The organism is Dechloromonas hortensis (assembly GCF_009469765.1).
In the GTDB taxonomy this organism is placed as follows: Bacteria; Pseudomonadota; Gammaproteobacteria; order Burkholderiales; family Rhodocyclaceae; genus Azonexus; species Azonexus hortensis.
In genome coordinates this window covers 111570-166842 of sequence record NZ_SSSQ01000001.1, presented here as the reverse complement: position 1 = coordinate 166842, position 55273 = coordinate 111570, and the positions used below count along the sequence as shown (strand labels likewise).

Annotated in this window: 53 protein-coding genes (1 of these 53 running past the window's edge); 23 read left to right on the top strand and 30 right to left on the bottom strand. The window is 63.8% G+C overall.

Annotated elements, in window-relative coordinates:
* The first annotated feature begins 53 nt into the window (after positions 1-53).
* Both GH663_RS00830 and GH663_RS00820 read left to right on the top strand, forming a co-directional pair.
* Positions 54-1229, top strand: a complete 1176-nt coding sequence (locus tag GH663_RS00830) for a metallophosphoesterase (RefSeq protein ID WP_246181467.1) — start codon at positions 54-56, stop codon at positions 1227-1229.
* A 269-nt stretch (positions 1230-1498) separates the two neighbouring features.
* A complete protein-coding gene (locus GH663_RS00820; RefSeq protein ID WP_153129853.1) occupies positions 1499-3703 on the top strand; it encodes an OsmC domain/YcaO domain-containing protein in 2205 nt (734 codons plus the stop codon).
* Positions 3704-3847: 144 nt separating this feature from the next.
* Here GH663_RS00820 and GH663_RS00815 read toward each other — a convergent pair whose 3' ends face one another.
* Both GH663_RS00815 and ovoA read right to left on the bottom strand, forming a co-directional pair.
* The gene (locus GH663_RS00815) at positions 3848-4885 is read right to left on the bottom strand and encodes a methyltransferase (protein ID WP_153129852.1); all 1038 of its coding nucleotides are present in this window, start codon (positions 4883-4885) and stop codon (positions 3848-3850) included.
* 140 nt (positions 4886-5025) lie between these two features.
* Positions 5026-7137 carry a 5-histidylcysteine sulfoxide synthase gene (gene ovoA, locus GH663_RS00810; RefSeq protein ID WP_153129851.1) on the bottom strand — a complete coding sequence of 704 codons (2112 nt, stop codon included), beginning with the start codon at positions 7135-7137 and terminating at the stop codon, positions 5026-5028.
* Between the two features lie 231 nt (positions 7138-7368).
* Here ovoA and GH663_RS00805 point away from each other — a divergent pair, with 231 nt between their 5' ends.
* A complete protein-coding gene (locus GH663_RS00805) occupies positions 7369-7557 on the top strand; it encodes a hypothetical protein (RefSeq protein ID WP_153129850.1) in 189 nt (62 codons plus the stop codon).
* Between the two features lie 93 nt (positions 7558-7650).
* Here GH663_RS00805 and GH663_RS00800 read toward each other — a convergent pair whose 3' ends face one another.
* The gene (locus GH663_RS00800) at positions 7651-8223 is read right to left on the bottom strand and encodes an OmpA family protein (protein WP_170291305.1); all 573 of its coding nucleotides are present in this window, start codon (positions 8221-8223) and stop codon (positions 7651-7653) included.
* A 180-nt stretch (positions 8224-8403) separates the two neighbouring features.
* Here GH663_RS00800 and GH663_RS00795 point away from each other — a divergent pair, with 180 nt between their 5' ends.
* The 5 genes from GH663_RS00795 to hemA all read left to right on the top strand — a co-directional run bounded on the left by GH663_RS00795 (position 8404) and on the right by hemA (position 13525).
* A complete protein-coding gene (locus tag GH663_RS00795; RefSeq protein ID WP_153129848.1) occupies positions 8404-9402 on the top strand; it encodes a sulfate ABC transporter substrate-binding protein in 999 nt (332 codons plus the stop codon).
* Positions 9403-10275: a sulfate ABC transporter permease subunit CysT gene (gene cysT, locus GH663_RS00790; RefSeq protein ID WP_153129847.1), complete on the top strand. Its 873-nt coding sequence runs from the start codon at positions 9403-9405 to the stop codon at positions 10273-10275.
* Positions 10272-11135 (top strand): sulfate ABC transporter permease subunit CysW, encoded by an 864-nt coding sequence (gene cysW, locus GH663_RS00785; protein ID WP_066881573.1) that lies wholly within the window; start codon positions 10272-10274, stop codon positions 11133-11135. The genes cysT and cysW overlap by 4 nt, the downstream gene beginning before the upstream one ends.
* Positions 11135-12202 carry a sulfate/molybdate ABC transporter ATP-binding protein gene (locus tag GH663_RS00780; protein ID WP_153129846.1) on the top strand — a complete coding sequence of 356 codons (1068 nt, stop codon included), beginning with the start codon at positions 11135-11137 and terminating at the stop codon, positions 12200-12202. Before cysW ends, GH663_RS00780 begins: the two co-directional genes overlap by 1 nt.
* Before the next feature lie 72 nt (positions 12203-12274).
* The gene (hemA, locus tag GH663_RS00775; protein WP_153129845.1) at positions 12275-13525 is read left to right on the top strand and encodes a glutamyl-tRNA reductase; all 1251 of its coding nucleotides are present in this window, start codon (positions 12275-12277) and stop codon (positions 13523-13525) included.
* On the opposite strand, the gene GH663_RS00770 is transcribed toward hemA, so the two are convergent.
* Positions 13484-15151, bottom strand: a complete 1668-nt coding sequence (locus GH663_RS00770) for a GGDEF domain-containing response regulator (protein ID WP_153129844.1) — start codon at positions 15149-15151, stop codon at positions 13484-13486. The two genes, hemA and GH663_RS00770, sit on opposite strands and share 42 nt — an antisense overlap.
* 131 nt (positions 15152-15282) lie before the next feature.
* Between GH663_RS00770 and prfA the strand changes: the two genes are divergently transcribed.
* Genes prfA through grxD form a run of 3 tightly spaced genes read left to right on the top strand, consistent with a single transcriptional unit; the run spans position 15283 to position 17537 of the window.
* Complete coding sequence (gene prfA / locus GH663_RS00765; RefSeq protein ID WP_153129843.1) at positions 15283-16365, top strand: peptide chain release factor 1; 1083 nt, start codon at positions 15283-15285, stop codon at positions 16363-16365.
* Between the two features lie 2 nt (positions 16366-16367).
* Complete coding sequence (prmC, locus tag GH663_RS00760; RefSeq protein ID WP_153129842.1) at positions 16368-17189, top strand: peptide chain release factor N(5)-glutamine methyltransferase; 822 nt, start codon at positions 16368-16370, stop codon at positions 17187-17189.
* A gap of 12 nt (positions 17190-17201) precedes the next feature.
* On the top strand, positions 17202-17537 hold the full coding sequence (gene grxD, locus GH663_RS00755) for a Grx4 family monothiol glutaredoxin (RefSeq protein ID WP_153129841.1): 336 nt from the start codon (positions 17202-17204) through the stop codon (positions 17535-17537).
* Positions 17538-17612: 75 nt separating this feature from the next.
* Here grxD and GH663_RS00750 read toward each other — a convergent pair whose 3' ends face one another.
* The 3 genes from GH663_RS00750 to argH all read right to left on the bottom strand — a co-directional run bounded on the left by GH663_RS00750 (position 17613) and on the right by argH (position 20823).
* Positions 17613-17990 (bottom strand): OsmC family protein, encoded by a 378-nt coding sequence (locus GH663_RS00750; RefSeq protein WP_153129840.1) that lies wholly within the window; start codon positions 17988-17990, stop codon positions 17613-17615.
* A 148-nt stretch (positions 17991-18138) separates the two neighbouring features.
* Entirely contained in the window at positions 18139-19419 is a 1281-nt protein-coding gene (locus tag GH663_RS00745) for a serine/threonine-protein kinase (protein WP_170291304.1), read from the bottom strand.
* Between the two features lie 18 nt (positions 19420-19437).
* Positions 19438-20823 carry an argininosuccinate lyase gene (argH, locus tag GH663_RS00740; RefSeq protein WP_153129839.1) on the bottom strand — a complete coding sequence of 462 codons (1386 nt, stop codon included), beginning with the start codon at positions 20821-20823 and terminating at the stop codon, positions 19438-19440.
* Positions 20824-20881: 58 nt separating this feature from the next.
* Here argH and GH663_RS00735 point away from each other — a divergent pair, with 58 nt between their 5' ends.
* The 3 genes from GH663_RS00735 to GH663_RS00725 are packed head-to-tail and all read left to right on the top strand — an operon-like array spanning position 20882 to position 23206.
* Complete coding sequence (locus tag GH663_RS00735) at positions 20882-21898, top strand: sensor histidine kinase (protein WP_153129838.1); 1017 nt, start codon at positions 20882-20884, stop codon at positions 21896-21898.
* Positions 21874-22665 (top strand): LytR/AlgR family response regulator transcription factor, encoded by a 792-nt coding sequence (locus GH663_RS00730; protein ID WP_153129837.1) that lies wholly within the window; start codon positions 21874-21876, stop codon positions 22663-22665. Before GH663_RS00735 ends, GH663_RS00730 begins: the two co-directional genes overlap by 25 nt.
* A gap of 25 nt (positions 22666-22690) precedes the next feature.
* Positions 22691-23206, top strand: coding sequence for a glutaredoxin family protein (locus GH663_RS00725; protein ID WP_153129836.1), 516 nt, complete (start codon positions 22691-22693; stop codon positions 23204-23206).
* A 28-nt stretch (positions 23207-23234) separates the two neighbouring features.
* Here GH663_RS00725 and GH663_RS00720 read toward each other — a convergent pair whose 3' ends face one another.
* From GH663_RS00720 to GH663_RS00705, 4 genes are all read right to left on the bottom strand, one after another.
* Entirely contained in the window at positions 23235-23495 is a 261-nt protein-coding gene (locus GH663_RS00720) for a hypothetical protein (RefSeq protein WP_153129835.1), read from the bottom strand.
* Between the two features lie 189 nt (positions 23496-23684).
* Positions 23685-26270: an aminopeptidase N gene (gene pepN / locus GH663_RS00715; RefSeq protein ID WP_153129834.1), complete on the bottom strand. Its 2586-nt coding sequence runs from the start codon at positions 26268-26270 to the stop codon at positions 23685-23687.
* Between the two features lie 95 nt (positions 26271-26365).
* Positions 26366-26914 carry a glutathione peroxidase gene (locus tag GH663_RS00710; RefSeq protein ID WP_153129833.1) on the bottom strand — a complete coding sequence of 183 codons (549 nt, stop codon included), beginning with the start codon at positions 26912-26914 and terminating at the stop codon, positions 26366-26368.
* A gap of 50 nt (positions 26915-26964) precedes the next feature.
* Positions 26965-27588, bottom strand: coding sequence for a methyltransferase domain-containing protein (locus tag GH663_RS00705; protein WP_153129832.1), 624 nt, complete (start codon positions 27586-27588; stop codon positions 26965-26967).
* Positions 27589-27630: 42 nt separating this feature from the next.
* On the opposite strand from GH663_RS00705, the gene hemC reads away from it, so the two are divergent.
* The 5 genes from hemC to GH663_RS00680 are packed head-to-tail and all read left to right on the top strand — an operon-like array spanning position 27631 to position 31842.
* Entirely contained in the window at positions 27631-28566 is a 936-nt protein-coding gene (gene hemC / locus GH663_RS00700; RefSeq protein WP_153129831.1) for a hydroxymethylbilane synthase, read from the top strand.
* A complete protein-coding gene (locus GH663_RS00695; protein ID WP_153129830.1) occupies positions 28563-29345 on the top strand; it encodes a uroporphyrinogen-III synthase in 783 nt (260 codons plus the stop codon). The genes hemC and GH663_RS00695 overlap by 4 nt, the downstream gene beginning before the upstream one ends.
* 32 nt (positions 29346-29377) lie before the next feature.
* Positions 29378-30394, top strand: a complete 1017-nt coding sequence (locus GH663_RS00690) for a uroporphyrinogen-III C-methyltransferase (protein WP_246181466.1) — start codon at positions 29378-29380, stop codon at positions 30392-30394.
* Positions 30391-31575, top strand: a complete 1185-nt coding sequence (locus GH663_RS00685; RefSeq protein ID WP_153129828.1) for a heme biosynthesis protein HemY — start codon at positions 30391-30393, stop codon at positions 31573-31575. The genes GH663_RS00690 and GH663_RS00685 overlap by 4 nt, the downstream gene beginning before the upstream one ends.
* Positions 31576-31602: 27 nt before the next feature.
* On the top strand, positions 31603-31842 hold the full coding sequence (locus GH663_RS00680; RefSeq protein WP_153129827.1) for a hypothetical protein: 240 nt from the start codon (positions 31603-31605) through the stop codon (positions 31840-31842).
* 25 nt (positions 31843-31867) lie between these two features.
* Here the strand turns inward: GH663_RS00680 and hemF are convergent, their stop codons facing one another.
* From hemF to GH663_RS00615, 13 genes are all read right to left on the bottom strand, one after another.
* The gene (gene hemF / locus GH663_RS00675) at positions 31868-32764 is read right to left on the bottom strand and encodes an oxygen-dependent coproporphyrinogen oxidase (protein ID WP_153129826.1); all 897 of its coding nucleotides are present in this window, start codon (positions 32762-32764) and stop codon (positions 31868-31870) included.
* Positions 32765-32841: 77 nt separating this feature from the next.
* Positions 32842-34119: a phosphoribosylamine--glycine ligase gene (gene purD, locus GH663_RS00670; protein WP_066881618.1), complete on the bottom strand. Its 1278-nt coding sequence runs from the start codon at positions 34117-34119 to the stop codon at positions 32842-32844.
* A gap of 27 nt (positions 34120-34146) precedes the next feature.
* Positions 34147-35739, bottom strand: a complete 1593-nt coding sequence (purH, locus tag GH663_RS00665; protein ID WP_153129825.1) for a bifunctional phosphoribosylaminoimidazolecarboxamide formyltransferase/IMP cyclohydrolase — start codon at positions 35737-35739, stop codon at positions 34147-34149.
* Positions 35740-35744: 5 nt separating this feature from the next.
* Positions 35745-35978 carry a Fis family transcriptional regulator gene (locus GH663_RS00660; RefSeq protein WP_066881622.1) on the bottom strand — a complete coding sequence of 78 codons (234 nt, stop codon included), beginning with the start codon at positions 35976-35978 and terminating at the stop codon, positions 35745-35747.
* Positions 35975-36991, bottom strand: coding sequence for a tRNA dihydrouridine synthase DusB (gene dusB, locus GH663_RS00655; RefSeq protein WP_066881624.1), 1017 nt, complete (start codon positions 36989-36991; stop codon positions 35975-35977). Before dusB ends, GH663_RS00660 begins: the two co-directional genes overlap by 4 nt.
* 121 nt (positions 36992-37112) lie before the next feature.
* Entirely contained in the window at positions 37113-37673 is a 561-nt protein-coding gene (locus GH663_RS00650) for a hypoxanthine-guanine phosphoribosyltransferase (protein ID WP_153129824.1), read from the bottom strand.
* 3 nt (positions 37674-37676) lie between these two features.
* On the bottom strand, positions 37677-38231 hold the full coding sequence (locus GH663_RS00645) for an adenine phosphoribosyltransferase (RefSeq protein ID WP_153129823.1): 555 nt from the start codon (positions 38229-38231) through the stop codon (positions 37677-37679).
* Between the two features lie 10 nt (positions 38232-38241).
* Positions 38242-39531 carry an NCS2 family permease gene (locus GH663_RS00640; protein ID WP_205629836.1) on the bottom strand — a complete coding sequence of 430 codons (1290 nt, stop codon included), beginning with the start codon at positions 39529-39531 and terminating at the stop codon, positions 38242-38244.
* A 70-nt stretch (positions 39532-39601) separates the two neighbouring features.
* A complete protein-coding gene (locus GH663_RS00635; protein WP_240481750.1) occupies positions 39602-40489 on the bottom strand; it encodes a 1,4-dihydroxy-2-naphthoate polyprenyltransferase in 888 nt (295 codons plus the stop codon).
* Positions 40480-41625 (bottom strand): FAD-dependent monooxygenase, encoded by a 1146-nt coding sequence (locus tag GH663_RS00630; RefSeq protein ID WP_153129822.1) that lies wholly within the window; start codon positions 41623-41625, stop codon positions 40480-40482. Before GH663_RS00630 ends, GH663_RS00635 begins: the two co-directional genes overlap by 10 nt.
* Positions 41618-42928, bottom strand: coding sequence for an aminopeptidase P N-terminal domain-containing protein (locus tag GH663_RS00625; RefSeq protein WP_153129821.1), 1311 nt, complete (start codon positions 42926-42928; stop codon positions 41618-41620). Before GH663_RS00625 ends, GH663_RS00630 begins: the two co-directional genes overlap by 8 nt.
* The gene (murU, locus tag GH663_RS00620) at positions 42925-43596 is read right to left on the bottom strand and encodes an N-acetylmuramate alpha-1-phosphate uridylyltransferase MurU (RefSeq protein ID WP_153129820.1); all 672 of its coding nucleotides are present in this window, start codon (positions 43594-43596) and stop codon (positions 42925-42927) included. The genes GH663_RS00625 and murU overlap by 4 nt, the downstream gene beginning before the upstream one ends.
* A 7-nt stretch (positions 43597-43603) precedes the next feature.
* Complete coding sequence (locus GH663_RS00615; protein WP_066881633.1) at positions 43604-44626, bottom strand: aminoglycoside phosphotransferase family protein; 1023 nt, start codon at positions 44624-44626, stop codon at positions 43604-43606.
* Positions 44627-44717: 91 nt separating this feature from the next.
* On the opposite strand from GH663_RS00615, the gene GH663_RS00610 reads away from it, so the two are divergent.
* Genes GH663_RS00610 through rsmA form a run of 4 tightly spaced genes read left to right on the top strand, consistent with a single transcriptional unit; the run spans position 44718 to position 50345 of the window.
* The gene (locus tag GH663_RS00610) at positions 44718-47258 is read left to right on the top strand and encodes an LPS-assembly protein LptD (protein ID WP_153129819.1); all 2541 of its coding nucleotides are present in this window, start codon (positions 44718-44720) and stop codon (positions 47256-47258) included.
* Positions 47259-47263: 5 nt separating this feature from the next.
* Positions 47264-48571, top strand: coding sequence for a peptidylprolyl isomerase (locus GH663_RS00605; RefSeq protein WP_153129818.1), 1308 nt, complete (start codon positions 47264-47266; stop codon positions 48569-48571).
* Complete coding sequence (gene pdxA, locus GH663_RS00600; protein ID WP_153129817.1) at positions 48571-49581, top strand: 4-hydroxythreonine-4-phosphate dehydrogenase PdxA; 1011 nt, start codon at positions 48571-48573, stop codon at positions 49579-49581. The genes GH663_RS00605 and pdxA overlap by 1 nt, the downstream gene beginning before the upstream one ends.
* On the top strand, positions 49578-50345 hold the full coding sequence (gene rsmA / locus GH663_RS00595) for a 16S rRNA (adenine(1518)-N(6)/adenine(1519)-N(6))-dimethyltransferase RsmA (protein WP_153129816.1): 768 nt from the start codon (positions 49578-49580) through the stop codon (positions 50343-50345). Before pdxA ends, rsmA begins: the two co-directional genes overlap by 4 nt.
* Before the next feature lie 63 nt (positions 50346-50408).
* On the opposite strand, the gene GH663_RS00590 is transcribed toward rsmA, so the two are convergent.
* The 6 genes from GH663_RS00590 to GH663_RS00565 all read right to left on the bottom strand — a co-directional run.
* Positions 50409-50600, bottom strand: coding sequence for a YgaP family membrane protein (locus GH663_RS00590; RefSeq protein ID WP_153129815.1), 192 nt, complete (start codon positions 50598-50600; stop codon positions 50409-50411).
* 74 nt (positions 50601-50674) lie between these two features.
* A complete protein-coding gene (locus tag GH663_RS00585) occupies positions 50675-51370 on the bottom strand; it encodes a Crp/Fnr family transcriptional regulator (RefSeq protein WP_246181488.1) in 696 nt (231 codons plus the stop codon).
* A 6-nt stretch (positions 51371-51376) separates the two neighbouring features.
* A complete protein-coding gene (xth, locus tag GH663_RS00580; RefSeq protein WP_153129813.1) occupies positions 51377-52141 on the bottom strand; it encodes an exodeoxyribonuclease III in 765 nt (254 codons plus the stop codon).
* Complete coding sequence (locus GH663_RS00575) at positions 52138-52626, bottom strand: glutaredoxin family protein (RefSeq protein WP_066881645.1); 489 nt, start codon at positions 52624-52626, stop codon at positions 52138-52140. The genes xth and GH663_RS00575 overlap by 4 nt, the downstream gene beginning before the upstream one ends.
* A gap of 19 nt (positions 52627-52645) precedes the next feature.
* Complete coding sequence (locus GH663_RS00570; protein WP_211371032.1) at positions 52646-54700, bottom strand: M3 family metallopeptidase; 2055 nt, start codon at positions 54698-54700, stop codon at positions 52646-52648.
* Between the two features lie 64 nt (positions 54701-54764).
* A protein-coding gene (locus GH663_RS00565; protein WP_153129812.1) for a DUF2189 domain-containing protein crosses the window boundary here: on the bottom strand, positions 54765-55273 show its 3' portion. Its footprint extends 265 nt past the window's final position; only the last 509 of its 774 coding nucleotides appear in the window; its start codon lies off the right edge, out of view; it ends in the stop codon at positions 54765-54767.

Genomic DNA, 55273 nt, shown 5'->3' with positions numbered 1-55273 from the left:
CGGTGCATTCGCACCGGCCCGGCCGGCACAATACAAAAGCGAAACCTACCCAAATGTCGATGACCCAAGCCGTACAACAACCTTCGCCCAGCCATCAGGCTTTTCCGGGCCGCTTGCGCCGAGCTCTCTGGCGCATTCTGCCGATCATCGGCGGCCTGCATGCCTATATTGGCTGGCGCCTGCTGCCAGCTCTAAATCTCGACATTGCCGGTCTGTCGTTGGCGATCGCTGGGTTGGTGATTTCGTGCTGCCTGGTGCCGCTCGGCTTGCTGGCTCGCTTCGTGGTGGTCCGTCAGGCGCTGGCCGACCAGTTGAGCTGGCTGGGAGGAATGGCGATGGGGCTGTTTTCCTCAGTGCTGGTGTTGACCGTGCTACGCGACCTTGTTCTTCTGCTTGCCGACGGGCCGTTGCTGACCCAGTCAACAGCTATTGCCGTTCCTGTGCTGGCTAGCCTGTTTACGCTGGTTGGCTACGTCAATGCACGGCGAGTGGCTCGCGTTGTCAAAGTGGATATCCCGCTGGCCAGGCTGCCGAGGGATCTTGAGGGATTCACCATCGTTCAGCTCAGTGACATCCATGTCGGGCCGACAATCAAGCGTGAATACGTTCAGGCCATTGTTGACCGAGTCAACCAGCTTGATGCTGATCTGGTCGCCATTACCGGCGACGTGGTCGACGGCAGCGTTGAGCAGTTGCATCCCCACACCGCGCCGCTTGGCAGCCTGCGCAGCCGGTATGGTAGTTATGTGGTGACCGGTAACCACGAGTTTTACTCTGGTGCTACATCCTGGATGCGCGAGTTCGAGCGTATTGGACTGCGCGGCTTGGACAACCGTCACGTCGTCATCGCCCACCGTGGCGACCGCTTCGTATTGGCTGGGGTAAGCGATTATTCGGCCGCTGCCTTCGATACGGCGCAGGCCAGCGATCCGGATGCCGCACTGGCCGGCAGCCCACCCGATCTGCTACGCATTCTCCTCGCTCACCAGCCGCGTTCGGCGAGCGCTGCCGAGGCAGCAGGCTTCGACCTTCAGCTTTCGGGCCATACCCATGGCGGCCAATTCTGGCCGTGGAACCACTTCGTGCCGTTGCAGCAGCCCTTTACCGCGGGCTTGCGCCGGCTCGGTCGGCTGACGGTCTACACCAGTCGAGGCACCGGCTACTGGGGGCCGCCCAAACGCTTCGGTGCGCCGTCCGAAATCACCTTGCTGCGCTTGATCCCGGCCTAATGGAACGATCTGGAGACGGAGGCGCATCCCTCCTTCATTATTGCTTCGCGCCCATGGCTGACTTTGGAGCGAACGACAAGCGCCCCTTCTGAGTTGGCTTTACAAGAGCTTGCCGGGCGGACAGGTGAAGGTCTGCGCGACAGTGTTGCAAGCGAAGTTGGCGAGCCTGCCGCCCGGCGCCTTGAACTGCCGAGAAGCCCGGTTTTCCCCCAGGAAACCCGGATAATGGCGGCCAATTCGTTTTTTCACGCCTTTTCTGGAATTCCCGCATGGAAATCAAGGTCAATTTTCTCGACAAGCTTCGTCTCGAGGCCAAGTTCGACGACTTCACGGTCATCGCCGATCAGCCCATCCGCTACAAGGGCGACGGCTCGGCGCCGGGGCCGTTCGATTACTTCCTGGCTTCGTCGGCCTTGTGTGCGGCCTACTTCGTGAAGTTGTACTGCGACACGCGCAACATTCCGACCGAGCACATCCGCCTGTCGCAGAACAACATCGTCGATCCGGAAAACCGCTACCAGCAGATTTTCAAGATCCAGGTCGAGTTGCCGGCGGACATCTCCGCCAAGGACCGGCAGGGCATTTTGCGTTCCATCGAGCGGTGTACCGTCAAGAAGGTGGTGCAGACCGGGCCGGAGTTCGTGATTGAGGAGGTCGAGAATCTCGATGCCGACGCGCAGGCCTTGCTGACGCTCAATCCGGATTCGGAGGCGAGCACCTATATCGCCGGCAAGGATCTGCCGCTCGAGCAGACCATCGCCAACATGTCCGGCATTCTCGCCGGCTTGGGCATGAAGATCGAGATCGCCTCCTGGCGCAACCTGGTGCCCAACGTCTGGTCGCTGCATATCCGCGATGCGCATTCGCCGATGTGCTTCACCAACGGCAAGGGGGCGACCAAGGAAAGTGCGCTGGCCTCGGCGCTGGGCGAGTTCATCGAGCGGGCCAATTGCAATCACTTCTACAACGACAATTACTGGGGCCCGGAGATTGCCAACGCGGCCTTCGTACATTACCCGGAAGAGCGCTGGTTCAAGCCCGGCAAGAAGGATGCGCTGCCCAAGGGCCTGCTCGACGACTACACGCTGGAAATCTACAACCCGGATGGCGAACTGCGCGGCTCGCATCTCTACGACACCAATTCCGGCAATACCGAGCGCGGCGTCTGCGCGCTGCCCTACGTGCGCCAGTCGGACGGCGAGACGGTGTATTTCCCGACCAACCTGATCGACAACCTCTTCCTCAGCAATGGCATGAGCGCCGGCAATACGCTGGCCGAGGCGCAGGTGCAGTGCCTGTCGGAAATCTTCGAGCGTGCCGTGAAACGCGAAATCCTCGAAGGCGAAATCGCGCTGCCCGATGTGCCGGCCGAGGTGCTGGCGAAATACCCCGGTATCGTCGCCGGCATCGCCGAACTGGAAAACCAGGGCTTCCCGGTGCTGGTCAAGGATGCGTCGCTGGGTGGCGAATTCCCGGTGATGTGCGTGACCCTGATGAACCCGCGTACCGGCGGCGTGTTCGCCTCCTTCGGCGCGCACCCCAGCCTGGAAGTGGCGCTCGAACGCAGTCTGACCGAGTTGTTGCAGGGGCGCAGTTTCGAAGGCCTCAACGACCTGCCGCGGCCGACCTTCGAGAGCAACGCCGTCACCGAGCCGAACAATTTTGTCGAGCACTTCATCGATTCGAGCGGCGTCGTGTCGTGGCGCTTTTTCAGCGCCAAGGCGGATTACGAATTCGTTGAGTGGGATTTCTCGGGCGAGGGCGAAAACTCCAATGCCGACGAAGCCGCAACGCTGTTCGGCATCCTCGAAGAGATGGGCAAGGAAGTGTACATGGCGGTTTACGACCAGCTTGGCGCCACCGCCTGCCGCATCCTGGTGCCGGGTTATTCGGAAATCTACCCGATCGACGACCTGATCTGGGACAACACCAACAAGGCGCTGGCCTTCCGCGCCGACATCCTGAACTTGCACCGCCTCGACGACGCCGGTCTGGAAGCCTTGCTGGAGCGCCTGGAAGACAGCGAACTCGACGACTACACCGACATCATCACGCTAATCGGCGTCGAGTTCGACGAGAACACGGATTGGGGCCAGCTGACGATTCTGGAGTTGAAGCTGCTGATCAACCTTGCGCTGCAGGACTTCGCGGCCGCCAAGGAACAGGTCGAGGCCTACCTGCAGTACAACGAAAACACCGTCGAGCGCGGCCTGTTCTACCAGGCGCTCAACGTGGTGCTGGAAGTGCTGCTCGACGACGAGCTGGATCTCGCCGACTACGAGGCCAACTTCCGCCGCATGTATGGCGATCCGCGGATGGATGCGGTGCTCGGCTCAGTGGAGGGCAGCGTACGCTTCTTCGGGCTGACGCCAACGAGTATGAAACTGGAAGGGCTCGACCGCCACCAGCGCCTGATCGACAGCTACCAAAAACTGCACAGGGCGCGGGCCAAGGTGGCGGCTTTATCCAGTTAGATTTGCCAGTCATGGCTGGGTCAACCGCAGGAGTTGGGTGCCAGGCCAACCTCCGCTGCCGGTTGGCCTGACCGTCGGCAACCGGTCGATTTTCGGCCGTTGCCGAGTAGAGAAAGGGTAGCCGTTGGTTACCCTTTTTTGACCTTAGCGCCGGGCCAGTATCAATGAGCCTTTTTCGCGAGGATCGAGGTCAATCCGCTCGATCGACTTGAAACCCGCTGCCGTCAGCCAATTGCCATAGTCTTCGTAACGGTAGGTCTGGGTGCCGGTTTCCACCAGCAAGGTCAGGCGGAATGCGGCATCCAGTGCATCGAGCGGCGATTCGGCCAGGTACTCATGAATGACCAGCAAGCCACCACGGTCGAGGGAGTTGCCGATACGCTCGATGATCTGGCGATTCTCTTCTGCCGTATGGTTGTGGGCGACCGAAAGATAAAACACCAGGTCATGTTCGTTGCCCCAATCCTGCTCCTGCAGATCGCCGGGAATCAGGCGGATACGCTCGGCCAGCCCCTCGTTCGCAATGGTTGTTCCGGTCTCCGTCAAGGCACTGGGCAGGTCGACGATGGCCGCGCTGAGCATGGGGTAGTGCCGGCAAAAGCGGATTGCGTGCAAGCCATGCGAGCCGCCCAGGTCGAGCAGTCGATGCTGTTCCGCGGAAACCGGGACGTGCTTGAGCAGGTCCGGCCCGAGATCCGAGGCAAAAGCGGCCATGTACGACGAAAACAATTCACCCAGATGGGAGTGTTCGACCATGGCATCCCAAAGGGTTTTCTCGGGGTGGCCGCTACGTACCGCTTCGGCCAGACCGCCCATCATCGGCCATGCTTCGTGCGTCCATAACAGGCCCGGCGTGTAATCCACCTGGCCGAGACTGGTAAACCAGCGTTGCGTGCTTGCCGTATTCGCCAAAAGCCCGTCCTGTCTTTCCAGGTAGCCGAGGGCGATTAGGAAGTCGGCCAGCGTCGCCGTGCCTTTGACGCTGGACTCAATCTTTGCCGCCAGTTGGGCGACGGAAAGCGGGCCTTGCGCCAAGGCTTCAAACAGCCCCAAACGCCCGGCCGAGATGATGGCCGATGATTTCATCATCGGCATATAGACATCCAGCATGGCTAATTCTGCCGAGCCGGTCGGCTGGCAAACATCGGGTTTGCGGACCCGGGTCGTTGTAGTTTTCGTCATGTTTGGTTGGGGCTCGGTCAAGCCAAAGCAGGCTTGGGGGGGCCGGCTGTCGTGACCGGGCAGGGATTTTTCGAAGGCCCGGAGGATAGCGCAAACCTGCTGCGGCAAGCTGGCTTTGTCTTGCCTGCCGCTCGACGAAGCTAGTGTCGGAGCCGCCAGAGCGTTACTTCGGAGAGCGTGTGCTGAAACTTGCGCTTGGTCTCACGAATCACGAAGGGAACATCCTGCGGTTGGCCGAGCAGTTCGAAATACGGCTCGAGCAGTGCCAGCAGGCCGTCGAGGGTCGTGAAGTTCTCGCCGTCCTTCTTGAAACCGCCGAGCCAGTGTTCGCGCCGGGTGTGTTCGGCCAGCCAGGTGTAGGGCGAGGCGATCAGCAGCAGGCCGCCCGGGGTCAGGCGTTGGTGAATGCTGGCCAGGAACTGGGCCGGGCTGTGCAGGCGGTCGATCAGGTTGGCCGCGAGGATCAGGTCGTAGCCGGTGAAGTTCGGTTTCAGGTTGCAGGCGTCGCCCTGCCAGAAGCTGACGCGTCTGGCCGTCTCGGCGAGGCCGAGTTCGGCCAGCGTGCGTTCGCGGTAGGTGACGAGTTCGCCTTCCTCCGGCAAGGTGTAGCGGATGCGTCCCTGTTCGGCCATCTGGGCGCCGAGACCGATGAAGCGGGCGGAAAAGTCGATGCCGGTGACTTCGTCGAAATGCCGGGCCAGTTCGAAGCAGGCGCGGCCGGTGGCGCAGCCGAGGTCGAGAGCGCACCGCTTCGGCTGCTCGCCCATTGCGGCAACGGCCAGGGCGGCCAGGGTCGCCGGGAAGTTGGCGACGCCGTAATAGCTGTCGCCGAAATGGAACTCGGCGTACTGCGCCATCAGTTCGTCGGTTTCGTAGTTCGAGGCGGGATTGACCGCAGGCATCGCCGAAACGACGTAGCGGAAGCCAGCGTGCTGGAAGAAATGGCGGCGAAAGGCATAGCGCGCGGCCAGTCGGGCCTCGTCGCCGCAGGAGGCCCAGGCGCCGCCCTTGATCAGGTTGTGACGTCCGTCGAAGGTGGGCGCCGTGAAGTCGTCGTAGATCGGGTGAACGGCGAAACCGTCGAATGGGTAGGTCGGGGTTTCCGTCCATTGCCAGACATTACCGACGACATCGAACAGCGGGCCGTGGGCGAAGCGGTCTACCGGGCAGGGCGATGCCCAGTGGTCGAGATGGATGTTGGCTTGAGCAGGCTGTCCGGGGGCGACTTCGCCGAGGCCGGCAAAGTCGACCAGGCGATACCACTCGTCCTCGCTTGGCAGGCGCACCGGTAGGCCGCTTTGCGCGGTCTTCCATTGGCAGAAGGCCTTTGCCTCGTGGTAATTGGTCTCGACCGGCCAATCCCAGGGCATCGGCACTTCCTCGGTCATCAGGCGTAAATGCCAGCTATCGGCTTGGCGCACCCAGAAGTTCGGCTGTGTCGCCTGCGCGAAATTCCGCCAGCCCAGTCCTTCCTCCTGCCACCAGCGGTCGTCGGCATAGCCGCCGGCTTCGACGAAGGCGAGGAATTCCCGGTTCGAGACCAGTTGGCGGCTGCTGCGAAATGCGGCGATGTCGGCCTGGTGCGTGCCGTATTCGTTGTCCCAGCCATAGTGATCGTCCCTGAAGTCCTTGCCCAGCCGTACGCGGCCGGCCGGGATGTCGACCAGCGTGTTGTCCGGCGGCGTGCCGCGATCCCGACAGGGCGCCCACGCCGGGTGGGGGCGGACATAGTCCAGTCGATGCTGGCGGATCAGTACCGACGAGGTTTCCAGGTGGATGCGCTCGTGATCGATCCCCATCAGGATCGCCCACCACGGGTGCTGCCAGTCGATGGGCAGCGTTAGTTCGGTAGTGCGGATGATCCGGTCGACCCGTTGCCGGACCTGATTTCGGTAGTCGCGCACGGCCGCGGCACTGGGCCAGTCGTAGCGGGTTTCGTCGAGATCGTCCCAGCTCATCTCGTCGACGCCGACCGCGAAGATCGATTCGAAGCGTGGATTGAGGCGTTCGTCGATCAGGCCGGCCAGCAACAGCTTGTTGATGAAAAATGTCGCGGTGTGCCCGAAATAGAAAATCAGCGGATGGCGCAGCCGGATTGCTTTCTCGTACCAGGCCGCATCGCAGGCCAGGGTTTCGAATAGTTGTTCGTAGCGGTCGAACGTGGCGTGGAAAGTCTCGAGAATGTCCCGCCGGACCGCGTCGACCGGGCGGTCAGCCAGTTGCGGGCTGCGTGGAAAGAGTGGCGTGCTCATGGCAGTAGTCAACCGAGGAAGTTCATTCAGTTTGGTGCGTCAAAGCATACTCTTCGGCTGCCGTTTCGATAACCGGGGCCGGTCGCTTTTGCTGTGGTTCCTTGTTCGATGTCGCCGTCGGCGTGAGTTATTTCACCGCCGTTTTTCGGCCGGCCATTTAGACTTCGGCTGTACGCTGGTTCAGGCAGGGCACTTCTGCGAACTGGCGGTGAAGGCACGACAGGAGTAGCGATGAGCAAGTTGCAGAACAAGCGGGAAAACGGTGATGATCGGCGAGGCGTCGATCTGGGCCCGCCGTCCGGCTGGCGGGAGCGCCGCCGCTCGGTTGAGCGGCGCTTGCCGGACGTGAAGGAAATACCCTTCTCGGAGTGGCTGACCCATATCCCCGGCCATCTCGTCAAGGAAGTGGAGAAGGTCTAAGTCTCGCTTGAAAGATCGCCGCCAAAGCAAAAAACCGCCACGAATGGCGGTTTTTTGCTTTTTGGGGCGAGCTTGGAGCCGGGCTGGCGCGCCTTAGTTTTCCTGCTCGTACACCACGTCGGCCCGGCGGTTTTCCGACCAGGACTCTTCATCGTGACCCTTCAGCTTGGGGCGCGACTCGCCCAGCGTCTTGATGCTGATCTGCTTTTCAGGAGCGCCGAGGCCGATCATCGACTGGCGAACGTTTTCGGCCCGCTTCATGCCCAGTTGTCGGTTGTAATCAGGCGCGCCTCGTTCATCGGCGTTGCCGTCGACCCGGATGCGCGATTTCGGGTTGTTCGCCAGGTAGCGGGCGTGGGCTTGCAGCGCCGGGTTGAACTCGGCTTTGACTTCGGCGCTATTAAAGTCGAAATAGACGCTGCGCTGGGTGCGCAGACCAGCCTCGTCCATTTTGATCGCGCTATCGGTGCCGGCAGTTGCTGATACGCTGGTTGCAACGCGGGGTTCCTGTTGCAGTTCCGGCGGTACCGGCTGGCCGAGCAGGCCCGGGTGTACCTTGAGGGTGCCGCTTTGAGAAATGTTCTTGTTGGCCGGCGCATCCTTGGTCGAGGCGCAGGCGGCAAGCAGGGCGGAAAGCAACAGGGTGGCAGGCAGGGAGGCGCGCATCGTGAATTGGGCTGCGAGAAGAATGTCGAATGATAGCCGCTCGGCCGTTGAACGAACAGGCCTGATGCCCGTAGTGCGCTGTTTTAGCTGATCTGGAAATAAACAAATACGTAATTTGTCTTTGTGGTTATAACGGCATCGGCTAAATTTCATTCCCTTCTTCCGTGAACAAGGTCTGCCATGTCTTCATTTCGTAAATCCGTTTCCGGGCTCCTGTTGAGTCTGGTGGCCAGTGCCGCATTGGCCGATGCAACTCTGCTGAATGCTTCCTACGATGTGGCGCGCGACGTTTACAAGGACTTCAACCCGATGTTCCAGAAATACTGGAAGGCGAAGGCGGGGGAAAGTCTGGAGCTGAAACAGTCGCACGGCGGTTCGACCAAGCAGGTGCGTGCCGTCGCCGACGGCCTTGAGGCTGATGTGGTGACGATGAACCAGGCCAACGATATCGAGTTCTTGGCCGACAAGGGGCTGGTCGCCAAGGACTGGGCGAAGAAATTCCCGAACAATGCGTCGCCCTACACCTCGGCGATGGTGTTCATCGTCCGCAAGGGTAATCCAAAGGCGATCAAGGATTGGTCCGACGTTGCTGCGCCGGGCGTGCAGATGATCATCCCGCATCCGAAGAACACCGGCAACGGCCGCAACACCTATCTGTCGGCCTGGGCCTGGGCGCTCAAGCAGCCCGGTGGCAACGACCAGAAGGCGCAGGAGTTCCTCGGCAAGTTGCTGAAGAATGCACCGCTGTTCGCAGCCGGCGGTCGCGATGCGACGACCACCTTCATGCAGCGCAAGATGGGCGACGTGCTGATCACCTTCGAATCCGAGGCCGAAATGATCGCCAAGGAATTCGGCAAGGGCGAGTTCGAGGTTATTTACCCCAGCCTGACCATGCAGACCGAGTTCCCGGTCGCCCTGGTCGAAAAGGTGGTGGACAAGAAGGGCACGCGCAAGCAGGCGCAGGCTTACCTGGAGTATCTGTGGTCGAAGGAAGGCCAGGAAAATGCCGCGCAGAACTACCTGCGGCCGCGTGATCCGGAACTGCTGAAGAAGTACGCAGCCCAGTTCCCGGCCGTCAAGACCTTTACCGTCGACGAAGTGTTCGGCGGAGCGAACAAGGCGTTTGCGGTCCATTTCAAGGATGGCGGCAGCTTCGACCAGATCTACGTGCAGAAATAAATGGCTGCAAAAACGCATCGCGTGTTGCCCGGCTTCGGTCTGGCGCTGGGCTACACGCTGGTTTATCTCTCGCTGCTGATCCTGCTGCCGCTGGGCGGCATGATCCTCAAGGCGTCCGAGCTCGGTTTCGGGCAGATCGTCGATATCGCCCTCAGCGAGCGTTCGCTGGCGGCGTTTCGGGTGACTTTCGGCGCTTCGCTGATTGCGGCGCTGATCAACGGCTTCTTTGGCCTGATCGTGGCCTGGATCCTGGTCCGCTATCCCTTTCCCGGCAAGCGCTTCGTCGATGCCCTGGTCGATCTGCCCTTCGCGTTGCCGACGGCGGTGGCCGGGATCACGCTGGCCACGCTGTATGCCGGCAACGGCTGGCTCGGTCGCTACATCGAGCCGCTCGGCTTTAAGGTGGCCTATACGCCGTGGGGCATCGTCGTCGCCCTGACCTTCATCACGCTGCCTTTCGTGGTGCGCACGTTGCAGCCGGTGATCGAGGACATTGAAACCGAGGTCGAGGAGGCCGCTGCCTCGCTCGGCGCCTCGCGCTGGCAGACTTTCGTCAAGGTGATCTTCCCGGCCATTTTTCCGGCCCTACTGACCGGTTTCGCGCTGGCTTTCGCCCGCGCCGTCGGCGAGTACGGTTCGGTGATCTTCATCGCCGGCAACCTGCCGCTGATTTCCGAAATCACCCCCTTGCTGATCATTTCCAAGCTCGAGCAGTACGACGTACTGGGCGCCACTGCGCTGGCCGTGGTCATGCTCGGGTTGTCCTTCATCCTGCTGCTGGCGGTCAATGTGCTGCAATGGTGGACGGCAAATCGCCACAAGAATAACGAGCCGCTGGAAGTGACGGCGGCCAGAGCCGGAGGTGCGGCATGAAGTCCACGCGCGCTACGCAGGAACCGCGCTGGGTCCGTTACACGCTGCTCAGCGTCGGCCTCGGTTTCCTGTTCTTCTTCCTCGGCTTGCCGCTGGTTGCCGTCTTCGTCGAGGCGCTGGCCCAGGGCCTGCCGGTTTATCTGGAAGCGCTGAAAGAGCCGGAAACCCGCTCCGCCATCGGGTTGACCGTTGGCATTGCACTGGCCGTGCTGCCCTTCAACATTGTCTTCGGTGTGGCCGCAGCCTGGGCCATCGCTAAGTTCGACTTCAAGGGCAAGAGCCTGCTGATCACGCTGATCGACCTGCCGTTCGCGGTGTCGCCGGTCGTCGCCGGCCTGATCTTCATCCTGTTGTTCGGGGCCCAGGGCACGTTTGGCCCGTGGCTGGCCGAGCATGACCTGAAAATCATCTTCGCGGTGCCGGGCATGATCATCGCGACGCTGTTCATCACTTTTCCCTTCATTGCCCGCGAACTGATCCCGCTGATGCAGTCGCAGGGCAAGGATGAGGAAGAGGCGGCGGTGTCGCTCGGCGCCTCCGGCTGGCAGATGTTTTGGCGGGTGACGTTGCCCAACATCAAGTGGGGCTTGCTCTACGGCGTCATCCTGTCGAACGCCCGGGCGATGGGCGAGTTCGGTGCGGTGTCGGTGGTTTCCGGCCACATTCGCGGCGAAACCAACACCCTGCCGCTGCATGTCGAGATTCTCTACAACGAATACAACGCCATCGGCGCCTTCGCCGCTGCTTCCATCCTCGCTCTGCTGGCCCTGGTCACGCTGGTCGCCAAGACCATTGTCGAGTGGCGGATGAAGAAGGAAACCGAAATGCTGAACACGGTGCTGGCACCGGAGAAAACCTGATGAGTATCGAAATCCGCAACATTTCCAAGCGCTTCGGCAATTTCGTCGCGCTCGACAACATCAATCTCGACATCCCGACCGGCGAACTGGTCGCCCTGCTCGGCCCTTCCGGCTGCGGCAAGACGACGCTGCTGCGCATCATCGCCGGCATGGAAAGCGCCGATCAGGGTGAAATCCTCTTTTCCGGCGCCGAGGCGACCCACCTGCACGCGCGCGATCGCAACGTCGGCTTCGTTTTCCAGCATTACGCGCTGTTCCGCCACATGACGGTGTTCGAAAACGTCGCCTTCGGCCTGCGCGTCAAGCCGCGCAAGGAACGCCCGTCCGACGCCGAGATCAAGCGCCGGGTCATGGAACTGCTCGGTCTGGTCCAACTGGACTGGCTGGCTGATCGCTACCCGTCGCAGTTGTCCGGCGGCCAGCGCCAGCGCATCGCGCTGGCCCGCGCGCTCGCCGTCGAGCCGAAAGTACTGCTCCTCGACGAACCGTTCGGCGCCCTCGATACCAAGGTGCGCAAGGAACTGCGCCGCTGGCTGCGCCGCCTGCACGACGAGATGCACATCTCCAGCGTCTTCGTGACCCACGACCAGGAAGAGGCGCTGGAAGTGGCCGACCGCGTCGTCGTCATGAACCATGGCAAGATTGAGCAGATCGGCTCGCCCGACGAAGTCTATTCGGCGCCGGCTTCGCCCTTCGTTTACCAGTTCCTCGGCAACGTCAATGTCTTCCACAGCCGGGTCCAGGGCGGCTATGCGGAAGTCGAGCGCCATGAGGTGTCGGAGAAAACTACCGCTTTCGTCCGCCCGCACGACATCGACATCGCGCTGCAACCGCTTGAGGATGGCCTGCAGGCGACGGTGCAGCATGTCCATCCGATCGGGCCGCTGGTCCGCATCGAGCTGCAGCACAACAGCGAAATCGTCGAAGTCGAGCTGTCGCGCGAGCGGCACGAAGCGCTGCAACTGGTCGTCGGTCAGGCGGTCTGGTTCCGGCCGCGGCAGATGCGGGTGTTCGGCGCCGACCAGTTGCCGCGGTCAACACCGGAAAAGCAGGCCTTTTTGTTCTGATCCAGATCGGGGAAGGGCGCCGGGGGCGGGTGTTATAATCGCCCCCCATTCTGACCGCGCCAGCCCAATCCGGTGATTTTTACCCTCGGCATCAACCATCACTCCGCCCCGCTCGCCATTCGCGAACGGGTGGCTTTTGGCGCCGACAAGCTGCAGCATGCGCTATCCGACCTGACCCGGAGCCAACCGGTCAAGGAGGTGGCGATCCTGTCCACCTGCAACCGCACCGAAATCTATTGCTCGGCCGAAACGCCGGACGTGGTGATCGACTGGCTGGCCAAGTATCACCAGGTCGAGCGTGGCGAACTGTCGCCCTTCCTCTATACCCACGATCAGCCGGAAGCGATTCGCCATGCCTTCCGCGTCGCCAGCGGTCTCGACTCGATGGTCGTCGGCGAGCCGCAGATTCTCGGTCAGATGAAGGACGCCGTGCGTGCGGCGGAAGAGAGCGGCACGCTCGGCACGCAACTGCACAAGCTGTTCCAGCGTTCCTTCTCGGTGGCCAAGGAAGTGCGCAGCACGACGGCAATCGGCGCCAATATCGTCTCGATGGCAGCGGCCGGCGTGCATCTCGCCGAGCGTATTTTCGAGTCGATCGAAGGTCAGCGCATCCTGTTCATCGGCGCAGGTGAAATGATCGAACTGTGCGCCGCCCACTTCTGCGCCCGCCAGCCGAAGCAGGTGACCATTGCCAACCGGACGCTGGAACGCGGTCGGGCGCTGGCTGAACGTTTCAACGGCACGGCCATCCGGCTCGACGAACTGGGCGAGCATCTGGCTGCCCACGACATCGTGGTCTCCTGTACCGCCAGCCCGCTGCCGATCATCGGCCTCGGCATGGTCGAACGGGCGATCAAGATCCGCCGGCATCGGCCGATCTTCATGGTCGACCTGGCTGTGCCGCGCGATATCGAGGAAGAAGTCGGCGCCCTCGACGATATCTTCCTCTACACCGTCGATGATCTGGCTCAGGTCGTCGAAAGCGGCCTGGAGTCGCGCCAGGCGGCGGTGGTCGAAGCCGAGGACATCATTGCCAGCCGCGTCCAGGATTTCCTCGGCTGGCTGCAGGCCCGTGACACGGTGCCGGTCATCCGGTCATTGCGTGACTCGGCCGAGCGCATGCGCCGGCACGAGATGGAGCATGCGATCAAGCTGCTGGCCAAGGGCGAATCGGCCGAGCGGGTGCTCGAGCAGCTGTCGCAACGGCTGACCAACAAGTTTCTGCATGCGCCGACCCAGGCGCTGAACCAGGCCGAAGGCGGCGAGCGCGCCGAACTTCAGTCAGCCGCCAGCCGGCTCTTCCACCTGCATTCGAACGACTGAGTCGGGCTGTGGGCGGGGCGCCCGCACCAGCCGGTTGCGGCCGCTGCGCTTGGCCTCCAGCAAGGCATGGTCAGCCGCTTCGATCAGGCTGGCCGCCGTCGTGTAATCCGGCAGGGCGGCAACGCCGCAACTGAAGCTGGCGCGCAGCGCACCGCGGGCATGGGCATGCGGCAGTTGCGAAAAATCCTCACGAATCCGGTCGAGCAGGCGGCAGGCCCGCTCGAGGTCGGCATCGGGCAGCGCAATGATGAATTCCTCGCCGCCATAGCGGCCGATCAGGTCGCTGTTGCGCAGGCGGCCGCGCAGCAGCCAGGCCAGGCTGCGGATGACCTGGTCGCCGACCGGGTGGCCGTGGTTGTCGTTGATCGACTTGAAGCGGTCGATATCGATCATCGCGACGACCAGATGGCGGGCCGGCGAACTGGTGCGCAGCATGCTTTCCAGCTGGCCCTTCGAGGTCGAGTGATTGAGCAGGCCGGTCAGGCTGTCGTGCCGCCCGGAGTAGAGCATTTCACGGTAGCGCTCGATCTTGGTGCGGACCACCGAGGCGAGGATGATCGGGTTGATCGGCTTGGTCAGGAACTGGTCGCCGCCCAGGCGTAGCGCTTCGACCTGTTGCGCGATATCGGTTTCGCTGGACAGATAAATGACCGGCAGCGACTGGTATTCCGGAATCTGGCGCAGGGCGCTGGTCACTTCGACACCGGTGCAGAAGGGCATGTACATGTCCATCAGGATGGCGTCGGGGCGATAGTCGGCGGCCGCCTGCAGCAGTGTGCGCGGGTCGCCGATGGCGCGGCTGTCGATGCCGTGCTGCGACAGCGAGCGCCGGATGTGGGCGATGGCGGTGGCCGAGTCCTCGACGACGAGGACGCGATGCACTTCGTGTTCGCGCGTTTCGACCAGATCGAGAATGCGCGACAGCACGTCGCTGACCTTGTTGCCGACCGGCACGCAGGCATCGGCCCCGGCCCGTTGCAACTGGACGATGCTTTCCAGGCTGGCGGGGACCGACAGGCAGTAGAAATAGCTGGTCGGAAATGTGGTGCGCAAGGCCTTGATGGCGTCGACGGCGCTCAACGGATAAACGCAGCCTTCGCGGTCGGGGATGAAAACGATGGCCAGCGGCGGTTCGTTGCCGATGTCGAAGGTGCTGCTTTCCCAGCGTTGCTCGGCCGGCTTGAAGCCGAAAAAACTCAGTTGTTCGGAGAGCGATGCGGTCCACGGGTGCTCGGCGCGCGAAACGATCAGCACCCGGCGCGGCCGGTTCCAGGCTTCGTCGATGGTGTCGGCTTCGTCGGTCTGGCGGCGGGGCTGGACGGCCGGTGTCTCGTGGCGGTGCAGTTCGGTCAGGATGATGCCGAGCTGGCGCTCGATGGCGCTGGCCTGGGCGTCGGCGATCGGGTGCATCGAGCGGTCGCCGAACAGTGCGAGGGCGGCGTTTTCCAGTTCCTGGCAGGCGCGGACCAGGCCGGGCAGGTGCTGGCGGCTGAGTTGTTCGGTCAGCCCGTTCAGGGACAGCGTGAATTCGACGAAAACGTCCGAATCGCCGCCCTCGCGATAGCTTTTCCAGCGCAGTTCAAGCGTTTCTGCAAGGGCGATGACCGAATGGGGGATGGCTGGCATGGGATGGCTTCCGCAATCGGCGGATTATGCTATTTGAAAGGCCGTGTGGCAATCGCCATCCATCGCCGACGGAAGGTGTTCTCGGGTACCATTACGCCCCTTCGCACACCCGGGCCGGCTGGCTATCCGAAATGAAATCGAGCATTCGCCAAAAACTTGATCTGCTGGTCGATCGTCTCGACGAAATCGACCGCATGCTCTCGGCGCCGAGCACGGCCAGCGACATGGATCAGTTCCGCAAGCTGTCGCGCGAGCGGGCCGAAATCGAGCCGGTGATCCTCCAGTTCAACGCCTTCCGCCAGGCCGAGAACGACCTGGCCGAGGCCGAGGCGATGCGTGACGACCCGGAAATGCGCGATTTCGCCGAAGAGGAAATCGCCGCAGCCAAGGCGCGCCTGCCCGAACTCGAAACCGAGTTGCAGAAGCTGCTGCTGCCGAAAGACCCCAACGACGAGCGCGGCGTGCTGCTGGAAATCCGCGCCGGGACCGGCGGCGACGAGTCGGCGCTGTTCGCCGGCGACCTTTTCCGGATGTATTCGCGCTACGCCGAGCGCCAGCGCTGGCAGGTCGAAGTAATGTCGGCCAGCGAGTCGGAACTCGGCGGTTACCGCGAAATCATCTGCCGGATCGGCGGCAACGGCGCCTATTCGCGGCTCAAGTTCGAATCGGGTGGCCATCGCGTCCAGCGTGTGCCGGAAACCGAAACCCAGGGCCGCATCCATACCTCCGCGTGTACCGTGGCGATCATGCCGGAAGTCGATGAGGTCGAGGATGTGAACCTCAACCCGGCCGACTTGCGGATCGACACCTTCCGCGCTTCCGGGGCCGGCGGTCAACACATCAACAAGACCGATTCGGCGGTGCGCATCACCCACCTGCCGACCGGTATCGTCGCCGAATGCCAGGATGGCCGCTCGCAGCACGCCAACAAGGCGTCGGCGATGAAGGTGCTGGCGGCGCGCATCAAGGACGTTCAGGTTCGCGCCCAGCAAGCCCACATTTCCAGTACCCGGAAGAGCCTGATCGGCTCCGGCGACCGTTCCGAACGCATCCGGACCTACAACTTCCCGCAGGGGCGGATCACCGACCACCGGATCAACCTGACGCTGTACAAGATCGCCGCGATCATGGACGGCGACATGGACGAACTGCTCGGTGCGCTGGCCGCCGAACACCAGGCCGACTTGCTGGCCGAGCTGGCCGAACAGAACTGAAAATGACGCTTTTCGAGGCGCTGACCGCCGCCCGGCAGAAAATCGATCGGCTCGACGCGCGTCTGCTGCTGCAATACGCCACCGGCTGCTCGCACACCGATCTGCTGGCGCGGCCAGAAACGCCGGTCATCGCCCCGGCCTACGCGCAGTTTGCCGAATGGGTCGAGCGGCGGGCGGCCGGCGAGCCGCTGGCCTACCTGGTCGGCGAGACCGAGTTTCGCGGCCGCGTTTTTCAGGTCTCGCCAGCGGTGTTGATTCCGCGTCCGGAAACCGAAGTGCTGATCGATCTGGCGCTGGAGAAGCTGCGCGGCCTGACGGCGCCGAAAGTGCTCGATCTCGGCACCGGCAGCGGTATCGTCGCCATTTCGCTGGCCCTGGAATGCCCGGCAGCCGAGGTTCTGGCGGTCGACCTGTCAAAAGAGGCCATTTCCGTGGCGCGCAACAATGCCGGCCGGCTCGGGGCGAAGCTTGCCTTCTGCGCGAGCGACTGGTTTGCCGAACTGGCTGGCCAGCGTTTCGACCTGATCGTTTCCAACCCGCCCTACGTTGCCGAGGGCGACCCGCACCTGAGTCGCGACGGCCTGCCTTTCGAGCCGCAAATGGCGCTCAGCGACGGCGAGGCCGGCGGCAACGGCCTGGCTTGCATCCGGCGCATCGTCGCCGACGCGCCGGCCCATCTGACGGCGGGCGGCTGGCTTTTGTTCGAGCATGGCTACGATCAGGGCGCAGCCAGCCGGAACTTATTGCACGATGCCGGGTTCAAAGCCGCATCAACCTTTCCCGACCTGGCCGAGATCGATCGCGTCTCGGGGGGTCATTTGTAATCTGGAGAAAAAATGTCCGACGTTCAGCAACGCATCCACCAAACCGTGACCAGCAACCCCGTCGTCCTCTACATGAAGGGTGACGCCCGTTTCCCGCAGTGCGGTTTCTCGGCCACGGCCGTGCAGATCCTGAAGTTGTGCGGCGTTAACGATTTCGTGACGGTCAATGTGCTGGCCGACGAAGAAATCCGCAATGGTGTCAAGGAATACGCCAACTGGCCGACTATTCCACAGCTCTACATCAAGGGCGAATTCGTCGGCGGCTGCGACATCATGAAAGAGATGTACCAGGCGGGCGAACTGCAGACCATGCTGCAAGACATCGCCCAAGCTCAGGCCCAGGCCTGAGTTTTTCGCCGCGCCAAATGCCAGGCCCGCCAGTTCGGCGGGCCTTTTTCATGGGCGCGACCTAGCGCCTGCGGCCTAGATTTCAGTGACTGAGAACTCGATCGCGGCGCCGTCCTGGACGATGTCCTTGACCGCGCAATGGGTGATGCTCTCGAGAATGGCGGCTTTTTGTTCGGCCGTGAACTGTTCGGGGAAGCGCACTTCGGTCTTGAATTTGCCCAGGGTCAGCGGGCCGCCCGGACCGGCAAACGGCTTGCAGTTGATTTCGATGCCGGCGGCCGGCACGCCCAGTTCCTTGCAGCTCTTCTTGGCAAAGACGGCGGCGCAGGCGGCCAGCGACGCATAGAAGGCTTCCAGCGGGTTCATCAGGGAGCCATTTACGGCATAGTCTGCGGCGTGCTTGCCGGCATTGACGTGAATGAGCGGTGTGTTGTCGACAACGGTTGAATACATGCTGGTCTTCCTTGCTGTTGGTTTTATGGCGTCCGGGCGGGTGTTGCCTGCTTAAATATCAACACCATTGAATATAATAATTGTCTAATATATCGCAAGGCAAGGATTTCTTGATCGACGCCGCCCGCGGGCCGCGGAAGCGGTTGTTCTAGCGGGTGGCCAGGCGCTGGTTGGCCAGCGACAGACGGCTGGCCAGTACTTCGGCGAAGCTCTGGTAGAAGTGCATGCGGCAGGCGGCGGAAGCCTGCTGCAGCGCTGCGCCACTGACGCTGATGAGATCGGCGGCGTTCTGCGCCGTGATGTCGGCGCCGCGTAGCTGGTGCTGCCGGCCGATCACCGCCATCTCACCGAAGCATTCGCCCTTGCTCAGGATGTCGAGCATCTTGCCGCCCTTGCTGACCTTGAGGTTGCCGGCGGCGAGGAAGCAGAAAAAGTCGCCCGGTTCGCCGTCGCGCATGATCACGCTGCCGGGTGGCACGCGCTGCCATTGCGAGAAGCGCAGCACTTCCCATATTTCGACGTCGCTGAATTCGGTAAAGAAGGGCATGGCGCGCAGGATGTCGAATTTCTCGGTGTCGGCGAAGTCGCCGCCCGGCGTCTGCAACTGCCGGTCGCGCACCGCCTGCGTCAGGTCCTGGGCGAAGGCGCCCCAGGTCTGGTAGCGCGCGTTGCGGTCGCGGGCCATCGCCCGGCCGACGATCTGGTCGAGCACCGGCGGCAGCTCGGGGCGCAGGCTGGAAGGCTGCGGCGTGTCACCGTGGATGATCTGGTAGATCATCTTGTAATTGCTGTCGGCCTCGAATGGCAGGCGCCCGGTCAGCAGTTGGAACATGACGACGCCGAGTGAGTAGATGTCGGTGCGGTGGTCGAGCGGGTTTTCCTGGACCTGTTCGGGCGACATGTAGCCCGGCGAACCGATGCCGGTGACCTGGGTGCGCTCGGTCTGGCGGCTGATGATGGCAGTGCCGAAATCGGTGATCTTGATGTCCGATTCGCCGGTGAGCAGGATATTGGCCGGCTTGATGTCGCGGTGCGTGATACCGAGCCGGTGCGCGAAATCGAGGGCGCGCGTGCATTTGAAAATGAGCTCGACGACGCGGTCGACCGCCAGCAGGTGCCCCGGCCGGGCGTGCTCTTCCAGCGTGCCGCCGGCGACATACTCCATGACGATGTAGCAGAGCTTTTCGGTGACCACCGCATCGTAGATCTGCACGATGTGCGGGTGGTTGAGCTGGCCGACCAGCGAGGCTTCGTTGAGGAAAAGATTGGTGTACAGGCGACCCCGCTTCGGGTCGTTGAGGACGGCGGGGCTGGCGACCTTGATCGCCACGTCGCGCTGGGCGAAAGGGTCGCGACCGAGATAAACGGTACTGGTCGCGCCTTCGCCGAGCTTTTGCAAAAGCTCGTACTTGCCGAGCTTCTCGATCATCGCCTGGTGCCAGCCTTGTTACAGGCGGTTGCGGGCCCGGGCGATGGCGGCCTTGACCTGGGCCGGCGCGGTGCCGCCGATGTGGTTGCGCGAGGCGAGCGAGCCTTCGACGGTCAACACTGCGAAAACGTCGTTTTCCACTTGCGGGCAGAAAGCCTTGAGTTCGTCCAGCGTCAGTTGCGGCAGATCGACGCCCTTTGCTTCGGCCGCCTTGACGGCGTGGCCGACCGCTTCGTGCGCGTCGCGGAAGGGCAGGCCCTTCTTGACCAGGTAGTCGGCGAGGTCGGTGGCCGTAGCGAAGCCCTGGGTCAGCGCGGCCTGCATGTTGTCGGCGCGCACCGTGATGCCGCCGGCCATGTCGGCGAAGATGCGCAGCGTGTCGGTGACGGTATCGACGGCGTCGAACAAGGGTTCCTTGTCTTCCTGGTTGTCCTTGTTGTAGGCCAGTGGCTGCGACTTCATCAGGGTCAGCAGCGACATCAGCTGGCCATAGACGCGGCCGGTCTTGCCGCGGGCCAGTTCCGGCACGTCCGGGTTCTTCTTCTGCGGCATGATCGACGAGCCGGTGCAGAAGCGGTCTGCGATCTGGATGAAGCCGATGCGCGGGCTCATCCACATCACCAGTTCTTCCGACAGGCGGCTGATGTGCATCATCAGCAGCGCGCAGGCGGCGGTGAATTCGATGGCGAAGTCACGATCCGACACGGCGTCCAGCGAATTTTCGCAAACGTAATCGAAGCCCAGTTCGGCGGCAACGAAGGCGCGGTCGATCGGGTAGGTCGTGCCGGCCAGGGCGGCGGCACCGAGCGGCAGGCGGTTGGTGCGCTTGCGGGCGTCGGCGAAGCGCTCGGCATCGCGGCCGAACATTTCGAAGTAGGCCAGCACGTGATGGCCGAAAGTCACCGGCTGGGCGACCTGCAGGTGCGTGAAGCCGGGCATCGGCGTCGCTGCTTCCTTCTCGGCCAGATCGACCAGCGCCGAGCGGAAGGCCTTGATCAGTGCCAGGATGTCGTCGATCGAGTCGCGCAGGTAGAGGCGGATGTCGGTGGCGACCTGGTCGTTGCGCGAACGGCCGGTGTGCAGGCGCTTGCCGGCGTCACCGACGAGTGCGGTCAGGCGCTTTTCGATATTGAGGTGCACGTCTTCCAGATCGAGCGACCATTCGAAGGTGCCGGCTTCGATTTCGCCGGTGACGATGGCCATGCCGCGTTCGATGTCGGCCAGGTCGCCGGCGCTGATGATGCCCTGCTTGGCGAGCATCTTGGCGTGGGCCAGTGAGCCGCGAATGTCCTGACGCCACATGCGCTGGTCGAAATCGACGGAAGCGGTATAGCGTTTGACGAGATCGGAAACTGGCTCGGAGAAACGGCCGGCCCAAGTGTATTGCGTGGCGTTGGAAGTCATGACTCTGGTCTAGAATGGGGCAGTTAAGCGACGAATTGAACAACAATCCGCATCAAGAATGACAAGTATACGGCACTTTCCCGCGACTCACCCGCTGCCCGACTGGCGCAATTTCGGGGTGATGCTGCGCGTGCTGCTCGGCATCAATGTGCTGGCGCTGCTCGCCGCGCTCGTCCAAACGCCCGATCTGGCCGGCTGGCTGGGGCATTACGTCGAACTGGCCGCCATCGTCGAACCCTTGTTGCTGATCGCCCTCGGCCTGCTCTCGCTGGCCCGCGACCTGCTCTGGCGCCTGCCGCTGCGCCTCGGCCAGGCCCTGGTGCTGGCTTTGGCCGGCGGGCTGGCTGCCGGTTTTTTCCTGTACACCCGCGCCCTGTCGCTGATCGAAGGGAGCAGCGGCTGGCGCAGTGCCTTGCTGGCGATGGCTGCCGCCGCCTTGCTGCTCGGTTACTTCGAGTTGCGCTCGCGGGCATTTTCGCCGGCCCAGACCGAAGCGCGGCTGGCGGCGCTGAATGCCCGTATCCGGCCGCACTTCCTGTTCAATTCGCTGAACGCGGTGCTGTCGCTGATCCGGGCCCGGCCGCAGCAGGCCGAGGCGGCGCTGGAGGCGCTCTCCGACCTCTTTCGCGCCGCGATGCGCGATCCGGGCGAACTGGTCAGCCTGGCCGACGAAATTTCCCTCGGCAAGCAGTATCTGGAACTCGAGCATTTGCGCCTTGGCGACCGTCTGGCGGTCGACTGGCAAATCGGGGCGGTTTCCCTGGATCTGCCGATTCCGCCGCTGATGCTGCAGCCGCTGCTCGAAAACGCCGTCTATCACGGCATCGAACCGGCCCCGGAGGGCGGCACGGTGCAGGTCGTCATCGAACAGCGCGACGACGAATTGCACATCGCCATCGCCAACCCGACCGCCAGTCAGGCGCAGCATGCCGCCGGCAACCAGATGGCGGTGGCCAATATTCGCGAACGGCTTGCCCTGTATTACGATCTCGAGGCGCGGCTCGAAATTACGGCCGGCACCAACATTTATCAGGTTCGCATCATGCTGCCATGCCGCCGCCGGGTTCATCCGTGAGTCCCTTGAAAATCCTGCTGGTCGACGACGAGCCGCTGGCACGCGACCGCCTGCGCACCCTGCTCGGCGATATCGCCGGCCAGTTGCCGAGCGAAGTAGTTGGCGAAGCCGGCAATGGCCTGGCGGCGCTGGCCTTTTTGCGCGAGCAGCCGGTCGATGTCGTGTTGGCCGATATCCGCATGCCGGGCATGGACGGCATCGAGCTGGCCGGCCATCTCGGCAGCCTGGAGCAGGCGCCGGCCGTCATCTTCACGACCGCCTACGACAATTACGCGGTGCAGGCCTTCGACCTGAACGCAGTCGATTACCTGCTCAAGCCGGTACGTGCCCAGCGCCTGCTGACCGCACTGCAGAAGATCCCGGCCGTTCCCCACCCGGATCCCGCCCTGCTCGCCAGCATCGGCCGCGAAGTGCGGGGCGGCGGGCGCAGTCATCTTTCCTGCCACGAGCGCGGCCGCCTGTTGCTGGTCCCGGTCAATGAAATCCTCTACCTGAAGGCCGACCTGAAATACGTCACGGCGCGCACGGTGGAGCGCGAATACCTGCTCGACGATGCGCTGACCCATCTCGAAAGCGAGTTTGCCGAGCGCTTCATCCGCTTGCACCGCGCCGTGCTGGTCGCCCGTGCGGCGCTGGCCGGCTTCGAGCGGGCGGCCGGCGACGATGCCGAAGCCTATGGTTGGGCGCTGCTGCGCGGCGTGCCGGAGAAGCTGCCGGTCAGTCGCCGGCAATGGGCGCCGGCCAAGGCGCTGGTCAAGAATTCCTGAACGTTTAACGAAAGCGAGTCTGCCGGTGAGCCAGATCTGTCCGCATTGCAATTACGCCCGCAAAAGCAGCGATACGACGCCGGACTGGCAATGCCCGGCCTGCGAGAAAGCCTATGCCAAAGGCGGCAACAGTCTGCCGCCGGCCGGCTTTCGCCAGTACGGGGCGGCGGCCGAGCCGCGCCCGGGCGGGGCCGGCAAGTGGTTGCTGCTGTTGCTGGTGCTCGGCGTCGCCTTCTGGTTCGGCCGGCCGCTGCTCGAACAGCGTTCCGCCCAAGCCGCGGCGGCCGTCGCCGCCAGCCAGCCCGAGGTGCTGCTCTATGCGACCGACTGGTGCGGGTACTGCAAGGCGGGTCGTGAATTTTTCGCGGCCAACGGCATCCGCTACATCGAGCACGATATCGAGAAGAGTTCGGTGGCGCTCGCCGAGCACAAGAAATTGGGCGGTAACGGCGTGCCCTTGATCGTGGTCGGCGGCGAAGTCGTCAATGGCTACAACGAAGTGGCGCTGCGCCAACTACTCGGCCCCTGGATCAAGGGCTGAGCATGGTCGGCCGCGCGCGGTGCCTGGCTCAGGCAGCGAAGGCGCGGGTTGGGGTGATGCTGTGTTCGCGCTGCAGGCGATTGATTTCGGCCCGCAGGGCGGCTTGCTGACCGGCCGTGATCATGCGCTGGCCGGCTTGCCATTCAAACTGGATGTCGGCGGCGTGCACGCCGGCGCAATAGAGGGCATAGGCCATGTCGCGCAGTTCGGCGTGCGCAACTTTCTGGCCAGTGCTTAGTTCGGCAACAAATTCGTTCTTGAAGAACGCCACGGTTGCATTGGTTGTCATGATTTCACCTCGCATTTGCGCAGCTTATGCCTGGTCCGGTGTGCTTGTATGTGGCGTATTGCACACAGGGCGAGATATTTCATTTTTATTCTCCATTATCGTTCCGTCTGTTGGTCGAGACCGCCCCGCCGGCCGTTGAAAAACGGCGTTTTGGGGCGGTCCACCGCAGGCATGACAATGCTGCCGGCCTTAGCCGAGGGCGCGGTTGACGATTTCCAGCACATCGCGCGACAGGCCCTGATGGTCGCGGATGCTTTCCAGCGCCAGGCGGGCGTGCTTCCGGCGCTCGCCGTCGAACTTCTTCCAGCGGTCGAAGCAGCGCGCCAGGCGTGAGGCGACCTGCGGGTTCTTGCCGTCGAGCAGCCGGGTCTGCTCGGCCAGGAAGGCGTAGCCGGCCGGCGTGTGGAAGCGGGCGAGGTTGGCGCCGAAGTTGCGCAACAGCGCATAGACCTTGTTCGGATTGCCGATGTCGAAGGCCGGGTGGCCGGTCAGGCGTTTGACGGTTGCCAGCGTATCCGGCAAACGGCTGCCGGACTGCACGGCCAGCCACTTGTCGACCACCAGCGCTTCGTGCTGCCAGCGCTGGTAGAACTCGGCGAGCGCCGTTTCGCGTTCGGTGCACTCGGTCTGGGCCAGTGCGGCGAGGGCGGCGAACTGATCGGTCATGTTGTCGGCGCCGCGGAACTGCTGCAGTGCCAGTTGGCGAACGGCCGGCGTGTTCAGTTCGAGCAGATAGGCCAGGCAGGTGTTGCGCAGAGCACGGCGGCCGGCTTCCTCGCTGCTTGGTGTGTAGGCGCCGCGGGGGGCGAGGCCGGCGTAGAGGCCGGCGAATTCGCCTTCCAGCTGCTCGGCCAGGTGGCGGCGCAGGCTGTTGCGGGCGGCGTGCAGCGCATCGGGATCGACGATGTCGAGTGCTTCGGCCAGCGTCGATTCACCGGGCAGGGTCAGGGCTTCGGCGACGAAGGCGGCACCGCGCTCGGTTTGTGTTTGCAGCAGGCGACGAGCGGCGTCGACGAAACTGGCCGGCCAGACCGGCGCTTGGCCGGCGGCGATGGCCGCAGTGGCGTCGAGAATCAACGTCGAAGCCAGGCGCTGGCCGGCTTCCCAGGCATTGAACGGGTCGCTTTCGTGGGCCAGCAGCAGGGTAAGTTGTTGCGGTGTGTAGGCGTAGTCGAGGATGACCGGCGCCGAGAAGTCGCGCAGCAGCGAGGGCACCGGTTCGGCGGCGATGCCGTCGAAATGGAACTGCTGGCTGCTTTCGGTGAGCAGCAGCGTCCGGTCGCTACCCGCAATAATTTGGCCGGCAGCATCGAACAGCGTGACGCGGATCGGGATCAGGTAGGGATTGTCATCACTGGCGCGCGGGTTGCTCTGCTTGACGTGCAGCGTGTAGCGCCCGGTGTTTGCGTCAAAAACGCTGTCCACCGCCAGATGCGGCGTGCCCGGCTGGTTGTACCAGCGCATGAACTGGCTGAAGTCGAAACCGCTGGCGGCAGCCATCGCGGCGACGAAATCCTCGCAGGTGACGGCCTGGCCGTCGTGGCGGCGGAAGTATTCGTCCATGCCGGCGCGGAAGCCGTCGCGGCCGATCAGGGTCTGGATCATGCGGATGACTTCGGCGCCTTTTTCATAGACGGTCGAGGTGTAGAAATTGTTGATCTCGACAAAGCTGCTCGGCCGGATCGGATGGGCCATCGGGCCAGCGTCTTCCGGGAATTGGGCGGCGCGCAGGCCGCGCACTTCCCGGATGCGGGCGGTCTGCCGGTTATGCAGGTCGGCGCCGAATTCCTGGTCGCGGAAGACGGTCAGACCTTCCTTGAGCGACAGCTGGAACCAGTCGCGGCAGGTGACGCGGTTGCCGGTCCAGTTGTGGAAATACTCGTGGGCGACGACGCGGTCGATATTCTCGAAATCGACGTCGGTCGCGACATCGGCCCGGGCAAGCACGTACTTGGTGTTGAAGATGTTGAGGCCCTTGTTCTCCATGGCGCCCATGTTGAAGTCGCCGACGGCGACGATCATGTAATGGTCGAGGTCGCATTCGAGGCCGAAGCGTTCCTCATCCCATTTCATCGATTTTTGCAGCGCCGCCATCGCGTGCGGGCACTGGTCGAGCTTGCCCGGTTCGACGTAGATGGCGAGTTGCACGGTTCGGCCGGAGGCGGTCTGGAAGGTGTCGAACAGGCCGTCGAGCTTGCCGGCGACGAGGGCGAACAGGTAGGCTGGTTTCCTGAACGGATCGTTCCAGGTTGCCCAGTGACGGCCGTCGGCTTCTTCGCCGCTGGACACCGGGTTGCCGTTGGCGAGCAGCACCGGGTAGGTCGCTTTATCGGCGTGCAGCGTCACCGTGTAGGTGGACATGACGTCGGGGCGGTCGAGGAACCAGGTGATGCGGCGGAAGCCCTGCGCCTCGCACTGCGTGAAGTAGCCGTCCTTGGAGCGGTAGAGGCCGGAGAGGCGGGTGTTGCGGTCCGGATCGATGCGGACCACGGTGTGCAGCGTGAAGGCGTCGGGCAGGCCGGCGATGGTCAGCGTCGTCGGCGTCGTCGAAAACGGCACTTTTTCACCGTCGACCGCAACGCTCAGCGTTTCCAGCTCGTCGCCGTCGAGCACCAGCGGCTGGGCGGCAACGGCGGGGTTGCGGCGCATGGCCAGCGTCGCGCTGACCGTGGTGCCGCCGGCGGCGATGACGAAATCGAGATCCACCGTGTCGACCAGATAGGCGGGCGCGGTGTAGTCCTTGAGGTAAATGGTCGGCGGGGTATCGGTTTTCATTATTTGACGAACGGTTGGGGAATACGCCTGATGATACGTCAAACCGCGCGCCGGGGCGGCCCTTGGACAACCCCGGCGGTGCTGCGCTGCGGCGTTCAGGCGCGGGCGATTTCGCTTTCGATGGCGCCAACCAGTTCCGCGGCATCGGGCACGATGTCGGGGGCGAAGCGGCGGACGACCTGGCCCTGGCGGTCGACCAGGAATTTCTCGAAATTCCAGACCACCTCGGGCACCGCCGTCGGTTCGATCTTATAGCCGCGCAGCATGCTTTCGACGCCGGCCCGGCCTTCGGTTTCGGGGCGGGCGGCGGTCAGGTGGGCGTAGAGCGGGTGCTTGTCCGGGCCGGTGGCGACCAGCTTGCTGTACATCGGGAACTGGACGCCGAAATTCGCGCTGCAGAAAGCCGCGATCTCGCTGTCGCTGCCCGGTTCCTGGCCGGCAAAGTCGTTGGCCGGGAAACCGAGCACGGCAAATTTCCGGCCGCGGTAGGTTTCGTGCAGCTTTTCCAGACCGGCGTATTGCGGCGTCAGGCCGCATTTCGAGGCGACGTTGACGATCAGCAGTACTTCGCCGGCGTGCTCGCGCAGGCTGGCGGCCGTGCCGTCGATTTTCTGGAGGGGGATGTCATAGAGCGCTGCGGTCATGTTGCTTTCCTTGTTGGATTGGGCGTTCGCTACGGCCGGTTAGCGCCGGCTCAGCGCCGTTGCCAGACCTCCCAGCGTTCGCGGCCGGAAAATACCGGAATTGAATCGTCGACCGCGGCATCCTCGATGCGTTCGAAATTTGCGGCGAGCAAGGCATCGAGTTCGGCCGGCAGGATGCCGAACGGCGGCCCTTTGGGCTGTTCGCAGAGGAAGAAGAAGCCGGCCAGCCGGCCGCCGGGCGGCAGCAGTTCGGCGACGCGGCGGCCCCAGTCGGCCCACAGCTTGCGCGGCAGGGCGCAGAGGAAGGCGCGTTCGTAGATCAGCTGATAGGGCGCCGCCGGCGTGAAAGTGAAAAAGTCGGCGCAGACCAGGTCGACCGCGACGTTGCCGAGTACGGCGCGCGCCCGGTCGACGGCGACCGGCGAAAAATCGAGCGCTGTCACCGGCCAGCCGCGTTCGGCCAGATGCACCGCTTCCCAGGCGCTGCCGCAGCCGGGGATCAGCGTGTTGAGCCGGGTCGGTTGGCGGTCGATGAAGTCGGCCAGGGCGGTCGGCACCTTGCCGGCGTCCCAGGGCGTGGTGCCTTCGCCAAAGCGCTTGCTCCAGAAATCCGGGTGTTCGGGGCGCTGCTCCGGCGGTTTGATCTGGGTCGGGGAGGGCGTCTGTTCGCTCATGCTAAGATTGCCCTCTTCGAAACCCTTGCTGCGTGCCGCTTCATGTCTGCTCCTTCCAAGATCATCATCGCTTCCCGCGAATCCCGCCTCGCCATGTGGCAGGCCGTGCATGTCCAGGGCCGTCTGGCCGGCCAGAATCCGGGGGCTGAAGTCGTCATTCTAGGCATGACCACCAAGGGCGACCAGATTCTCGACCGGCCGCTCGCCGAAATCGGCGGCAAGGGCCTGTTCATCAAGGAACTCGAAGTGGCGATGCAGGAAGGCCGTGCCCACCTTGCCGTCCATTCGATGAAGGACGTGCCGATGGTGATGCCGGAAGGTTTCGTGCTGGCCGCCATCTCGGCCCGCGAAAACCCGCGCGATGCCTTCGTCTCGAACAAGTACAACGGCCTCGACGATCTGCCGGCTGGCGCCGTCGTCGGCACTTCCAGCCTGCGCCGCGAATCCATCCTGCGCGCCAAGTACCCGCAGCTGGTCATCAAGAGCCTGCGCGGCAACCTCGATACCCGCCTGAAGAAACTCGACGCCGGCGAATACGACGCGATCATCCTGGCCGCCGCCGGCCTGATCCGCCTCGGCCTGGAAAATCGCATCAAATCGGTGTTGACCGCCGAGCAGTCGCTGCCTGCCCCCGGTCAGGGTGCGCTCGGCATCGAACTGGTCGATGGCGATGCGACGATGGCCGCCGTCGTCGCCCCCCTGAACGACCCGGAAACCGCCCACTGCGTCAAGGCCGAACGCGCCTTCTCGCGCGCCCTCGGCGGCAGCTGTCAGGTGCCGCTCGGCGGCTACGCCATCATCGACAACGGCCAGCTCTGGCTGCGCGGTTTCGTTGCCACCGTCGACGGTAGCGAAATGGTCAGCGCCGAACTGCGCGGCAATCCGGCCGATGACGAAAAGCTCGGCCTGCAACTGGCGGCCGAACTGCGCGCCAAGGGTGCCGACGCCATTCTGGAAAAGCTCGCCCACTGCAAATGAGCCAGCCCGGCCCGCTCGCCGGCAAAACCATCGTGGTCACCCGGCCGCGGGCGCAGGCCGCGCCCCTGGCCGCGGCCATTGCCGAGGCCGGCGGCGCGCCGCTGCTCTTCCCCTTGCTTGAAATCTCGCCGGCCGGCGACCCGCAGCCGCTGGCCGCCGCCATCGCCCGACTCGCCGCGTACCGCCTGGCCGTTTTCATCAGCCCGAATGCCGTCGACTACGCGGTGCCGGCCATGCTGGCCCGCGGTCCGTGGCCGGCCGGACTGATTCCCGCCGCCGTCGGCCAGGGCACGGTGAAGGCCCTCGCTGCGCTGGGTATTGACGGCTGCATCGCGCCGAGCACGCGTTTCGATTCGGAAGCCCTGCTCGAATTGCCGGAACTGGCCGCAGCGCAGATCGCCGGCCGGCGGGTCGCCATCTTTCGCGGCGACGGCGGCCGCGAATTGCTGGCCGATACCTTGCGCCAGCGTGGGGCGACCGTCGATTGCATCACCTGCTACCGTCGTTCCGGACCGACTGACGGCGTCGCGCCGCTGCTCGCCGCCTGGCGCGCCGGGCGGCTCGATGCGCTGACCGTGTCGAGCAGCGAAGGCCTGCGCTATCTGGTCGATCTGCTCGACGCCGAAGGCCGTGCCTTCCTGCAAAAAACCCCGCTTTTCGTGCCGCATGCCCGCATTGCCGAAAATGCCCGGGCCCTCGGCTTGAGCAAGATTATCCTGACCGAAGCCGCCGACGCCGGCCTGCTTGCCGGCTTAGGTGCTTATAATTGGGCGGCATGATGCCTGATAACGAACAAACCCCCGCTCCGAATATGAACTTGCCCGCCGCGCTCCCCGCGTCCCCTCGCTCCTACCGGCAAAACCTGACCCTGCTGATCGCCGTCGCCGCCTTGGTTCTGGCTGGCTGGCAGTGGCTGGAAACGCGCCAGAAACTGGCCGACACGCAGCAGGAAGTGACGCGCCGGCTGGCTGAAGCCGAAGCCGGCAACCAGGAAGAACGCGGCGCCCAGAAACAGTTGCGCGAGCAGATCGAAGACCTGCAATCCCGGCAAGGCGCCTTCGAAGGCAAGCTCAACGAATTCCAGGGCCAGAGCGTTGCCCTGCAAAGCCTCTACCAGGACATCGCGCGCAGTCGCGAAGAGGCGCTGCTGCTCGAAGTCGAGCAGGCCATCACGCTGGCCGGGCAGCAACTGCAACTGGCCGGCAACGTGCCGGTCGCGCTGCTCGCGCTGCAGACCGCCGACGCCCGGCTGGCCCGCCTCGACCGACCTGCTTATCTGCCCTTGCGCAAGGCGCTGGCCAAGGACATCGAGCGTCTGAATGCGTTGCCTTTTGTCGATCAGGCCGGCATCAGCCTGCGTCTCGAACAGGTCGTGCTGGCCGCCGACCTGTTGCCGCTGGCCAGCTACGGTCGACCGTCGGAAAAGGCCGAAAATGCCCCGGCGCCAGCCGCCGAGGCATGGTGGCAACGCGGTGCCCGGCAGGTCTGGCAGGAGATCAAGGGCCTCGTCCGCATCCAGCGTTTCGATGCCGAAGATCCCGCCTTGCTGGCGCCCGGCCAGGCTTTCTTCCTGCGCGAAAACCTCAAGCTGCGCCTGCTCAATGCCAGGCTCGCCCTGTTCTCCCGCGATCAGGCAACTTTCCGCAATGAACTGAAGCAGGCCCAGAGCTGGCTCGGCCGCCATTTCGTCGCCGACGACAAGGCGGTGCAGGCCGCCCAGGCTACCCTCGGGCAAATGGCCGGGGTTGCCCTGAACAGCGATCTGCCCAATCTGAGCGAAACCCAGGGCGCCTTGCGCGGCCTGCGTGGCGGCAAGGAAAAGCGGTGAAGGGCCTGTTCTGGTTTGTCGCGCTGTTTGCGCTGGCCGTGGCGGTGGCGCTCGGCGCCAAGCTCAACGACGGCTACGTCCTGCTGGTCTTGCCGCCCTGGCGGGCCGAGGTCTCGCTGAATCTGATGATCCTGGCGCTGCTCGCCCTTTTCGCCGCCTTCTACGCCTTGCTGCGCGGCCTGGCGCTGACGCTCGGCTTGCCGCAGCGGGTCAGCGAATACCGTGCCCGCCGGCAACGCGAAAAGGCCGGGCTGGTTTTTCAGGATGCCGTTCGCCTGTTGTTTGAAGGCCGCTTTGGTCAGGCGCTGAAAAAAGCCAGCGAGGCGCATGCAGCCGGCACGGCGCCGGGCTTGTCGGCGCTGATCGCGGCGCGGGCGGCGCAGCGCATGCGCGAATCGGAAAAGCAGCAAGGCTGGATGGAGCGTGCCACGCTGGACGATCCGCGCACCGAAGCGGCGACGCTGATGCTGGAAGCCGAGATGATGAACGAGGCGCGCCGTTTCGACGAGGCGCTGCTCGCGCTGGAGCGCCTGCAGGCCAAACAGGGACGCCATATCGCGGCCTTGCGTCTGGAGTTGCGGGCGCGGCAGGGGGCGGGCGACTGGGATGGCGTACTCAAGCTGGCCCGCCAGCTCGACAAGCGTGCTGCGCTGCCTGCGGAAGTGGTCCGCGAAGTCCGGACCCAGGCGCATCTGGGCAATATCGCCAAACGGGCCGCCGATCAGGGCTTGCTGACCGCCTACCTGCGCGCCCTGCCGGCCGAGGAACGTAGTCAGCGCGTCGTGCTCGCTGCCGCCCGGGCTCTGGTGGCGCTGGGCGCCGAAAGCGAAGCGCAGAAACTGATCGAGGCGGTACTCGATACTGCCAGCAACGACGAATGGCAGCCTGAGCTGGTGGCGATCTACGGTCGCCTGACCGGCGGCGAGCAAACGGCGCGTATCGCCAAGGCCGAAGGCTGGCTCCGCAAGCATCCCGAAGATGCCCGCCTGCTCAAGGCGCTGGGTCGGATGTGCCTGCGTCAGCGGCTGTGGGGCAAGGCGCAAAGCTATCTGGAAGCCTCGCTGGCGGTGCACGATACGCCGGAAGGGCATCTCGAACTGGCTCGCCTGTTCGATCAGCTGGAACGGCCGGAAGAAGCCAACAAACACTACCGGGCCAGCGCCAAACTCGAAGCGCGCTAGGTTCCATAAAAAGGGAGCGGAGGGGAAATGCTGAATATCGACATGCGCAAGATCTACAATTTTTACCCGGTCGAGCCGGCGCCCGAGCCGGGCAGCCTGCCGACCGGCGGCGATCTTTATTACGAGTGCCTCGATTGCACTGCCGTCGTCAATTCGGTGCCCCACATCAAGGCCGCCTGCGTCTGTGGCAATCTGGCCGGTGGCGGCGGCAAGCTGGCGGTAAAAGACCCGGCACGGGTCCTGGTCGTCAGGGGCAAGCTGAAGTAAGGGGCGACGCCCCCGGGTTTAGGCCTTAGGCCCAGTCCTGCGGCTTGAGGAAAACCTCGTAGAGTTCGGCTTCCGGCGTGCCGGCGGCCGGCTGCCAGTCGTAGCGCCATTTGACGATCGGGGGCAGCGACATCAGGATCGATTCGGTACGTCCGCCCGACTGCAGGCCGAACAGCGTGCCGCGATCCCAGACCAGGTTGAATTCGACATAGCGACCACGGCGATAGGCCTGGAAGTCGCGTTCGCGCTCGCCGTAGGGTATTTCACGACGCTTGGCCAGCACTGGCAGGTAGGCCTCGGTGAAGGCGTTGCCGACCGCCTGGGTCAGGTCGAAGCAGCGCTCGAAGCCGCCTTCGTTGAGATCATCGAAAAAGACGCCGCCGACCCCGCGCGGTTCGTTGCGGTGCTTCAGGAAGAAGTAGTCGTCGCACCACTTCTTGTATTTCGGGTAAACGGCGTCGCCGAACGGGGCCAGGGCGTCCTTGCAGGTCTGGTGAAAATGCGCCACATCCTCGCGTCGACCGTAGTAAGGCGTCATGTCCATGCCGCCGCCGAACCACCAGACATCGTCCTCGCCCGGTTTGCTGGCAACGAAGCAGCGGACGTTCATGTGGGCCGTCGGACAGTAGGGATTCCGCGGATGCAGGACCAGCGAAACGCCCATCGCTTCCCAGGCGCGCCCGGCCAGTTGCGGGCGGACGGCGGTGGCCGAGGCGGGCAGCGACGAGCCGGTGACGTGCGAGAAATTGACGCCGCCACGCTCGAAGAAGTCGCCTTCCTCGATCAGCCGCGAAATGCCGCCGCCGCCTTCCGGGCGTTCCCAGGAATCAGTGCGGAAAGGCTGGCCGTCGAAGGCTTCGAGTTCGGCGACGATGCGGCTCTGCAAGCCGGTGAAGAAATCCTTGAGGCGGGTAGTGTCCATTGAGTCTCCGGAAATGAAAAACGGGCGGCTCATCTACCAAATGAGCCGCCCGTCAGAGTCGGTTGCGCCGTAATGGTTCAGCGGCTGATCGCCCGGTGGCCGATGTCCTTGCGGAACTGCATGCCGTCGAAATGAATCTGGACAGCTGATTCGTAGGCCAGTTTCTGGGCCAGCTTGATGTTTTCGCCGAGTGCCGTGACGCACAGCACGCGACCGCCGCTGGTGACGACCTTGCTGTCCTGGTTGGCGGTGCCGGCATGGAAGACATGAGCATCTTCACCGAAGCTGTTGCCGTTCGGCAGGCCGGTGATCTGGTCACCCTTGCGCGGGGTGTCCGGGTAGTTGGCGGCGGCCAGCACGACGCCCAGCGCGATGCGGCGGTCCCATTCGGCTTCGACCTGGTCCAGCGTGCCGTTGATGCCGTGCTCCAGCAGATCGACGAAATCCGACTTCAAGCGCATCAGGATCGGCTGGGTTTCCGGGTCGCCCATCCGGCAGTTGAATTCCAGCGTCTTGACGCTGCCATCCTTGCCGATCATCAGGCCGGCGTAGAGGAAGCCGCTGAACGGAATGCCGTCGGCCGCCATGCCGCGCACGGTGGGCAGGATGATTTCGCGCATCGCCTTGGCGTGCACTTCCGGGGTGACCACCGGGGCCGGCGAGTAGGCACCCATGCCGCCGGTGTTGGGGCCGGTGTCGCCGTCACCGATCCGCTTGTGGTCCTGGCTGGAGGCCAGGGCGAGGACATTCTTGCCGTCGACCATGACGATGAAGCTGGCTTCCTCGCCATCGAGGAATTCCTCGATGACGACGCGGGCGCCGGCATCACCCAGCTTGTTGCCGGACAGCATGTCGTCGATCGCGGCATGCGCTTCTTCCAGCGACATGGCGACGACAACGCCCTTGCCGGCAGCCAGGCCGTCGGCCTTGATGACGATGGGGGCGCCTTTCTGGTCGATGTAGGCGTGGGCTGCGGTCGACTCGGTAAACGTGGCAAATTCCGCGGTCGGGATGTTGTGGCGGGCCATGAAGCGCTTGGCGAAATCCTTCGAGGATTCGAGCTGGGCGGCTTCCTTGGTCGGGCCGAAGATCTTCAGGCCGCGGGCCCGGAAAACGTTGACCACGCCAGCCGCCAGGGGCGCTTCCGGGCCAACGACGGTGAGGTGGATCTTGTTCTGCTCGGCGAAATCAGCCAGCGCTTCCGGGTCGGTGATGTTGAGGTTTTCCAGCTCGTGCTCACGGGCCGTGCCGGCGTTGCCGGGGGCGACGTAAACCTTCTGCAGGCCGGGCGTCTTGGCCAGGCGCCAGGCCATGGCGTGCTCGCGGCCGCCGGAACCGATTACCAGTAGTTTCATGGCTGATCTCTTCGAGTGTGCTTGTTATTAGTGACGGAAGTGACGGTTGCCGGTAAAGACCATGGCCAGGCCATGTTCGTCGGCGGCGGCGATGACTTCCTCGTCGCGCATCGAACCACCCGGCTGGATGACGGCCTTGGCGCCGGCTTCGGCCAGCACGTCGACGCCGTCACGGAACGGGAAGAAGGCATCCGACGCGACCACCGAACCCTTGAGTTCGAGGCCGGCGTGCTGGGCCTTGATGCTGGCGATCTTGGTCGAATCGACGCGGCTCATCTGGCCGGCGCCGACGCCGAGCGTCATGCCGTTGCCGCAGAACACGATGGCGTTCGACTTGACGAACTTGGCGACGCGCTCGGCGAAGAGCAGGTCTTCGATCTGCTGCGCGGTCGGCTGCACCTTGGTGACGATCTTCAGGCCGGAGGCCTGCGCCGTGAAGTTGTCCGGCGTCTGGACCAGCAGGCCGCCGCCGACGCGCTTGAATTCCAGCGCGTTGAGGGCGCGGGAGATTGGAACGACCAGCACGCGCAGATTGGCCTTGGCGGCCAGCGCGGCCTTGGCTTCGGCGGTGAAGGACGGGGCGATCAGGACTTCGACGAAGTGCTTGCGCTCGTTCATGGCGTTGACCACGTCGATGCCGACTTCGCCGTTGAAGGCGATGATGCCGCCGAAGGCCGAGGTCGAGTCGGTCTTGAAGGATTTTTCGTAGGCACCGAGCAGGGTGCCGTCGATGGCTACGCCACAGGGGTTGGCGTGCTTGACAATGACGCAGGCCGGGGCATCGAAGGTCTTGACGCATTCCCAGGCGGCATCGGAGTCGGCGATATTGTTGTAGGACAATTCCTTGCCCTGCAACTGCGTGTAGGCGGCGATGCTGCCGGCGACCGGATTGGTGTCGCGGTAGAAGGCGGCGCTCTGGTGCGAATTCTCGCCGTAACGGAGGATCTCGGTACGGTCGAAAGCCAGTTGCAGCTTGGCCGGGAAGATGGCCGGTGTCGGGGCAGCTTCAGCCGGCTTGGCTTCGGCACCTTCGTCGAGGCCGGTCAGCCAGTTGGCGATCATGCTGTCGTAGCGGGCGGTGTGGGTGAAGGCCTTCTTGGCCAGGCCGAAACGGGTCGCCAGTTGCAGGGCGCCGGCATTGGCCTGCATTTCGGCGAGCAGCGGCTGGTAGTCTTCCGGATCGGTGACGATGGCGACGCCAGCGTAATTCTTGGCCGAGGAACGGACCATGGCCGGACCGCCGATGTCGATGTTCTCGATTGCGTCTTCCAGGGTGACGCCGTCCTTGGCGATGGTGGCGGCGAACGGATAGAGGTTCACGCAGACCAGATCGATCATCGGAATGCCGTGCTGTTCGATGGTCGCCATGTGCTCAGGCAGGTCGCGGCGGGCCAGGATGCCGCCGTGTACCTTCGGGTGCAGGGTCTTGACGCGACCGTCTAGCATTTCCGGGAAGCCGGTGTAGTCGCCGATTTCGGTGACGGCCAGGCCGGCGTCACGCAGCATCTTGGCGGTGCCGCCGGTGGACAGCAGCTTGACGCCTTGGGCAGCGAGGCCCTGGGCAAATTCAAGAACGCCGGTTTTATCGGAGACGGAAATCAGTGCTTGCTTGATGGTCATGGCGATTACAGTAGTTGATGTTCGGTAAGTTTCTTGCGCAGGGTGTTGCGGTTGATGCCGAGCATCTCCGCGGCCAGCGTCTGGTTGCTGCCCGCCTTGGCGAGCACTACTTCGAGCATCGGTTTTTCGATGCTGCGTAGAACCATGTCATAAATCGCGGCGGGTTTTTCGCCGTCGAGGTCACGAAAGTATTGTTCCAGCGAGTTCGTGACACATTTCCCCAAATCCTGTTGGCTCATGCTGCCAACGCCTCCTCTGAATTGTATTTTAGGTGTGCATGCTCTGCCGCTAGTTGGCAGAAGAAGTCGTTTACCGCCTGCATCTGTTGTTCGATGCTGGGCAGAACGTTCATTTCCTTGCGGAAGGCTGCCGAGCCGACCAGTCCCTTGGTGTACCAGGAAATGTGCTTGCGGGCGACCTTGAACCCCGTTTCCGGGCCGTAGAAAGCGTAGAGGTCTTCGAGATGCGCCAGCAGGATGCTGTGGATCTCCTTGACCTCGGCCGGCGGCAGGTGCTCGCCGGTTTTCAGATAGTGCTCGATTTCGCGGAACAGCCAGGGGCGGCCCTGGGCGGCGCGGCCGATCATGACGCCGTCGGCACCGGTGACGTCGAGCACGTGTTTGGCCTTTTCCGGCGTCGTGATGTCGCCGTTGGCGATGACCGGAATCTTGATCAGCGTCTTGACCATGGCGATGGTGTCGTACTCGGCTTCGCCGGTATATTGCTGGCAGCGCGTCCGGCCGTGGATGGCGACGGCCCGGACGCCAGCGCTTTCTGCAATGCGCGCGATGGTCGGTGCGTTGCGGTTGGCCAGGTTCCAGCCGGTACGGAATTTCAGCGTCACCGGCGTGTTCGGGATGGCGCCGACGACGGCGTCGAGGATCTTGCCGACCAGTTCCTCATCCTGCATCAGGGCCGAGCCGGCCATCACGTTGCAGACCTTCTTGGCCGGGCAGCCCATGTTGATGTCGATGATCTGGGCGCCGTTATCGACGTTGTGGCGGGCGGCCTCGGCCATCATGGCCGGATCGGCGCCGGCGATCTGCACCGAAATCGGCGCCACTTCCCCGGTGTGATTGGCCCGGCGCAAGGTCTTGGCGCTGCCGTAGAGCAGGGAATTGCTGGTCACCATTTCGGAAACAGCCAGTCCGGCGCCCATTTTCTTGCACAGTTGGCGGAAGGGGCGATCGGTGACGCCGGCCATCGGCGCGACGAACAGGTTGTTGCGAAGGGTGAAGCCGACAAATTCCATGGGCGCGAAAAGACGAGGCAGGGGTGGTTCGGGGAAGGGGGCGATTGTACCGCAGTGGCCGCTTAAAAAATAGTCAAATCCGGCCAAAATATGTCTGGCCGGTGATCGGTTGACTGTTGATTTAATGGCCTTTCAGTGCATAGATGCCAGGTGCGTTGCGCCAGTAGCCCTTGTAGTCCATGCCGCAGCCGAACAGGAAGCGATCCGGGATGTCCAGGCCGCTGAAATCGGCGCGCATGCCCGGCACCGCCTTGCGCGCGTGCACCTTGTGCACGAGGACGGCGGTCGACACGCGGGCGGCACCTTCTTCCAGCAGGTGCTGGCAGATCGCCTGCAGGGTGTGGCCTTCATCGAGGATGTCGTCGATGACCAGCACGCTGCGCCCTTTCAGGTCGTGCGCCGGGCGCACGCGCCAGTCGAGCAGGCTGTTGCCTTCGAGCTGGTGGCCGTAGCGGCTGGCGTGCAGGTAGGAGACTTCGAGCGGGAAGGCGAGGCGGGCGAGCAGGCGGCCGGCGAAGATCAGGCCGCCGTTCATCACGCAATAGACCAGCGGGTTCTGCTCGGCCAGTTCGGCAGTAATGGCGGTGGCCAGGCGATCGAGCGCGGCGTCAACCTGTTCGGGGCTGGCCAGGCAGTCGGCTTCGGCCAGGGCGCGGCGGATTTCTTCGAGATCGATAGTCATGGTTCAGTGTCCGGCAAAGTCGCAAACGGTAAAGACCGGCAGGCCGGCTTCCTTGAGTAGTTTCGAGCCGCCCAGTTCGGGCAGGTCGACAATCGCCGCCGCTTCGACGACGGTCGCTTCCAGGCGCTGGAGCAGGCGGGCGGCGGCCATCATCGTGCCGCCGGTGGCGATCAGGTCGTCGATCAGCAGCACGCGCTGGCCGGCGGCGACGGCGTCGGTATGGATTTCGACGGTGGCGTTGCCGTATTCGAGTTCGTATTCCTCGGCGACCGTGGCGAAGGGCAGCTTGCCCTTCTTGCGGACCGGGATGAAGCCGCGGTTCAACTGGTGGGCGACGACGCTGCCGAGAATGAAACCGCGGGCGTCGATGCCGGCCACCAGGTCGATTCCGGCGTTCATGTAGCGCAGCACGAAGGCCTCGACGAGCAGGCGGAAGGCGCGCGGATCCTGCAGCAGCGGCGTGATGTCGCGAAACTGGATGCCCGGGCTGGGCCAGTCGGCGACGGTGCGGATGCGCTGGCGCAGGAAGGCGGTGTCGAACAGCGGGTCGGTGGTCATGGTGGTGGCCTCAGAGCAGGGCGAACTTGGCGATGAAGGCGGCGGCGATCAGCGCCACGGTCGGTGAGAGGTCGCGTGAGCGGCCGGCCAGCAACTTGATCGCGACGTAGGAGATGAAGCCGAAGGCGATGCCGTTGGCGATCGAGAAGGTGAACGGGATGGTGATGGCGGTGACGACGGCCGGTGTCGCTTCGGTCAGGTCGTCCCAGTCGATTTCGGCCAGGCCGCGCGACATCAGGATGGCGACGTAGCATAGCGCCGGGGCGGTGGCGTAGGCCGGCACGGTGCTGGCCAGCGGGGCGAAGACGACGGCGGCGAGAAAAAGCAGGGCGACGACGACGGCGGTCAGGCCGGTGCGACCGCCGGCCGCGGTGCCGGCCGCCGATTCGATGTAGGCCGTGGTCGACGAGGTGCCGAGGCAGGCGCCGGCGGTGATCGCCAGCGAATCGGCGAGCAGCGCCTTCTTCAGGCGGGGCAGGCGGCCGTTGGCATCGAGCAGGCCGGCCCGATGGCAGACGCCGATCAGCGTGCCGGAGGCGTCGAACAGTTCGACGATGAAGAAGGTCAGGACGACGGTCAGCAGGCCGGCATTGAGCGCGCCGGCCAGATCCATCTGCAGGAAGGTCGGAGCCAGCGAGGGCGGCGGCGCGACGACGCCGTGGAATTCGGTCAGGCCGAGGGCGACCGAGGCGGCTGTCACCGACAGGATGGCGATGATGATGGCGCCCGGCACCCGGCGGTATTCGAGTCCGACGATCAGCATGAAGCCGGCCGAGGCGAGTAGCGGGCCAGGTGTGTGCAGGTCACCGAGGGTGAGCAGGGTGGCGGGATGGGCGGTGATCAGGCCGGCGTTTTTCAGGCCGATGATGGCGAGAAAGAGGCCGATGCCGGCCGAGATCGAGTATTTGAGCGAGGTCGGGATGGCATTGACGATCCACTCGCGGACCCGGAACAGGCTGACGGCGACAAAGAGCAGGCCGGAAATCAGCACGGCGCCGAGTGCCGCCTGCCAGGTGTAGTGCATGCCCTGGACGACGGTGAAGGCGAAATAGGCGTTGAGGCCCATGGCCGGCGCCAGCGCCACCGGGTAATTGGCGTACAGCCCCATGATGCCGGTGCCGATGGCGGCGGCCAGGCAGGTCGCGACAAAGACCGCATCTTTCGGCATGCCGGCGGCCGAGAGAATGTCGGGATTGACGAAGACAATGTAGGCCATGGTCAGGAAAGTGGTCAGACCGGCGAGTAGCTCGGTACGGACCGTGGTGCCATGGGCTTGGAGCTGGAACAGGCGTTCAAGCACGGGGATGCTCCGGGAAAAAGCAGCGCATTTTAACAAGAACGGGCCGCTCTGGCCCGGCCTTTGGCTCGCTTCAGAGGCTGAAGGCGAGGGTCAGCAGCAGCGCGAAGGCCAGTTGCAGTCCGGCGGTCAACGCCAGAATCTGGTTAAAAACCGGCCCCGGTGCTTCCCTATGAAAACGCTGGATCAGGCGGCCGGCCAGAGGCAGCGACAGCAGCGGCAGTGCCGCCAGCGCGCCCAGTTCGGCGCCGAGCAGGGGGAGCAAGGCGTAAGGGAGGAGCATTTCGCCGGCGTAGATCCGGCGCGTCGCCGGGCGGCCGAGGCGGACGGCCAGCGTGTTCTTGCCGTTTCGGGCATCGCCGTCGAGGTCGCGGTAGTTGTTGACGGTGATCACCGCCGCGGCGTGGATGCCGACCAGCGCTGCGGCAATCAGTGCCGCCGGGCTCAGGCCGAGCGTTTGCAGGTAATAGCTGCCGCCAACGGCGACCAAGCCGAAAAAGAGAAAAACGAAAATTTCACCGAGTGGACCGTAGGCAATCGGCTTCGGGCCGCCGGTGTAGGCCCAGCCGGCGGCCAGCGAGGCGAGGCCAATGGCGACGATCGGCCAGCCGCCATGCCAGACCAGATAGATGCCGCACAGGAAGGCGAGGGCAAAGGCCAGCCAGGCGCCGAGTTTGACGCGGCCGACGCTGAGCCAGCCTTCGGCGGTGGCGCGTTTGGGGCCGAGGCGATCCGGCGTGTCGGTGCCGCGCAGGAAGTCGCCGACATCGTTGAACAGGTTGGTGCCGATCTGGATGAAGCCGGCGCCGAGGGCGGCAGCGAGCAGCGGCAGCCAGAGCAAGGCGCCGCTGTCGTGCCAGGCGATGGCGGTGCCGACCAGCACCGGCGACAGCGAGACGGACAGGGTCTTGGGGCGGCAGGCGAGGAACCAGGCTTGCAGCCGCCCGGGATTTACGGCCAAGCGCGGGCTCCCCAGATCATCCGCTTGGCGACGAAGTGACGGGCCGGCGGACAGAGGTCGAGGGCAAGCAGGCCAAGACCGCGGGCCAGCTTGAGCGGGCCGCAATCGTTGGAGAAGGTGCGGACGATCTGGTCGGTGAAGAAGGCGCTGCCCCGGCGGTCGAGGCGGCGACTGGCGGCATAGTCGGCCAGACTGCCACGGTCGACGCCATTTTTAAGCAATATTTCCGCCAGTTGCCAAGCGTCGCGGATGCCGAGATTGAAACCCTGGCCGGAGACCGGGTGCAGGGTTTGCGCCGTATTGCCGATCCACACTTCCTTGCCCTTGACCAGCGTTTCACGCAGGCGCAGGGCGAGCGGAAAGCGGCTGCGCGGACCGGGCTTGGTGAAGCTCAGGCGCCGGCCGAACTGGTTTTGCAGGGCGACGGTGAAAGCGGTGTCGTCCATCGCCATCACGGCATCGGCCTTGGCCGGCGGCAGCGTGAAGACGACCGAGTATTCGTCGCCAAGCGGCAGCAGCGCGAGCGGGCCGTCCGGCGTGAAGCGTTCCCAGGCGCGCTTGTTATGGCCTGGTGTCGGCGTGATTTCGGCGATCACGGCATGCTGTTCGTAATCGCTGACCTTGACCGCCGGGTCGTCGCCCGGCGTGCCTTCGGCATGGACGAGCAGCTTGCTCTGGATGGCGCGCAACTGGCCGGCATGGCGCAGCGTGACGGTGACGTGATCGTCACCCGGGGTGATGTCGAGAATTTCCGCCTCGGCCAGCATGGCGTCCGGCGGCAATTGCGCCGCCAGGTCCGCCGCCAGGTCGCGGTAGCGGACGACGTAGCCGAGCGCCGGCAGCGCGTAGTCGGCGCGGTCGATCAGCGTCCGGCCGAAGCCATCCTTTTGCGAGATGTGGATGGTTTCGATCGGTGTCGCGGCGCGGCTCGGCCAGCTATTGATCTGTTCGAGCAGCTGGCGGGCACCGTACGACAAGGCGAGGGCGCGCGGGTCCTGTTGTTGTGATGCCTGCGATCGACGGTCGACCAACAGCGATTTCTGGCCGCCAGCGGCAAGTGCCAGTTGCAAGGTCATGCCGACCGGGCCGGCGCCGACAATCAGGATATCGACGTTTTCAACCGCCGGTTCACTCATGGCGCATCACTTCCTCGATTTCGGCCACCGTCTTCGGCGCCGTGGTGTAGACGTCGCAGCCTGACTCGGTGACCCGGACGTCGTCCTCGATGCGGATGCCGATGCCGGCCAGCGCCGGCGGGATATCGGCGCCGGGACGGATGTAGAGGCCGGGTTCGACGGTCAGCGTCATGCCCGGCAGCAGCCGGGTCCATTCGTCGCCGACCTTGTATTCGCCGGCATCATGCACGTCGAGGCCGAGCCAGTGGCCGGTGCGGTGCATGTAGAAGCGGCGGAAATCGCCTTTTTCGATCAGGTTGTCGAGGTCGCCCTGGAGCAGCTTGAGATCGATCAGGCCCTGGGTCAGCACGCGGACGGCGGCATCGTGGCCTTCCATGAAGTGGCGGCCGGGCGCCGTCGCCTGGATGGCTGCCGCCTGGGCGGCGAGGACGATTTCATAGACGTCCTTCTGCGCCGCATTGAAGCGGCCATTGACCGGGAAAGTGCGGGTGATGTCGGCTGCGTAGCCTTCGACTTCGCAGCCGGCGTCGATCAGGACCAGGGTGTGGTCGTTGAGCACCTTGTCGTTGGAGACGTAGTGGAGCACGCAGGCATTGGCGCCGCCGGCGACGATCGGCGTGTAGGCGTGGGCATCGGCGCCGCGCTTCCTGAATTCGTAGCTCAGTTCGGCTTCCAGTTCGTACTCGGCCATGCCGGGGCGGCAGGCGCGCATGGCGCGGGCGTGGCCGGCGCTGGCGATGTCGGCCGAGCGTTGCTGGATGCCGGCCTCGGCGGCATCCTTGATCAGGCGCATGGCGTCGAGTTCGGCGCGCAGGTCGTGGATGGCGCGCGGCGCCCGCTTGCCGGCCCGGGTCTGGGCACGGACTTCGTTCAAGGCCTTGGCAATGCGGGTATCCCAGCTGCTGTCGTGGCCGATGGCATGCCACAGGGTGTCGCGGTCGACGAGGAATTCGGCCAGTTTCTTGTCGAGTTGCTCGATCGGGTAGGCGGCATCGAAGCCGAAGGCGGTCTTGGCGGCTTTCGGCCCGTAGCGGTAGCCGTCCCAGATTTCGCGCTCTTCATGCTTTTCGCGGCAGAACAGGATGGATTTCGGTTTGCTTTTGCCATCCTTGGCGCCGATCAGCACGACGACCGCTTCCGGTTCCGGGAAGCCGGTCAGGTACCAGAAATAGCTGTCGAAGCGATAGAGATGGTGCGCGTCGCGGTTGCGGATGACTTCCGGCGCCGTCGGGACGATGGCGACACCGTCGCCGATGGTTTGCAGCAGGCGTTTGCGGCGGGCGAGAAAGTGGGCGTGGCTCATGCGGTCCTCAGTTCCTGATCCAGTTCGGCCAGACGTTGTGGTGTACCTACATCGACCCAGCGGCCGGTGTAGCGTTCCCCGGTCAGCGTGCCGGCGGCAATGGCGGCGTCGAGCAGCGGGCGCAGTTTCATGACCGTGCCGGGTTGGACGTCGGCGAAGAAGGCTGGCGAAAAAACGCCAATTCCGGCGTAAGTAAGTGTTTGCTCACCTTGGGCGTAAGTGACGCGCTCGCCCTCCAGGCCGAAGTCGCCGGCGGTGTGGTGGGCCGGGTTCTCCACCATGACCAAGTGTGCCATGCCGGCGGTCCACCCGGCAAAACGGCCAAAATCCAAATCGCAATAAACATCGCCATTGACCACCAGGAAGGGCTGGTCACCGAGCAGCGGCAGGGCGCTGGCGATGCCGCCAGCGGTTTCCAGGGCGCCCGGCGGCTCCGGCGAATACTGGATGTGCAGGCCCCATTGCGAGCCGTCGCCAAGCGTTTGCTCGATCAGCGAACCGAGGTGGGCGTGGTTGATGACGATTTCCCGGAACCCCGCCGCCGCCAGTCGTTCCAGATGCCAGACGATGAGCGGTTTGCCGCCGGCCGGAAGCAGCGGCTTGGGCGTGTGGTCGGTCAGTGGCCGCATGCGTTCGCCGCGGCCGGCGGCGAGGATGAAGGCTTTCATCTCGCCCTTAGCGCCGGTAGCCGATCTGCTCGGTGTTGCCTTCCAGCTTGTCGAGCAGGTTGAGTAGCGGCTTCAGCGCAATGTAGCGGCTGGCTGTCTTGCGGGCGTAGTTCATGAAGCGGGGCAGGTCTTCGCTGTATTTTTCCTTTCCGTCTCGGTATTTCAGGCGGCAGAAGATGCCGAGTACCTTGAGGTGGCGCTGCAGGCCCATCAACTCGTAGTCGCGCCAGAAATCTCCGAAATCGGCGCGCACCGGCAGGCCGGCGGCGCGGGCCTTTTCCCAGTAGCGGACGACCCAGTCGATTTCCTGCTCTTCTTCCCAGGAAATGAAGGCGTCGCGGAATAGCGAGACGACGTCGTAGGCTATCGGCCCGTAGACGGCATCCTGAAAATCGATGATGCCCGGGGTCAGGCGTTCGGCGCTTTCGACCAGCATCAGGTTGCGCGGCATGAAGTCGCGGTGCACGAAGACCTTCGGCTGGTTCAGCGCCGAGTTGATCAGGAACTTGAAGGTCCGGTCGAGCATCGATTTTTCGTCATCGCTCAGTTGCACGCCTAGGTGGCGGCCGACGAACCATTCCGGGAAGAGGTTGAGTTCGCGGCGCAGCAGGGTCGCGTCGTAGGGCGGCAGCGTGCTCGCCTTCGAGGCGAGTTGCCATTGGACGAGGCTGTCGAGGACCGGGCGGATCAGCAGGTCGGCCATCGACAGGTCGGCGTTGAGGGCATCGAGGTAACCGATGCGGCCGAGGTCGGTGAGGACCAGGAAGCCGTGCTCGAGATCCTGGTCGAGAATGCGCGGTGCGGCGAGGTCGGCTTTGGCGAGCAGGCCGGCGACGTGGATGAAGGGCTTGCAATCTTCCTTGTCCGGCGGCGCGTCCATCAGGATGCGCGTGTTGCCGTCCGGCCAGGTCAGGCGGAAGTAACGGCGGAAGCTGGCATCGGCCGAAGCGGGGGTGATCTGGACGGACTGATCGGGAAAGCGACTGGCGACCCAGTCTGTAACAAGTTGATCGCGCGGCGTGGCTTGCATAAGCGGGCAGGGTTCGGTTCGTTGTAAAATGCCGGGATTTTAACACTCGGGTTCCGGCCATTCCGGTCCTGGCCCTTTCCTGATTGCCTTGATGACCGGTTTTGCCCGCCGTCCGCTCGCTGTTTTTGTCTGTTGCATGTTCGCCGGCATGCAGGTCAGCCACGCCGCAATCGATACGGCGCGCTTGCCCTTGCCGGCTGGCGAAGCCGGCAAATCTGCGTCGCAAGAGGCGTCGACCGCCGGGCTGCAACTGGCTGCCAACGATGCGCCGGTCCGCCTGCGCGTCGAGCGCAAATTCAACGTGCTCGGCAAGAAGAAGGCGCCGCTCGTGCCTGGCGTCGGGGTCGAGCATCCGGTCGAGCTGAACAAGGATGACAGCTATCCGATGTTCATCGTCGCCGACAATATCCAAGGCCGGGCCGACGAAGTGACCGAGGCGGAGGGGGAGGTCGAGGTCCGCAAGGCCGGCACCCTGATCTTTGCCGACAAGCTGACGCACTGGCCGCTCGAAGACGAGGTCGAGGCGACCGGCAATGTCCGCCTGCTCCAGGAGGGCACCGAGGTCGAGACGCCGCATCTGCGGATGAAGCTGACCGAGCAGATCGGCTTTGCCGAGCAGGCCGACTACTACATCGTCAAGGACGTGGCGAGCAAGTTCTACCGACAGCAGCAGACGGTGGTGACGGTATCGAGCAGCAGTTCGGTCTCGACCGGGGCGCCGATGATGCTCAACGTGCCGAACAGCTACGGCTTGCCAACGACCAGTCCGGCCCGTCGTCCGTCGGAGGCGAGCGGCCATGCCGAAATGGTCAATTTCGAGGGCGAAAACCATATCCGGATGGCGGATTCGACTTTCTCGACCTGCAAGCCGGGGCAGACCGACTGGTATCTGCAAAGCTCGGAAATGCTGCTTGACTACGACCGCGACGTCGGCGAGGCGAAGCACGCCTCCCTGTGGTTCAAGGGCGTGCCGATCTTTTACGCGCCGGCAGCTTCTTTTGCGCTCAACCATCAGCGCAAGAGCGGGTTCTTGCATCCCTTTTTCTCGACCTCGACCAATAACGGCTTCGACATCACGACTCCGTATTACTGGTCAATCGCGCCCAATTACGACCTGACCCTCTACCCGCGTTACATGGCCAAGCGCGGTCTGCAACTCGGTGCCGAGGTGCAGTATCTCGATTACAACTACCGCGGCATGACACGTCTCGAGTACATGCCGAATGACGAAATCGAGAATGCTCGCCGCTACGCCTACAACATCCAGCACCAGCAAAATTTTGGACGGGGCTTCTCGGCCTCGGTGAACTGGAATGGCGTTTCCGACGACAATTACTGGGAGGATATGTCCTCGCGTCTGCTGCAGACCTCGCAGACCCAGTTGCCGAAGCAGGTCGTGCTGAATTATTCGCCGACGCCGTGGTTGCAGAGCAATATGCAGGTCCTGCGTTACCAGACCTTGCAGCCGGACCCGAACAATCCGATTACCCGTCCCTACTTTCTGGAGCCGCAACTGAATGTGATCGGTTTCAAGCCGAATGTGCTGAAGACCGATCTCAGCATGATCGCCCAGTTCTCGCGTTTCACGCATCCGGACAAGGTGGCGGGCGACCGCATGGTCTTCTACCCGCAAGTTTCCTTGCCCATCGTCCATCCGGCTTTCCAGATCACGCCCAAGCTCGGCGTGCATATGACCAAGTATGCGCTGGACCAGCAGACGATTGGCGAGCCGACCAGCCTCAACCGGACGCTGCCGACCTTCACACTCGATTCGACGGTGATTTTCGAACGGGAAAGCAACTGGCTCGATACCGACTATATCCAGACGCTGGAGCCGCGTCTTTACTACGTCAATATTCCGTACAAGGACCAGAGCAAGATCCCGATCTTCGACTCCGGTCTCACCGATTTCAATTTCGCACAGATCTTCTCCGAAAACCGCTACAGCGGTTTCGACCGGGTCAACGATGCCAATCAGCTGACGGCGGCGGTGACCACCCGTTTCCTCGATGCCTCGACCGGCGTCGAGCGCTTCAAGGCGATGCTCGGCCAGCGCTACTACTTCAAGCCGCAGCGCGTCACCATTCCCGGCGAAACGACCCGGGCGGCCGACTTCTCCAATCTGGTGGCTGCGGTCAACGGCCTGATCTGGCCGAAAACCTATGCCGATGCGGCCTGGGAATACAACTATCGCGACGGCACCAACGAACGCCTGTCGCTGGGCATGCGCTTCCAGCCAGAACTGGGCAAGGTCTTGAGCGCCAGTTACCGCTATACGCGCGACCCGCTGACCGACAAATCGACGGTCGATCAGTTCGACATCGCCGGTCAGTGGCCGCTCAACGGGCAGTGGTATGCCGTTGGTCGTTACAACTGGTCGATGAAGGACAGCCAGTTGCTCGAAGCCATCGGCGGTCTCGAATACAATGCCGGTTGCTGGTCGGTGCGCGGTGTCGTGCAGCGACTAGAGGCTGTTTCCGGCTCGCCCAACACGACGTTTTACTTCCAGCTCGAACTCAACGATTTCGGCAGCATCGGCTCCAATCCGCTCGGCCTGCTCCGGCGCAGCATCCCCGGCTACGGTAAAACCAACGAACTGCCCAACAGCGGCAGCCTGCTCTCCACCCAATGACCACCATGCCCAATATCCTTCGCCGTCTTCTTGTCCTGATCTGCTGCCTGTGCGGATTCTTCGCCCAGCCGCTGTTCGCCGCTTCGCAAGAGCCTATCGAGGCCGACCATATCGTGGCTGTCGTCGGTGACGAAGTGGTCACCTATTACGAACTGCGCAGTCGCCTCGAGTCGGCACTCAAGCAACTGGAGAAGCAGGGCACGCCGCTGCCAGCGCAGGATGTGCTGGAGCGCCAGATGCTCGAACGCGTCATCATGGATCGCGTGCAACTGCAGTACGCCCGGGAGACCGGCCTACGCGTCGATGACATTCAGCTCGATCAGGCGATCGGCCGGATTGCCGCCAATAACAAGATGACCCCGCAGCAGTTCCGGCAAACCCTGGAAAAGGACGGCATCAAGTACGCCAAGTTCCGTGAGGAGATCCGTACCGAAATGACCATGGTCCGCCTGCGCGAGCGCGAGGTCGATAGCAAGTTGGTCATTTCCGACGGCGAGATCGACAATTATCTGGCCAACCAGGCGGCCAACGGCGGCAGCGAGGAATATCAGCTGGCCCATATCATGTTGCGCGCCCCGGAGTCAGCCAGCCCTGAGCAACTGCAAAAACTCCGCCTGCGCGGCGAGCAGGCCCTGAAGCGGGCGCTGGCCGGTGAGAACTTTGCCGAACTGACGGCCGCCTTCTCCGATGCGCCGGATGCCCTGAAAGGCGGCGATCTCGGTTGGCGGCAACTGGAGCGTCTGCCCAGCCTCTATGCCGATGTCGCCGCTCGCTTGCAAACTGGCCAGATCAGCGAACTGCTGCGTTCCTCCGCCGGTTTTCACATCGTCAAGCTGCTTGGAAAGCGCGGCGGCAGCGCACCGGCTTCGATCCAGCAAACCCGGGCCCGTCATATCCTGGTCCGCATCAACGAAATCGTTTCCGAGTCCGAAGCCCGCCGCAAGCTGGAAAACGTCCGCGAGCGCATCGTCAATGGCGTCGATTTCGCCGAGCAGGCCCGCCTCTATTCGCAGGACGGCTCCGCTGCCAAGGGCGGCGACCTCGGCTGGCTGAATCCGGGCGATACCGTGCCGGAATTCGAGCGGGCGATGGATGCGCTGAAGGTCAATGAAATGAGCCCGGTCATCCAGTCGCCGTTCGGCATGCACATCATCCAGGTCCAGGAACGCCGTGAGCGCGACGTCTCGGCCGAACGCCAGCGTGGCGTGGCCCGCCAGGCCCTGCGCGAGCGCAAGCTCGACGAGGCGTATCAGGACTGGCTGCGCCAGTTGCGCGACCGCACCTACGTCGAAAACCGGATGCAAGAGCAGTAATGCGGCCGCTGATCGCGGTCACCAGCGGCGAACCGGCCGGGATCGGACCGGAACTTTGCCTGCGCCTGGCCGACTACACCGGCGAGGCGCAGCCGGTCATCCTCGGTGACCGCCAATTGCTGGCCGCGCGTGCCGCCCAACTCGGCCTGAAACTGGCCTTCCGCGATTTTTGCCCCGAAAACAGTGTCGACCGCCGGGCTTTGCCGGCCGGTACGCTGGACGTGCTGCATGTGCCGCTCGCCGTCCCGGCCTTGCCTGGACGACTGGATGCGGCCAATGGCCGCTATGTGCTGGCCCTGCTCGATCGGGCGTTGGCCGGCTGCCGGTCCGGCGAGTTTGCGGCGATGGCGACGGCGCCGGTGCACAAAGGCGTCATCAACGAAGCCGGCGTGCCTTTCACCGGCCATACCGAATACCTGGCCGAACAGACCGGCACGCCGCTGGTCGTCATGATGCTGGCCGGCAACACTGAGCGCGGGCCGCTGCGCGTCGCACTGGTCACCACCCACCTGCCGCTGAAGGATGTGCCGGCCGCGATCACGCCGGACGTTCTGGCCCAGACCCTGCGCATCCTGCATGCCGATCTGCGCGGCAAGTACGGGATCGCCGCGCCGCGCATCCTGGTCGCCGGCCTCAATCCTCATGCCGGCGAAGGCGGTTACCTCGGTCGCGAGGAAATCGAAATCATCAGCCCCGTGCTCGACAAGCTGCGCGGCGAGGGCATGCTGCTCTCCGGCCCGCATCCGGCCGACACGATGTTCACACCGCCGGTCCTCGCCCAGGGTGACGCCGTGCTCGCCATGTACCACGATCAGGGCCTGACGGCACTGAAGTACGCCACTTTCGGCCATGGCATCAATGTCACTCTCGGCCTGCCGATCATCCGCACTTCGGTCGACCACGGCACCGCGCTCGAACTCGCCGGTAGCGGGCGGGCCGATCCGGGCAGCTTGTTCGAAGCGGTTGCAGAAGCGGCCCGCATGGCCGCCAGAAAGGTTCAGATTCAATGAAAGAGCACGTCGCCCGCAAGCGCTTCGGCCAGAATTTCCTAGTCGATAGCGGCATCATCGGCGCCATCGTTTCCGCCATTGGGCCGCAGCGTAGCGATACCCTGGTCGAAATCGGCCCCGGCCTTGGCGCCATCACCGAGCCGCTGCTGGCTCGCCTCGATCACCTGCACGTCGTTGAAATCGACCGCGACCTGATCGCCCGCCTGAAGAAGCAGTATCCGCGCGAGCGCATGACCATCCACGAAGGCGACGCGCTGGCCTTCGATTTCGCCAGCATCGGCCGCAAGCTGCGTTTGGTCGGCAATCTGCCCTACAACATCTCTACGCCGCTGCTCTTTCATCTCGCCGACTACGCCGAGATCGTTTACGACATGCACTTCATGCTGCAGAAAGAAGTCGTCGAGCGCATGGTGGCGGAGCCCGGCGAGTCCGACTTCAGCCGCATCTCAGTGATGCTGCAATATCGTTTCCATATCGAGTGGCTGATCGACGTGCCGCCGGAGAGCTTCGATCCGCCGCCGAAGGTGCAGTCGGCCGTCGTCCGCCTGATTCCGAAGGATGTTGCGGAACTCAATGCGAAAAGTACCGCCAAGTTGTCGCAGGTCGTTCTTGCCGCCTTCTCGCAGCGGCGCAAGATGCTGCGCAACACGTTGAAAGGCGTGCTCAGCGACGCCGGCTTCGCCGAACTCGGTATCGACCCGACCCGGCGGGCCGAAGACATTCCGGTTGCCGACTACGTGCGGATCGCCAATTACCTTTCTTGACCGAGGGCGACCACCAAAAGAAAACCCGCCGCCGGCGGGTTTTTTTGTGCCGGAAACTGCGGCTTACTTCTTCATCGGGCAGGTGCTCATGCCGAGCAGCGGATAGACCGGGCACCAACCGATCAGTCCTGTTGCGAGGGGCACGATGCCGATATAGCCCCAGGCCGGCAGCAGGCCGGCCACGGTGGCCCCAATCAGGCCGGCGCCGACAACGATACGCAGGATTTTATCGATACCGCCAACATTGCTTTTCATGATCTGTTCTCCGTTGAGTAAGTAGGTACGGCGCCTACTTTAGCCACGGCAGATGACAGCGTATGTAACCTGGGTCACACGGACGCCAGTTTTTGTAGCCCTGTTCGGTCGTTGATGCGCAACTGCTCGCGGCCGAGCACGACCAGACCCTGGGTGGCCAAGCCTTTGAGCAGTCGGCTGACGATTTCGCGGACACTGCCCAGTTCATCGGCCAGTTGCTGGTGCGTGACATTGATCACCGTTTCGTTGCGGGCCAGCAGCAACTTGGCCAGGCGCTGATCAAGGCGGGCAAAGGCGACTTCTTCGACCAGTTGCATCAATTCACCAATCCGTTCGGCAAACAGGTGAAAGACGAAGTCGCGGAAGGGGGCGTGTTCGAGCATCAGCCGCGAAAAATCGGCAACAGGCAGGGCGAGCAGGGTGAGCGGTGTTTCGGCGATGCCGCGGGCGTTGTAGTCGCTGTGGCCGAGCAGGCAACTTGAACTGATGATGCACGAGCCACCAGGCGTTACCCGGTAGAGCACCAGTTCGCGGCCGCTGGCGGCCAGCTTGGCGACCTTGATGCTGCCTTCGATCAGCAGCGGAAACCCTTGGCAGGGCTGGTGCTCGGCAAAAACCTGGGTGCCGGCCGGCAACTGCATGACGGCCTGCGGCTGAAACAGGGGGCGCAGGCGCTCGGCCGGCAGGCCGGCCAGCGCCGGATACAGATCGAGCACTTTTTGCAGGTCGACCGTACGGCCAGCCGTTTTTTCCATGGTCGCCGGGATCATCGACAATCAGCCCACTTCGGCCCAGACCGGCGCGTGGTCGGACGGCCGTTCGCGTTTGCGTGGCGCGCGGTCGACGCCGGCCGCCGTGCATTTTTCGGCCAGCGGCCGGGAGAGCAGGATATGGTCGATGCGCAGGCCGAGATTCTTCTGGAAGCCGAGCATCCGGTAATCCCACCAGGAGAAGGTCTTTTCCGGTTGTTCGAAGAGCCGGAAACTGTCGCTCAGGCCGAGGCCGAGCAGGCGCTGGAAGGCGGCGCGCTCTGGCGGCGAACAGAGAATGCAGTCAGCCCAGCGCTGCGGATCATGCACGTCGCGATCATCGGGGGCGATGTTGTAGTCGCCGCACAGGGCCAGTTTCGGGTGCGCCGCCAGTTCCTCGCCGAGCCAGACGGCCAGCGCATCCAGCCAGCGCAGCTTGTAGTCGTACTTGTCGCAGCCGACTTCCTGGCCGTTTGGCATGTAGGCACAGACAATGCGGGTGTCGCCGACGCTGCCGGTTATCAGGCGCTTCTGCTCGTCGGGGAAATGCGGGTTGCCGACCAGCACGTCGCTGATCGGCTCGCGGGCGAGCAGGGCAACGCCGTTGTAGGTCTTCTGGCCGGAAAAGGCGACGTGGTAGCCGGCCGCTTCGATCTCGGCACGCGGAAAGTTATGGTCTTCGAGCTTCAGTTCCTGCAGGCACAAGGCATCGGGCTTGGCTTCGGCCAGCCAGTCGAGCAGGTGAGGCAAGCGGACTTTCAGCGAATTGACATTCCAGGCAGCGATTTTCACTTGGCTAGCCCGCCCGAGGGTTTGCTGCCGTAGGGCGCCGTTTTTGGATAGCCGGCGAGATCGAGCAGGTTGTGGTAGGTGCTGGCTTCGAAGCCGCGCGAGCTTTGCTTGCCGACCTTGAGGCTGGGTACGAAAGCGTCGCCGACCAGTTGCTTCAGTTCGGCAAAATCCTCGGCTTTCTGCAGCATTTTTTCGCTGAAGGGGACACCGCGTCCGTTCAGCAAGTCACGCGCCTGTTTGCATTCGCTGACGCAATCGGGCGTTGTGTACAGCGTGACCGGAAAGTCTTCGGCCGCTTTCTTGACGGCGTAGGGCAGGGCGTCGCTGCTCTCGGCAGAGTCGCCAGTCTTGACGATGGCTTTGGTCTTTCCCGGTGGTGGCGTATCGGAAATGACGACGCGACCCGCCGAGTCGAGCCAGCGATAGGTTTCGGCAAAGGCACTGCTGCCGGCGAGCAGCAGGCAGAGCACAAGAAAGTGGCGCATGGTGTTCTCCCTGAACGGCTTACGCAGCAATCATACCGCTGTGGCGGAGCAGTGCATCGACACTGGGTTCGCGGCCGCGGAAGGCCTTGAAGGATTCGATCGCCGGGCGTGAGCCGCCGACCGACAGGATCTCGTCGAGGAAGCGCTTGCCGACCGTGGCATCGAACGGGTCGCCGGCTTCCTCGAAGGCGGCGTAGGCGTCGGCCGACAGCACTTCGGCCCACTTGTAGCTGAAATAGCCGGCGCCATAGCCGCCGCCGAAAATATGCGAAAAGCTGTTCGGGAAGCGATGCCAGGCGGGCGGCATCAGTACGGCGACTTCCTGGCGCACTTCATTGAGCAGGTCCATGACGCTCTTCGAGCCGGCCGGGTCGAAGCTGGAATGCAGCAGCATGTCGAACAGCGAGAACTCGATCTGGCGCACCGCCATCATGCCGCTCTGGAAATTCTTGGCAGCCAGCATCTTGTCGAACAGTTCGCGTGGCAACGGGGCACCGGTATCGACGTGGGCGGTCATCTGCTGGACGACTTCCCATTCCCAGCAGTAGTTTTCCATGAACTGCGAGGGCAGTTCGACGGCATCCCATTCGACGCCGTGGATGCCGGAAACGCCCAGTTCCTCGCCGCGGGTCAGCAGGTGGTGCAAGCCGTGGCCGGTCTCGTGGAACAGCGTGGTCACTTCGTCGTGGGTGAAAGTGCTCGGTTTGTCGCCGACCGGGCGGGCGAAGTTGCAGTTCAGATAGGCGATCGGCTTCTGGATACCGCCGGCGGTGCGCCGACGTGAGCGGGCTTCGTCCATCCAGGCGCCGCCGCGCTTGGTTTCGCGGGCATAGAGGTCGAGGTAGAACTGGCCGACCAGTCCGCCGGTCGACGTCTCCAGACGGTAAAAACGGACATCCTCATGCCAGACCGGCGCCGTGTCCGGTTTGACCTTGACGTTGAACAGGCTCTCGATGACTTTGAACAGGCCGCCCAAAACCTTGGGCTCGGTGAAGTACTGCTTCACTTCCTGCTCCGAGAAAGCATAGCGCTGCTGCAGCAGTTTTTCGGAGACGTAGGCGGCATCCCACGGCTGGAAGTCGGCCAGACCGAGTTCGTCCTGCGCAAAGGTGCGCAGTTCGGCGATGTCCTTTTCGGCAAACGGCTTGGCCTTGGCCGCCAGTTCGCGCAGGAAGGCCAGTACCTGGGCCGGGGTGTCAGCCATCTTGGGGGCGAGCGAGACTTCGGCAAAATTGTTGAAGCCGAGCATCCTGGCGTCTTCCTGGCGCAACTCCAGCATGCGTTGCATGACCGGGGTGTTGTCCCATTCCGGCTTGCTGCTGCCGTCGGTGAATTCGGCGGCGCGGGTGGCGTAGGCGCGGTACATGCGGGCGCGCAGTTCGCGGTTGTCGGCATATTGCATGACCGGCCCGTAGGAGGGCGCCTGCAGGCTGAAGCGCCAGCCGGCGACACCGGCCTTCTCGGCGGCGGTACGAGCGGCTTCCTTGGCGTCGTCGGGCAGGCCGGCGAGCAGGGCTTCGTCGGTGACGATTTCGGCGAAGGCGTTGGTCGCATCGAGCACGTTCTCGGAGAACTTGGCCGACAGTTGCGACAGTTCTTCCATGATCGCCTGGAAGCGCGGCTTCTGATCTTCCGGCAGTTCGGCGCCGCTCAGGCGGAAATCGCGGACTTCGTTGTCGACGACTTTCTTTTGTTCGACGGACAGCGTGGCGTACTCGGCGCTGGCGCGTAGTGCCTTGTACTTCTCGAACAGCTTGAGGTTCTGGCCGAGTTCGGCATAGAAGCGCGAAACGTCCGGCAGCATTTCGTTGTAGGCCTCGCGCCAGGCCGGGATGTCATTGACCGAGTGCAGGTGGCCGACGATGCCCCAGGCGCGGCCGAACGGTTCCAGGCCATCGGACAGGGCGCCGGCGAAATCGGCCCAGGTGGCTGGTGTGCTGTCGGCGGTCAGGCGTTCGATCAGGGCACGGCCGTCAGCCAGCAGCGATTCGATGGCAGGTTTGACGTCTTCCGGTCGAACGGTGTCGAAGCGGGGGAGGTCGGTGAAATCGAGCAGGGGATTGGTAGTCGTCATTATTGTATTCCGGGCAACAAAAACGGGCGGTCGAGGCCGCCCGTCGGATAGTGAGGCGATGGGCCTATTCTACAAGTTCCCGATAGGCGTGCCACGAGGCGTGACCGAGAATCGGCATAATCAGGATCAGGCCAAAGAGCGCGGTAGCAAAGCCGACCAGGGTCAAGGCGACGATGATCGCCGCCCAGAGCAGTAGCGGGCCGGGGTTGTCGAGGCAGGCTTGCAGACTGGTCGCCATGGCGGTGACGAAGTCGCTCTCCTGATCAAGCATCATCGGTACCGAGATGACGCTGAGCGCGAAGACGAGCAGGGCGAGCAGGCCGCCGAGCGCCAGCCAGGTCAGGGCAAAGAGGTCATGCTCGCCGCTGAAGATGATGCGGCTGAGGAAAATGCCGGTATCGCCGCTCGAAGTCGGGCCGAGCAGGGCGAAAGCGATCGCCGAGAAGCGCTCCCAGAAGACGACGGCAAGCGCGATGAGCAGGCCGAACATGGCCAGCGACTGACCATTGCGCCGGTAGCAACGCAGGGAATCGATGAACAGCGGCTTCTTGCCGCGGGCGGTTTGTCGGCTCA

What these genes read in the sequence shown, in the direction of transcription:
- GH663_RS00575 (WP_066881645.1), bottom strand. Translation starts at nt 52,626, where the DNA reads ATGCGCCACTTTCTTGTGCTCTGCCTGCTGCTCGCCGGCAGCAGTGCC.
- GH663_RS00645 (WP_153129823.1), bottom strand. Translation starts at nt 38,231, where the DNA reads ATGACCACCGACCCGCTGTTCGACACCGCCTTCCTGCGCCAGCGCATC.
- GH663_RS00745 (WP_170291304.1), bottom strand. Translation starts at nt 19,419, where the DNA reads ATGATCGAGAAGCTCGGCAAGTACGAGCTTTTGCAAAAGCTCGGCGAA.
- pdxA (WP_153129817.1), top strand. Translation starts at nt 48,571, where the DNA reads ATGCGGCCGCTGATCGCGGTCACCAGCGGCGAACCGGCCGGGATCGGA.
- GH663_RS00690 (WP_246181466.1), top strand. Translation starts at nt 29,378, where the DNA reads ATGAACTTGCCCGCCGCGCTCCCCGCGTCCCCTCGCTCCTACCGGCAA.
- GH663_RS00800 (WP_170291305.1), bottom strand. Translation starts at nt 8,223, where the DNA reads ATGCGCGCCTCCCTGCCTGCCACCCTGTTGCTTTCCGCCCTGCTTGCC.
- GH663_RS00770 (WP_153129844.1), bottom strand. Translation starts at nt 15,151, where the DNA reads ATGCCAGCCATCCCCCATTCGGTCATCGCCCTTGCAGAAACGCTTGAA.
- GH663_RS00570 (WP_211371032.1), bottom strand. Translation starts at nt 54,700, where the DNA reads ATGACGACTACCAATCCCCTGCTCGATTTCACCGACCTCCCCCGCTTC.
- hemC (WP_153129831.1), top strand. Translation starts at nt 27,631, where the DNA reads ATGTCTGCTCCTTCCAAGATCATCATCGCTTCCCGCGAATCCCGCCTC.
- GH663_RS00730 (WP_153129837.1), top strand. Translation starts at nt 21,874, where the DNA reads ATGCCGCCGCCGGGTTCATCCGTGAGTCCCTTGAAAATCCTGCTGGTC.
- cysT (WP_153129847.1), top strand. Translation starts at nt 9,403, where the DNA reads ATGGCTGCAAAAACGCATCGCGTGTTGCCCGGCTTCGGTCTGGCGCTG.
- GH663_RS00815 (WP_153129852.1), bottom strand. Translation starts at nt 4,885, where the DNA reads ATGACGAAAACTACAACGACCCGGGTCCGCAAACCCGATGTTTGCCAG.
- GH663_RS00680 (WP_153129827.1), top strand. Translation starts at nt 31,603, where the DNA reads ATGCTGAATATCGACATGCGCAAGATCTACAATTTTTACCCGGTCGAG.
- GH663_RS00615 (WP_066881633.1), bottom strand. Translation starts at nt 44,626, where the DNA reads ATGCAAGCCACGCCGCGCGATCAACTTGTTACAGACTGGGTCGCCAGT.
- GH663_RS00605 (WP_153129818.1), top strand. Translation starts at nt 47,264, where the DNA reads ATGCCCAATATCCTTCGCCGTCTTCTTGTCCTGATCTGCTGCCTGTGC.
- GH663_RS00795 (WP_153129848.1), top strand. Translation starts at nt 8,404, where the DNA reads ATGTCTTCATTTCGTAAATCCGTTTCCGGGCTCCTGTTGAGTCTGGTG.
- GH663_RS00590 (WP_153129815.1), bottom strand. Translation starts at nt 50,600, where the DNA reads ATGAAAAGCAATGTTGGCGGTATCGATAAAATCCTGCGTATCGTTGTC.
- GH663_RS00720 (WP_153129835.1), bottom strand. Translation starts at nt 23,495, where the DNA reads ATGACAACCAATGCAACCGTGGCGTTCTTCAAGAACGAATTTGTTGCC.
- GH663_RS00805 (WP_153129850.1), top strand. Translation starts at nt 7,369, where the DNA reads ATGAGCAAGTTGCAGAACAAGCGGGAAAACGGTGATGATCGGCGAGGC.
- GH663_RS00695 (WP_153129830.1), top strand. Translation starts at nt 28,563, where the DNA reads ATGAGCCAGCCCGGCCCGCTCGCCGGCAAAACCATCGTGGTCACCCGG.
- murU (WP_153129820.1), bottom strand. Translation starts at nt 43,596, where the DNA reads ATGAAAGCCTTCATCCTCGCCGCCGGCCGCGGCGAACGCATGCGGCCA.
- ovoA (WP_153129851.1), bottom strand. Translation starts at nt 7,137, where the DNA reads ATGAGCACGCCACTCTTTCCACGCAGCCCGCAACTGGCTGACCGCCCG.
- purH (WP_153129825.1), bottom strand. Translation starts at nt 35,739, where the DNA reads ATGACCATCAAGCAAGCACTGATTTCCGTCTCCGATAAAACCGGCGTT.
- GH663_RS00625 (WP_153129821.1), bottom strand. Translation starts at nt 42,928, where the DNA reads ATGAGCCACGCCCACTTTCTCGCCCGCCGCAAACGCCTGCTGCAAACC.
- pepN (WP_153129834.1), bottom strand. Translation starts at nt 26,270, where the DNA reads ATGAAAACCGATACCCCGCCGACCATTTACCTCAAGGACTACACCGCG.
- GH663_RS00630 (WP_153129822.1), bottom strand. Translation starts at nt 41,625, where the DNA reads ATGAGTGAACCGGCGGTTGAAAACGTCGATATCCTGATTGTCGGCGCC.
- dusB (WP_066881624.1), bottom strand. Translation starts at nt 36,991, where the DNA reads ATGGAATTTGTCGGCTTCACCCTTCGCAACAACCTGTTCGTCGCGCCG.
- prfA (WP_153129843.1), top strand. Translation starts at nt 15,283, where the DNA reads ATGAAATCGAGCATTCGCCAAAAACTTGATCTGCTGGTCGATCGTCTC.
- rsmA (WP_153129816.1), top strand. Translation starts at nt 49,578, where the DNA reads ATGAAAGAGCACGTCGCCCGCAAGCGCTTCGGCCAGAATTTCCTAGTC.
- GH663_RS00735 (WP_153129838.1), top strand. Translation starts at nt 20,882, where the DNA reads ATGACAAGTATACGGCACTTTCCCGCGACTCACCCGCTGCCCGACTGG.
- purD (WP_066881618.1), bottom strand. Translation starts at nt 34,119, where the DNA reads ATGAAACTACTGGTAATCGGTTCCGGCGGCCGCGAGCACGCCATGGCC.
- argH (WP_153129839.1), bottom strand. Translation starts at nt 20,823, where the DNA reads ATGACTTCCAACGCCACGCAATACACTTGGGCCGGCCGTTTCTCCGAG.
- cysW (WP_066881573.1), top strand. Translation starts at nt 10,272, where the DNA reads ATGAAGTCCACGCGCGCTACGCAGGAACCGCGCTGGGTCCGTTACACG.
- GH663_RS00830 (WP_246181467.1), top strand. Translation starts at nt 54, where the DNA reads ATGTCGATGACCCAAGCCGTACAACAACCTTCGCCCAGCCATCAGGCT.
- GH663_RS00820 (WP_153129853.1), top strand. Translation starts at nt 1,499, where the DNA reads ATGGAAATCAAGGTCAATTTTCTCGACAAGCTTCGTCTCGAGGCCAAG.
- hemF (WP_153129826.1), bottom strand. Translation starts at nt 32,764, where the DNA reads ATGGACACTACCCGCCTCAAGGATTTCTTCACCGGCTTGCAGAGCCGC.
- prmC (WP_153129842.1), top strand. Translation starts at nt 16,368, where the DNA reads ATGACGCTTTTCGAGGCGCTGACCGCCGCCCGGCAGAAAATCGATCGG.
- GH663_RS00750 (WP_153129840.1), bottom strand. Translation starts at nt 17,990, where the DNA reads ATGTATTCAACCGTTGTCGACAACACACCGCTCATTCACGTCAATGCC.
- GH663_RS00585 (WP_246181488.1), bottom strand. Translation starts at nt 51,370, where the DNA reads ATGATCCCGGCGACCATGGAAAAAACGGCTGGCCGTACGGTCGACCTG.
- GH663_RS00705 (WP_153129832.1), bottom strand. Translation starts at nt 27,588, where the DNA reads ATGAGCGAACAGACGCCCTCCCCGACCCAGATCAAACCGCCGGAGCAG.
- GH663_RS00660 (WP_066881622.1), bottom strand. Translation starts at nt 35,978, where the DNA reads ATGAGCCAACAGGATTTGGGGAAATGTGTCACGAACTCGCTGGAACAA.
- GH663_RS00650 (WP_153129824.1), bottom strand. Translation starts at nt 37,673, where the DNA reads ATGACTATCGATCTCGAAGAAATCCGCCGCGCCCTGGCCGAAGCCGAC.
- GH663_RS00780 (WP_153129846.1), top strand. Translation starts at nt 11,135, where the DNA reads ATGAGTATCGAAATCCGCAACATTTCCAAGCGCTTCGGCAATTTCGTC.
- grxD (WP_153129841.1), top strand. Translation starts at nt 17,202, where the DNA reads ATGTCCGACGTTCAGCAACGCATCCACCAAACCGTGACCAGCAACCCC.
- GH663_RS00710 (WP_153129833.1), bottom strand. Translation starts at nt 26,914, where the DNA reads ATGACCGCAGCGCTCTATGACATCCCCCTCCAGAAAATCGACGGCACG.
- GH663_RS00610 (WP_153129819.1), top strand. Translation starts at nt 44,718, where the DNA reads ATGACCGGTTTTGCCCGCCGTCCGCTCGCTGTTTTTGTCTGTTGCATG.